48 protein-coding genes and 8 pseudogenes are annotated in these 57,315 nt (G+C 62.7%); 27 read left to right on the top strand and 29 right to left on the bottom strand.

The genetic code is table 11. From position 1 onward, the window contains the following. The first annotated feature begins 27 nt into the window (after positions 1-27). The gene (locus QCM77_RS32740; protein WP_462676086.1) at positions 28-288 is read left to right on the top strand and encodes a WGR domain-containing protein; all 261 of its coding nucleotides are present in this window, start codon (positions 28-30) and stop codon (positions 286-288) included. Positions 289-461: 173 nt separating this feature from the next. On the opposite strand, the gene QCM77_RS32735 is transcribed toward QCM77_RS32740, so the two are convergent. The 5 genes from QCM77_RS32735 to QCM77_RS32715 form a co-directional block, all read right to left on the bottom strand. Continuing rightward, positions 462-1,028 (bottom strand): hypothetical protein, encoded by a 567-nt coding sequence (locus tag QCM77_RS32735; RefSeq protein WP_279667457.1) that lies wholly within the window; start codon positions 1,026-1,028, stop codon positions 462-464. Positions 1,029-1,050: 22 nt separating this feature from the next. Beyond that, a complete protein-coding gene (locus QCM77_RS32730; RefSeq protein ID WP_279667456.1) occupies positions 1,051-2,652 on the bottom strand; it encodes a hypothetical protein in 1,602 nt (533 codons plus the stop codon). 405 nt (positions 2,653-3,057) lie between these two features. Continuing rightward, positions 3,058-3,201 carry a hypothetical protein gene (locus tag QCM77_RS32725; protein ID WP_279686223.1) on the bottom strand — a complete coding sequence of 48 codons (144 nt, stop codon included), beginning with the start codon at positions 3,199-3,201 and terminating at the stop codon, positions 3,058-3,060. 63 nt (positions 3,202-3,264) lie between these two features. After that, a complete protein-coding gene (locus QCM77_RS32720; RefSeq protein ID WP_129273754.1) occupies positions 3,265-3,576 on the bottom strand; it encodes a DUF736 domain-containing protein in 312 nt (103 codons plus the stop codon). Positions 3,577-4,279: 703 nt separating this feature from the next. Beyond that, positions 4,280-4,462, bottom strand: coding sequence for a hypothetical protein (locus QCM77_RS32715; protein ID WP_279686222.1), 183 nt, complete (start codon positions 4,460-4,462; stop codon positions 4,280-4,282). A gap of 148 nt (positions 4,463-4,610) precedes the next feature. Here QCM77_RS32715 and QCM77_RS32710 point away from each other — a divergent pair, with 148 nt between their 5' ends. Further along, a complete protein-coding gene (locus tag QCM77_RS32710) occupies positions 4,611-4,811 on the top strand; it encodes a hypothetical protein (protein WP_279686221.1) in 201 nt (66 codons plus the stop codon). A 141-nt stretch (positions 4,812-4,952) separates the two neighbouring features. Here the strand turns inward: QCM77_RS32710 and QCM77_RS32705 are convergent, their stop codons facing one another. The 4 genes from QCM77_RS32705 to repA all read right to left on the bottom strand — a co-directional run bounded on the left by QCM77_RS32705 (position 4,953) and on the right by repA (position 9,141). Continuing rightward, positions 4,953-5,372 carry a hypothetical protein gene (locus tag QCM77_RS32705; protein WP_279686220.1) on the bottom strand — a complete coding sequence of 140 codons (420 nt, stop codon included), beginning with the start codon at positions 5,370-5,372 and terminating at the stop codon, positions 4,953-4,955. A 108-nt stretch (positions 5,373-5,480) separates the two neighbouring features. Then, on the bottom strand, positions 5,481-6,713 hold the full coding sequence (gene repC, locus QCM77_RS32700) for a plasmid replication protein RepC (RefSeq protein WP_279686219.1): 1,233 nt from the start codon (positions 6,711-6,713) through the stop codon (positions 5,481-5,483). A gap of 197 nt (positions 6,714-6,910) precedes the next feature. Continuing rightward, complete coding sequence (repB, locus tag QCM77_RS32695) at positions 6,911-7,930, bottom strand: plasmid partitioning protein RepB (RefSeq protein ID WP_279686218.1); 1,020 nt, start codon at positions 7,928-7,930, stop codon at positions 6,911-6,913. Further along, positions 7,927-9,141: a plasmid partitioning protein RepA gene (gene repA / locus QCM77_RS32690; protein WP_279686217.1), complete on the bottom strand. Its 1,215-nt coding sequence runs from the start codon at positions 9,139-9,141 to the stop codon at positions 7,927-7,929. The genes repB and repA overlap by 4 nt, the downstream gene beginning before the upstream one ends. 1,217 nt (positions 9,142-10,358) lie before the next feature. Between repA and QCM77_RS32685 the strand changes: the two genes are divergently transcribed. From QCM77_RS32685 to QCM77_RS32670, 4 genes are all read left to right on the top strand, one after another. Next, the gene (locus QCM77_RS32685; protein ID WP_279686216.1) at positions 10,359-10,508 is read left to right on the top strand and encodes a hypothetical protein; all 150 of its coding nucleotides are present in this window, start codon (positions 10,359-10,361) and stop codon (positions 10,506-10,508) included. A 403-nt stretch (positions 10,509-10,911) separates the two neighbouring features. Then, entirely contained in the window at positions 10,912-11,157 is a 246-nt protein-coding gene (locus tag QCM77_RS32680; protein ID WP_279686215.1) for a type II toxin-antitoxin system VapB family antitoxin, read from the top strand. Continuing rightward, the gene (locus tag QCM77_RS32675) at positions 11,157-11,552 is read left to right on the top strand and encodes a type II toxin-antitoxin system VapC family toxin (protein ID WP_279686214.1); all 396 of its coding nucleotides are present in this window, start codon (positions 11,157-11,159) and stop codon (positions 11,550-11,552) included. Before QCM77_RS32680 ends, QCM77_RS32675 begins: the two co-directional genes overlap by 1 nt. A 233-nt stretch (positions 11,553-11,785) precedes the next feature. Further along, the gene (locus QCM77_RS32670; RefSeq protein WP_462804359.1) at positions 11,786-12,925 is read left to right on the top strand and encodes an RHE_PE00001 family protein; all 1,140 of its coding nucleotides are present in this window, start codon (positions 11,786-11,788) and stop codon (positions 12,923-12,925) included. Positions 12,926-12,931: 6 nt separating this feature from the next. Here QCM77_RS32670 and QCM77_RS32665 read toward each other — a convergent pair whose 3' ends face one another. Then, entirely contained in the window at positions 12,932-13,210 is a 279-nt protein-coding gene (locus QCM77_RS32665) for a DNA -binding domain-containing protein (RefSeq protein WP_347882407.1), read from the bottom strand. A 246-nt stretch (positions 13,211-13,456) separates the two neighbouring features. Here QCM77_RS32665 and QCM77_RS32660 point away from each other — a divergent pair, with 246 nt between their 5' ends. From QCM77_RS32660 to sugE, 7 genes and pseudogenes are all read left to right on the top strand, one after another. Continuing rightward, positions 13,457-14,194 (top strand): type IV toxin-antitoxin system AbiEi family antitoxin domain-containing protein, encoded by a 738-nt coding sequence (locus QCM77_RS32660; protein WP_279686213.1) that lies wholly within the window; start codon positions 13,457-13,459, stop codon positions 14,192-14,194. Continuing rightward, the gene (locus tag QCM77_RS32655; protein ID WP_279686212.1) at positions 14,191-14,895 is read left to right on the top strand and encodes a nucleotidyl transferase AbiEii/AbiGii toxin family protein; all 705 of its coding nucleotides are present in this window, start codon (positions 14,191-14,193) and stop codon (positions 14,893-14,895) included. Before QCM77_RS32660 ends, QCM77_RS32655 begins: the two co-directional genes overlap by 4 nt. Then, on the top strand, positions 14,892-15,107 hold the full coding sequence (locus tag QCM77_RS32650) for a hypothetical protein (RefSeq protein WP_511337216.1): 216 nt from the start codon (positions 14,892-14,894) through the stop codon (positions 15,105-15,107). The genes QCM77_RS32655 and QCM77_RS32650 overlap by 4 nt, the downstream gene beginning before the upstream one ends. Positions 15,108-15,576: 469 nt before the next feature. Beyond that, positions 15,577-17,117, top strand: a pseudogene (gene istA, locus QCM77_RS32645) (IS21 family transposase). A 19-nt stretch (positions 17,118-17,136) separates the two neighbouring features. Continuing rightward, entirely contained in the window at positions 17,137-17,898 is a 762-nt protein-coding gene (istB, locus tag QCM77_RS32640; RefSeq protein ID WP_279686210.1) for an IS21-like element helper ATPase IstB, read from the top strand. 1,148 nt (positions 17,899-19,046) lie between these two features. Beyond that, complete coding sequence (locus tag QCM77_RS32635; RefSeq protein ID WP_279686209.1) at positions 19,047-20,414, top strand: phenylacetate--CoA ligase family protein; 1,368 nt, start codon at positions 19,047-19,049, stop codon at positions 20,412-20,414. Between the two features lie 626 nt (positions 20,415-21,040). Further along, positions 21,041-21,355 (top strand): quaternary ammonium compound efflux SMR transporter SugE, encoded by a 315-nt coding sequence (gene sugE / locus QCM77_RS32630; protein WP_279667439.1) that lies wholly within the window; start codon positions 21,041-21,043, stop codon positions 21,353-21,355. 37 nt (positions 21,356-21,392) lie between these two features. Here the strand turns inward: sugE and QCM77_RS32625 are convergent, their stop codons facing one another. Beyond that, positions 21,393-22,517, bottom strand: a complete 1,125-nt coding sequence (locus tag QCM77_RS32625) for an amidinotransferase (RefSeq protein ID WP_279686208.1) — start codon at positions 22,515-22,517, stop codon at positions 21,393-21,395. 826 nt (positions 22,518-23,343) lie between these two features. On the opposite strand from QCM77_RS32625, the gene QCM77_RS32620 reads away from it, so the two are divergent. Next, positions 23,344-24,180, top strand: a complete 837-nt coding sequence (locus tag QCM77_RS32620; protein ID WP_279667437.1) for a DUF1194 domain-containing protein — start codon at positions 23,344-23,346, stop codon at positions 24,178-24,180. Between the two features lie 223 nt (positions 24,181-24,403). Further along, a complete protein-coding gene (locus tag QCM77_RS32615; RefSeq protein WP_279686207.1) occupies positions 24,404-24,670 on the top strand; it encodes a hypothetical protein in 267 nt (88 codons plus the stop codon). Between the two features lie 76 nt (positions 24,671-24,746). Here the strand turns inward: QCM77_RS32615 and QCM77_RS32610 are convergent, their stop codons facing one another. Continuing rightward, on the bottom strand, positions 24,747-25,568 hold the full coding sequence (locus QCM77_RS32610; protein ID WP_279686226.1) for a Crp/Fnr family transcriptional regulator: 822 nt from the start codon (positions 25,566-25,568) through the stop codon (positions 24,747-24,749). Positions 25,569-25,727: 159 nt separating this feature from the next. After that, positions 25,728-26,375 (bottom strand): annotated as a pseudogene (locus QCM77_RS32605) (Crp/Fnr family transcriptional regulator); the annotation flags it as partial. Positions 26,376-27,068: 693 nt separating this feature from the next. Here QCM77_RS32605 and QCM77_RS32600 point away from each other — a divergent pair. Together QCM77_RS32600 and QCM77_RS32595 are read left to right on the top strand one after the other, a co-directional pair. Continuing rightward, positions 27,069-28,187, top strand: a complete 1,119-nt coding sequence (locus QCM77_RS32600; protein ID WP_279686206.1) for an efflux RND transporter periplasmic adaptor subunit — start codon at positions 27,069-27,071, stop codon at positions 28,185-28,187. A 10-nt stretch (positions 28,188-28,197) separates the two neighbouring features. Continuing rightward, positions 28,198-31,274 (top strand): annotated as a pseudogene (locus QCM77_RS32595) (efflux RND transporter permease subunit). Between the two features lie 271 nt (positions 31,275-31,545). Here QCM77_RS32595 and QCM77_RS32590 read toward each other — a convergent pair. Together QCM77_RS32590 and QCM77_RS32585 are read right to left on the bottom strand one after the other, a co-directional pair. Further along, the gene (locus QCM77_RS32590) at positions 31,546-31,830 is read right to left on the bottom strand and encodes a hypothetical protein (protein WP_279667434.1); all 285 of its coding nucleotides are present in this window, start codon (positions 31,828-31,830) and stop codon (positions 31,546-31,548) included. 58 nt (positions 31,831-31,888) lie between these two features. Beyond that, positions 31,889-32,194, bottom strand: coding sequence for a GlsB/YeaQ/YmgE family stress response membrane protein (locus QCM77_RS32585; protein ID WP_279686205.1), 306 nt, complete (start codon positions 32,192-32,194; stop codon positions 31,889-31,891). 494 nt (positions 32,195-32,688) lie between these two features. On the opposite strand from QCM77_RS32585, the gene QCM77_RS32580 reads away from it, so the two are divergent. The 6 genes and pseudogenes from QCM77_RS32580 to QCM77_RS32555 all read left to right on the top strand — a co-directional run. Continuing rightward, positions 32,689-33,375 (top strand): alpha/beta fold hydrolase, encoded by a 687-nt coding sequence (locus QCM77_RS32580; RefSeq protein WP_279686204.1) that lies wholly within the window; start codon positions 32,689-32,691, stop codon positions 33,373-33,375. Positions 33,376-33,638: 263 nt separating this feature from the next. Next, on the top strand, positions 33,639-33,944 hold the full coding sequence (locus QCM77_RS32575) for a hypothetical protein (RefSeq protein WP_279667431.1): 306 nt from the start codon (positions 33,639-33,641) through the stop codon (positions 33,942-33,944). Between the two features lie 388 nt (positions 33,945-34,332). Beyond that, positions 34,333-34,791 carry an OsmC family protein gene (locus QCM77_RS32570; protein ID WP_279686203.1) on the top strand — a complete coding sequence of 153 codons (459 nt, stop codon included), beginning with the start codon at positions 34,333-34,335 and terminating at the stop codon, positions 34,789-34,791. Positions 34,792-35,044: 253 nt separating this feature from the next. Then, positions 35,045-35,527 carry a bacterioferritin gene (gene bfr, locus QCM77_RS32565; protein ID WP_279667429.1) on the top strand — a complete coding sequence of 161 codons (483 nt, stop codon included), beginning with the start codon at positions 35,045-35,047 and terminating at the stop codon, positions 35,525-35,527. Between the two features lie 447 nt (positions 35,528-35,974). Further along, entirely contained in the window at positions 35,975-36,430 is a 456-nt protein-coding gene (locus tag QCM77_RS32560; RefSeq protein ID WP_279686202.1) for a YybH family protein, read from the top strand. Next, positions 36,385-36,648: pseudogene (locus QCM77_RS32555) on the top strand (helix-turn-helix domain-containing protein); the annotation flags it as partial. The gene QCM77_RS32560 and the pseudogene QCM77_RS32555, both read left to right, overlap by 46 nt. A 9-nt stretch (positions 36,649-36,657) precedes the next feature. On the opposite strand, the gene QCM77_RS32550 reads toward QCM77_RS32555, so the two are convergent. After that, positions 36,658-36,942: a DNA -binding domain-containing protein gene (locus QCM77_RS32550; protein ID WP_279686225.1), complete on the bottom strand. Its 285-nt coding sequence runs from the start codon at positions 36,940-36,942 to the stop codon at positions 36,658-36,660. 511 nt (positions 36,943-37,453) lie between these two features. Here QCM77_RS32550 and QCM77_RS32545 point away from each other — a divergent pair. From QCM77_RS32545 to QCM77_RS32535, 3 genes are all read left to right on the top strand, one after another. Next, the gene (locus tag QCM77_RS32545; protein WP_279686201.1) at positions 37,454-37,675 is read left to right on the top strand and encodes a hypothetical protein; all 222 of its coding nucleotides are present in this window, start codon (positions 37,454-37,456) and stop codon (positions 37,673-37,675) included. Positions 37,676-38,141: 466 nt separating this feature from the next. Next, positions 38,142-38,762, top strand: a complete 621-nt coding sequence (locus QCM77_RS32540) for a type IV toxin-antitoxin system AbiEi family antitoxin domain-containing protein (RefSeq protein ID WP_279667426.1) — start codon at positions 38,142-38,144, stop codon at positions 38,760-38,762. Then, positions 38,752-39,675 (top strand): nucleotidyl transferase AbiEii/AbiGii toxin family protein, encoded by a 924-nt coding sequence (locus tag QCM77_RS32535; RefSeq protein ID WP_279686200.1) that lies wholly within the window; start codon positions 38,752-38,754, stop codon positions 39,673-39,675. Before QCM77_RS32540 ends, QCM77_RS32535 begins: the two co-directional genes overlap by 11 nt. Before the next feature lie 314 nt (positions 39,676-39,989). Here the strand turns inward: QCM77_RS32535 and QCM77_RS32530 are convergent, their stop codons facing one another. The 13 genes and pseudogenes from QCM77_RS32530 to QCM77_RS32470 form a co-directional block, all read right to left on the bottom strand. Further along, positions 39,990-40,301, bottom strand: a complete 312-nt coding sequence (locus tag QCM77_RS32530; protein WP_279667424.1) for a DUF736 domain-containing protein — start codon at positions 40,299-40,301, stop codon at positions 39,990-39,992. A 468-nt stretch (positions 40,302-40,769) separates the two neighbouring features. Next, positions 40,770-41,041, bottom strand: a pseudogene (locus tag QCM77_RS32525) (hypothetical protein); the annotation flags it as partial. After that, a complete protein-coding gene (locus QCM77_RS32520) occupies positions 41,041-41,967 on the bottom strand; it encodes an ArdC family protein (RefSeq protein WP_279686199.1) in 927 nt (308 codons plus the stop codon). The gene QCM77_RS32520 and the pseudogene QCM77_RS32525, both read right to left, overlap by 1 nt. Positions 41,968-42,305: 338 nt before the next feature. After that, the gene (locus QCM77_RS32515; protein ID WP_279686198.1) at positions 42,306-42,893 is read right to left on the bottom strand and encodes a hypothetical protein; all 588 of its coding nucleotides are present in this window, start codon (positions 42,891-42,893) and stop codon (positions 42,306-42,308) included. A 394-nt stretch (positions 42,894-43,287) separates the two neighbouring features. Beyond that, positions 43,288-43,701, bottom strand: a complete 414-nt coding sequence (locus tag QCM77_RS32510; RefSeq protein WP_279686197.1) for a hypothetical protein — start codon at positions 43,699-43,701, stop codon at positions 43,288-43,290. Next, positions 43,698-44,591 carry a DUF7007 domain-containing protein gene (locus QCM77_RS32505; RefSeq protein WP_279686196.1) on the bottom strand — a complete coding sequence of 298 codons (894 nt, stop codon included), beginning with the start codon at positions 44,589-44,591 and terminating at the stop codon, positions 43,698-43,700. The genes QCM77_RS32510 and QCM77_RS32505 overlap by 4 nt, the downstream gene beginning before the upstream one ends. Further along, positions 44,588-45,064 (bottom strand): UCP036055 family protein, encoded by a 477-nt coding sequence (locus QCM77_RS32500; protein WP_279686195.1) that lies wholly within the window; start codon positions 45,062-45,064, stop codon positions 44,588-44,590. Before QCM77_RS32500 ends, QCM77_RS32505 begins: the two co-directional genes overlap by 4 nt. A gap of 91 nt (positions 45,065-45,155) precedes the next feature. Continuing rightward, positions 45,156-46,841 carry a ParB/RepB/Spo0J family partition protein gene (locus tag QCM77_RS32495; protein ID WP_279686194.1) on the bottom strand — a complete coding sequence of 562 codons (1,686 nt, stop codon included), beginning with the start codon at positions 46,839-46,841 and terminating at the stop codon, positions 45,156-45,158. Positions 46,842-47,088: 247 nt separating this feature from the next. Next, positions 47,089-52,182, bottom strand: a complete 5,094-nt coding sequence (locus QCM77_RS32490) for a helicase-like domain-containing protein (RefSeq protein ID WP_279686193.1) — start codon at positions 52,180-52,182, stop codon at positions 47,089-47,091. Positions 52,183-52,350: 168 nt separating this feature from the next. After that, positions 52,351-52,956, bottom strand: coding sequence for a DUF1419 domain-containing protein (locus tag QCM77_RS32485; RefSeq protein ID WP_279686192.1), 606 nt, complete (start codon positions 52,954-52,956; stop codon positions 52,351-52,353). 188 nt (positions 52,957-53,144) lie between these two features. After that, positions 53,145-54,039 (bottom strand): annotated as a pseudogene (locus QCM77_RS32480) (DUF3991 and toprim domain-containing protein). 205 nt (positions 54,040-54,244) lie between these two features. Beyond that, a complete protein-coding gene (locus tag QCM77_RS32475) occupies positions 54,245-54,421 on the bottom strand; it encodes a hypothetical protein (protein WP_279686191.1) in 177 nt (58 codons plus the stop codon). Positions 54,422-55,247: 826 nt separating this feature from the next. After that, positions 55,248-56,679, bottom strand: a pseudogene (locus QCM77_RS32470) (IS1182 family transposase). A 254-nt stretch (positions 56,680-56,933) separates the two neighbouring features. On the opposite strand from QCM77_RS32470, the pseudogene QCM77_RS32465 reads away from it, so the two are divergent. Next, positions 56,934-57,191 (top strand): annotated as a pseudogene (locus tag QCM77_RS32465) (transposase); the annotation flags it as partial. Positions 57,192-57,315: the final 124 nt, after the last annotated feature.

Genomic DNA, 57,315 nt, shown 5'->3' with positions numbered 1-57,315 from the left:
GCTTTCCTCGGACGCGAGAATCTGTCCGTGCCGAAACCCGAACCAGAACCGCTTCATCTGCGCCGCATCGATGCCGCGCACAATATGCGGCGGTTTTATGCGCTATCCACGCAGCCCACCTTGTTCGGAGAAATGTCGCTGATCCGCAATTGGGGCCGGATCGGCACGAGTGGCAAGACCATGGTGCAGACCTTCGATGGTAGTGCGGAGGCGATCGAAGCATTCGTACGCCTGGAGCGTGCCAAGCGAAGGCGCGGTTACCCTGTCGCGGACGAAACACCGTCTTAGCCTGACATTCTTTCGAGGATTACGGCTCTGCCTGTGATCGCGGCTCTATCTGTTTCGCGGCCCTGATGCCGGACCAAGCAAAATCGAAACAAGACGGAGCTCACACCCCACTAAGGGACGTTATCCTTGAGGTCCTATGGTTCTGCGAACCACGGAAGCCGAATTGCTCTGAGTCATAACCCAAGCGCGATCTCGGCCCATTTCAACATGCGGTCGCTATTGAGAAACGCCAGCACCGCCGATTCCAGCGACGCGGGCGCGCCCGGTCCAACCAAAGCCGTTGCGGCCGCCATGTCGCAGCGCTGATTGAAGGCGAGTGAGAGCGCGGCGTTGCGTTTCCCCTCGACGCGATAGGCCCGGCTGCGGCCGCGCATCGGACCGACGATGATCTCTCGGCCGGCACCGATCGGCGTTGCCTTGCCAATCAGCGCCAGGTCGCCCATCTGATCGAGGTCGCCATCGTCGGCGACGCCGGTGGCGCAATTGCAAAAGCCGAGCTTGGCGCGAACGTAGAGCCGGACCTCGCCGCCGCAATCGGCGGCCTTGCAGCGGAACGCCTTTCCTTTCCCCCAGGGGTCTGCGCCGAAAGGCCAGTCGGTTTCCGTCCACACCGGGCGGATCTCGCCGGATGCCGCTGTTGCGGGCGCTTGTTCGCCGGATCGCAATATCCAGACCGCAACGGCTGCGCAGAGCAGCGCGGTGGCTGCGCCGAGCGCGATGAATTTGCTTGTCAGGCGCATGGAAGCTGCCGCGGCTCTCCTGCTAATTCTGAGCCATGAACCTTCGTGCGGCCGCGAGATCCTCCCGCGAGGAGTCGCCATTGCGCGCCATGTCGACGACTTTCGCGTAGTACTGGCGGGCCTTCGCGGCGTCACCCGCTTTCTCGGCGGCGTGAGCGGCGCCGATCGTCGCGCCAAAGCGGTTCGGCTCCTTGCGCATGGTGCTTTCGAACGCGGCCAATGCCTCGGTCGCCATGCCGCGCTCGAGCAGCATGGTCCCGTAAAGCTCGCGTGCCGGGGCAAGCGGTCCCGGCGTCACGATGGATTTTTCGGTCTTGTCTTCGGCATCGGCGGCAAGGCGCATCGCTTCCAACGCGTCCTCCTGTTTTCCCTGGGCATTGAGCTGCCAGGCTGTGGCGACCTGCCGCTGAATGTCGACAATCTCGGCCCAATAGGCGTCCTTGTCTTGCTGCAGCTTGTCCCGCAACTCCGCCAGCTTGGCGATGTCCGCCGTTGCTGCGTCTGCATTGTCGGAGCGCGCAGCGCCAAGGGCACGGGCAAAATAGGTGATCGCATCGACATAGGCGAACCGGCTCGGCTCGACCTTCAGCGCGGCAGCGCCCTGCCAATCGCCGCGCTCGACCATATAGCGCGCCTGGCTGGCCGCTATCGCGTAGGGACCGGCGCGGACGGCCGGCGCATACCCCGTCGTCGCAACCATGTCCGCGATGACGTCGCGGGCTCGGCTGTCCTGCGCAAGCTGGAGCAGGGCGTAGACCATATAGTCGTCGGCATGCAGCTGCTCGCTGGGGTCCTTGCCCTCCTTGGCAGCCTTGGCGGAGCGGCTATTGGCGTCGATGGATTCGTTCCAGTAGCCGACGCGCGTGAAGATGTGCGACGGCATATGTAAAGCGTGCGGCGCCGCCGGCGCGATCTCGGAATAGCGCTTGGCAGCGTCGAGACCTCGTTCTGCAATCGCCGGATAGTCGTAGAGGTGGATCAGGTAATGAGCGACCCCGGGGTGCCGCGGCTGCCGCTTGAAGATCGGCTCCAAGATGGCAGCGCCCTTGAGCTGGTTGGCATAGGTCTTGTCGTTTGGTGACGCCGTGACATTCAGCGTGATGGCGTAGGCGATCTGCGCCTCGTCATCATCGGGATAGCGCGCGGCGACGGCTTCGGTTGACTTGAGATAGGCCTGCGCGCGTTGGCCAAACGTCGTCTTTTCGTCGCCCGAATAGAACGCCAGCAGCGCGTCGATATAGTCGCGTTCGCGTTCGCTCTTGGCGCCGAGTGCCTTGGCCTTCTGCAGAGCGCCGAGGCCCTCGGTGAGGTTTTCCTTCGGCGCGGGAAAATGCGGATTGTAGAGCAGGCTCAGGGCAATGCCCCAATAGGCGATCGCGCATTCCGGATCGGCCTGCAAGGTCTCCTCGAAAATCTCTTTCGCGGGCCGGTACCAGAACGAGTGCTGATAGCGCATCCCGCGGTCAAAGCGACGCTGCGCCACCTCGTTGCAGGAGGTCTGGAAGTGAACCTTGCCAAACTGCTCGTCGGTCCCGTCCTCCGTGCGTGCGGCAGGCGAGGCGGAGATCGAGCCCAGGGCAGCAAGGGCGAGAAGAGAGACGGTTCTCAAGGCGAGCGCGCGCATCGGCCCCTCCGTTTCTGTTCAGAAAGAATTTACTCAGATGGCGCCGATAAAGGCCGGAGCGCCGAAATTCGTAGTGCTGAAATTGGCGGTGGCAATTGCGTTGTTGGAAGGATTCGCCCATTCGCAATGCGAGTCAATACGAGCGGGCGGATTTTGCGTTAGGGAAGCACGCCTGTCAGGCTCCATCCGCCCGTGCGCGAAATCGTAAGGCGGATAGCGAAGCGTAGTCCGCCATTACAGGGGCCGATCTGCCGCCGGGCGGGCACCGATCAGGTCGCGCGGGGCATTGCCGGTCGTTGACAGGCTCGACATGTGCGTGATGGTCGGGAAGATTGTGTTCGAGCTCATGAAGTATCGATCCTGATCGCGTAACGACCGTGCATCGTAGACGCAAGACGAGGGGGCTTATGCCCCCTCCTCGGCTGCGAGCACTTCGTTGCGTTGGCGGATGAGTTCGGCCAGTTCGACTTCGAGCGCTTTGCGCTCGGCCGGCGTGAACACGCATTCGCGCAGCTCGGCGCGCAATTCTTCAATGGTGTCGACGGTCATGATCGCATCTCCGGTGGAAGGGGAGCGGGCCCCGCCTTGCGGCGGAGCCGACTTCCTGGAGCTTCAGTCGCGGTTCGGCCGGGACCAGATCAGTTGGAGGCCTTCCGCACCTTCGACCTCGATCAGTGTGGCGTAGATCGGAGCCGGGAAGCTCGGATCGTCCAGCTTGACGGAGAGGTAGTCGCGCTCGGTGTCCTTGGCGGTCTTCTGCCAGGCCGCGCCCAACTCGACGTTGCCGGAGTAGATGCGGAAGTGCGGTCCCTTGTCGGAAGGGGTGTCGACGCGGATCAGCTTGGCTTTGACGTTGAGGTTGAGCGTCTTGATCGCGCCGGAGAAGCCATTGCCCGTGGAGGCGAAGGTGCCGATGGTAGCCATTGTCTCATTCCTTGGTTTTCTCGGGCCGCGCCTATCGCGACCTCGATGGCGGTCGTGAGACCGGAGGCGATCGACCTGCACCCAAAGGGCCGAAATGAAATGGAGGGCGGCCGGCAGCGACTTTCTTGGACCGCGAGGAATGGTGCGCAGCGCCAGGGGAAGAAAGTCGAGGACGGACGTTGCAGGGACAAGATCGAGAGCCCGCGAAGCGGGATCGGCCTTCGGTCAGACCAGCCTTTATCGAGGACGCTGATGGGTGCGCCCGTCGCGAAAACACATGGAATGAAGACAGGCGGCCCTAATCCGTTCGGGCATTCGCATCTCAGGCAATGGGCGCGGCAAGCAAACTGCAACTCACCTTAATTAGGTCACCCTAGACGGCGCGCATCACCCGCAATGGAGATCGTCACCGTCAGCATCTCGGCGTAGCTGTCGAAGTTGCCAACGCAAGATCGATAACGAGGCTGGCGACGTACTCGCCATCTGGATGCAACCCCGCCCTCCGATCGACCGTGCTGCGAGGCGTAAAACAGATGCTAGCGTCGCTGGGCATGCCGGCCTCCGAGTCCGGGATGATTCCGCCGGCACGCGCGATGGAACAAAGCTGGGCGTTCGGGTTGTCACTCCACATCGACGGAGAGGGTTGTGAGCACAATCGGCCGCTGCAGCAATCCGGCTTCCGGGCTCGATTTCAACTCGAACGTTATTTGGCCGGCGGTCGCAGCGGGCTTTCCGCCCACTTCCGGGCGGCGGGATCGCGCAGCGGATCGTCCTCGCAGACCACGCAGACGTAGCGCGGCCGGCCGGCCGCGACGTCGTCGGGCACGGCCGCCATCGGCTTACCGCACTTCGGGCACAGCTTCCGGCTGAGGTAGAGCGGAGTCATGGTTTTTGCCTGCCGGGACCAGCTTAGTTCCCCGTGTGCCGCGAGCACAAGTCAATCGCCGAAAATTGTCCGCATGCACCAGTCCGCTTGACGCGGAGCGCGTCTCACGTTGAAATCCGATTTTCAGTGATGTTGCGGGGGTGGCGTCGTGGAAGACTTTTATAGGGGCTTCGCACAGCGGGCGCGCGATCTGGCGGAGAACGCGGACCCATTCACCAAGCGGCGGCTACTCGACCTAGCCCAGCGGTACGATCTCAAGAGCAAACCGGGAGCCCCGGGCAGTCGGACTCTCCCGCCGCCGCGCGCGACGCCACCGACGGTGCTGTTTTCCGGCTCCGGCGAAGCTTAAGAGTAGTCGGAGCGCGGCCCGGTCGCCGGTTTTCTATGTTTTCATCGACCGGTCCGGGTGTCGGCCGCGCGCGGTCGCGGTGCTCGCGTTAGTACAAGCTGGCCCTACAGCACTGAACCGCGCTGACCGCGGCGCGAGGAGTCATCGCCTGCGCCGCGCGATCTCGTCAGCGACCATGCCCTCCGCCCGCACCAGCCGCTCGTGCAGGGTCTCGAACATATCGAGAATGTCATCATTGGGTTCATTCTTGCCCTGCTCGATGGCTTCGGCGACGAGCTCATCGAGGGGCGTCTCCTTCAATTGATCTTTCTCCAGAAGATCCTCAAAAAGGCTATCGCTGGTCGGCTGCGGTTGGATGCGTCCGTCGGAGTTGCACCAGACGGTGAAAGTCTGTTGTCCCAGAACGGCGTGCTCGACCATCTCCGCATCCAACGGAATCAGCGTCCCCCAGGCATCGCCCGCTTCGTCCGCAAATCCCGCCACGTAGATCCGTTGCTCCGCGGCGCCTTCATCACGAGGCTGGAAAAACGGCGTGAGGACAATTGGAGCGTGTTTTGCCATGACGATCTCTCCGAACGGCTTTGCGTCGACACAGCGCAGCAGCCGGGTCAGGACGCGCAACTTCGATTACACGAAAACGGCAAGGTCTGGGAACGGCGCCTCATCGCCTCACGCCCGCTGCTTGTCTCGCCGGCGAGAATTGATCTGCGCCATCAGGATCGGGCCAAGCGAAAATTCGCCGACCTCGGCTTTTCGCGTCAGACCGCGCAGATAACCGCCGGCGGAATTGATCGCCGTCCCGCGCTGCAGGATACACGCGACGACGATGGCTGCGGGCACCTCGCCCATAACCTTTTGCGCCTCGTCCCAGGCGCTCGGACTGATCCCCAGCATCGATCGTACAACGGCCGCTGTGGCCAGGAAATCGCGCCAGTTCGAAATCCCACCTTTCGCATAATCAACGATGTCCGGGCATGCACTCAGGACCATTCCTAACGGATACGCCCCCTCCCCGACTCGCGATGGTTGAGGCTTTGGCTCAGCTCCCGCCGCCCTGCCTTCTCGAAAGACAGGTTCAAGATCAACAGGGGTTTCTGGATTTGAATTCTGTATGTGGCGCTCAGAATGGGACTCATTGGCGCTCGGATTCTTGGATTTGATATGTGTTTCCAGAAGATTGAGCACGTCATCGGCGAGCTGAGACAACTCGTCGGCGATCGGCTCGAGCTCCTGGCGCGTCGCCGTGCGCGGAATCTGATCGACGATCGCGCGGAAGGCCGCGTGCACGACCTGCCAATCGGCAGGCCCCTGCCCTCCCCTTTGCGTCGGGACGGCTTCCTCGATGCCAGTTGCAATCATCTTCGCGATGTCGCGCCGGCACAGTGTAATCCGCTCACGCACGAGCTTGAGTGCGCGGGCCTCGGCTTCGATATCGGCCGCCAGGCTCTCGAACTCTTCCGAGCGCACGACGAGCGGTGACAGATCGAAGCCGAACGCGAGCTCGATTTCGCCGGTATCGTCCTTTCGCGCATACCGCTTGCCATTCGGACTGTCACGCCGAACGATTAGTCCCGCGTCGACCAGCACGGCGAGATGGCGCCGCAGCGTCGATGCCGGCATACCGTGCGCCCGCCGACTGAGCTGATGGTTTGACGGAAAGACGATCAGATCATCCTCCCCTGTCAGCGCGGTCTCAGGATGAAAGGTTAGAAGCGCGTTCAGTACCGAGAGCGCGCGCTCCGACACCCCGAGGCGCGGCCTTGCCGTGCAGATGGCATGGAAGATCTTCCATTTGTGCACGATCTTTTCGGGTGGTCGTGCGGTTGCGACCATTTGGCTTGCCACATGGGCAAGCGTCAACGATCGTCGCCCAAAGGGCGTCGTTGGAGAGTGTGACTGCATGTCTTTGCCTCAGCTGGGCAAAGAAAACCTGCTCGCCGAAACGACGATAAAATCGCGTAGAAACTCTTGACTGCGATTCGCGAAAGTGATTCTCTGTCAGTCGCCAAACTTGAAGAGAAGGGCTTCCGGAACTCCGTTTCGGGGGCCTTTTTCTTTTGCCTTGTCTGCTCCTGGTTCGGGTTTACGGGACGAGACCGTCAGGCCTCGGTACTTTCCTGACCACTGCTCGTCTTGGAAAAGGCGTCGAACAGGGCCGGGAGTTGGTCCACAAGAAATGCCGCGAACGTCGTCGAGACATTCTTGTCGATGGTAAGCTTCAATTCGCGCTCGGCCTGACGCACGTGCGCAATCTTGTCGCCGGATGCGGAAAAGACCGGCTTCTCTTCCGGCGGCTTCGGAGTCTCCCCGCGAGATGGGCGACTGGCTGCTGAAAATACTGCGAGAAATCGAGCATCTGTTTCTCGCTCTGCAAATTTTGGTTCGGCGATCGCCGCTCTGACACGTTTGAGCGCCGCGGAATCCTTGGTCAACTCAGCGAATGACTGCCAGCGGCCGCGGCCAACTTTCGGAGCCTTCCCGATTGCTTGAATGACCTCGACAGGAACCGATCGAGCTACGGCAAGAAGTTTTGAGGCCTCCGCCCGATCGACCGATAACGCATCTTGCACGACTGAGCGGCTATGCCCGGCATCCTCGATATGCATCGCGAAGCTGGCGCGCTCAATGAAGCTCAAATCTTCGCGCGGCGCGTTCTCGAGTCCTTGCGCCACGACAAGCGCTTCATCTGACAACGATCGCAGGATCGCTTTGACAGAAATACCTAGTTCGCGCGTGGCGCGGACGCGACGATGACCATACGCACTCTGGTAGCGCCCTTTTGCTTCAGGATGCTCCCGAACGAGAATGGGCACCTCTTGACCACGCTGTGCGATCGACTGCTTAAGTGCCTCGAACGAACTATCGTCCTGGTCGCGAAACCGGTCGGCCAGTGGTGACGGATCGATAAGCGAGGGGTCGATTTCAAGGATCATCGCCCCGGAGGCAATCCTTTCGCGAAGCTCCTCGTTCTCTTTCTCGACTCCGGAAAAAGTGTCTTTCAACGAGCGGACTGAGCCCGACGAGACCCGCGGCAAGGCGCTGGGCATGTTGTCAGCTGACAACGCAGCTGATTGCGGGGCCGTGAAAAGGCTCTTGATAGTGTCAGTACGTTTGCTCATCGACCCCACACCTTCTTGAGAAGTTGCGCGATTTCGGCATTGACCGCGTCGACCGACTCCAACGCTCGATCGTAGGCGCCCCGCCCTACGGCGCCGCGCTCCAACTCATAAAGCGATTGCTTCGTGAGACCGGCGTTGGCGATCGCGGTCGATTTCCACACAGTGGCCTGGAGCACATCCGAACCAAAGAGGGTACGGAGGAGAGCCACGATTTGAGCTTCAGGCACGTCATTGGGATCGTGCCGCGTGATGACGTACCGGATGAAATCGTGATCGAGGCGCCCGCCAGCTTCTTCGATGACGGACATGAGGTCCGACGTCATCAGGAGAAATTGGCTCATGGATGCGACATCGACCATCTGCGGATGGATGGTCACCAGCATAGCGGTCGCCGCGTTTAGTGCGCCCATCGTCAAGTAACCAAGTTGCGGTGGGCAGTCGATAACAACGACGTCATAGTCGTCTGCAACCTGGTCGATAGCGCTAGCGACACGGCGAAAGAACAGGTCGTGTCCGCGTTCACGCCGTTCGACCATTGCTCGAGGCGTGGTGTGCTCGAACTCCATAAGCTCGAGATTGCCTGGAACGAGCCCGATCCCGTCAAAATAGGTCGGCCGGACAATCTCGCGCAGTGGCCGGCGGTGTTCGTCATATCGGATGGCCCCGTACAGGGTTTCGTTCGCCCCAATGTCAAACTCGGGCTGGTACCCGAACATTGCTGAAAGCGAAGCTTGCGGATCGAGGTCAATCGCGAGGACCCGAAAGCCGGCAAGGGCGAGGTATTGTGACAGATACAATGCCGTCGTCGTCTTGGCGGAGCCGCCTTTGAAGTTCGCGACGGTGATAATTTGGAGCTTGTCGCCCGGGCGGCGGCGCGGGAGAAATTCTAATGCTTCTCGGGGTCGCGCGGTGGCTAGATACCCGCGCAACTCATGGACCTGAGCCAGAGTATAAGATCGCCGGCCCCCGATTCCCGTTGTTGGGGTCGGTCCAAGTCCGTCGAGCGAAAGCTGTCGGAGGTACCCATCGGACACGCCAGCAATTCGCGCAACCTCTCCAGAGGTGAACGACCGGAGCGACTTGCTCGCTGAAGGCGGGAAAAGAGTTGTCGCGAGCGAGCGAAGCTGGCCGGAAAGAATGCCCGCGTGCCGAGTGATCCGCGCAGACGCGGTCTCGCTCATAGTCGCCGAATCTTCTGCCAAGCTCACCATTTGCCTTCTCAAGACGGTTTCTGCGCGTCAGACGCCGGATCTCCGTCTTGAGAGATGGCCACGATTCTGTGATTTGAGCAAGAATTAAAGGGTTAACGAGCTATTAACGCTGGATGACGCGCCAAACGGCGCGCAGGGCCCTTTTTGGTGCATCGCCCTGCTGTTGTCAGCTGACAACAACGGCTTCGGCGCGAATGGGATGACCCTCGACTATGGCGTGAGTCGGCTCGCCTTCACGAGTCCCAGAGCTTCATTTTGTGGTTCGCCAACCGCTGCGCTGAACGGTGCTGCCACGGCTGGAGCCGGGGCGACAGGACACGCCCCGGTGCGTAGCCTCCGTTGAGTGCTCTGATCTCAGGCCATGTATTGCAAATTCTAGAGAATCGCGCCGCCTTGTAGCGTCGGCTGCCGCCTGCCATTCGCCCGACGCCTGGCGCCGCAGTCCCGCGAGAAGCACCCTCCCCGCCTCGTTCACGACAATGGCCTCAGACGCCCGCGCTGGATGGCGAGACACCGTAAAGCGACGATGTCGTCTCGCTTGGATCGGCGGCGCGCCGGACCTTCCCGGTGTCGATCGGGGGGCTGGCGCGTCACTTCGCTTACGCCGCCGTTCGCGCCAAAAACGGGCGAGCAGAAGAACCGCACCGTCGCGGGGGGCCACTGGCCGGCCGGCCGAACAGGTCGCAAGCAACCGACCAGACACATCCCAGGTCATCCGCGCTGGCTCCTTCTCTTGCACTGCCACACCGACGGATCGCCAGCCGCGACATCGACCTCAGGGCTCGGCGCTGCAACGGGACCCTCCTGCCCTTTCCAGCGATGCAGGAGTGTCGCAGCTCGTCAATCATCGCTTCATCCCGGGCGCGTGCGATCCGGCGAAGGAACGGCAACGGGCCGTCACCTCGGCCGGCATGCCGTGGTGCGGATCAATGTTGAGCCGGGAGGCTCGACGCCGGGCCTTCAGATCCATTCGCGGCATCGCGCGCCGAGATCGCCCAGGCTTCCGGATATGGACGGTTTTCCTCGAAAGCCCGCATCGTATCGCCACGCGGGAACCTCCTGTTGACTCGAATCGAGCAGCGCAACAATGGACCGGCGTGAGGGGCCAAGCAGTCGAACGCATTCAGGACCTTGGGGCGAGGTTCAGGCCGAGCTCGCGGTTGAATGCCCGGTCTAATGGGAGGTTGATCGGAAGGCGTCCGGCGTGGGGTGCTCCTTTGGCGAGCAGCAAGGCCGTCGAAGATCTCCCTGTGGTGGTGCTGGCGCGGATACCGGTCTGCGTGCTCTCGAACGAAGCCGATCTGACCCATGGACGCCGCCGGATCATGGCAGACAGCAGCGCCCGCTGGGCGATTGTTGTCAGCTGACAACAGGGCCCTACCAACGATGGATGTTGTCAGCTGACAACAATTTGTGCCCTGCGGTCATCCCTCGCTTCAGTTCGCCAAGGCGCGTCGCACCAGTCGAGCCACGATCGGTATCGCATCAGTAGTCGAGGTCGATCGGCGCCGCGCAGAATTCAAAGCAAGGAAGGAGCGGGCGAGGGCGGGATGTTCGTTATTAGCCAGATGATCTGCGAGGACAGCCCTGAGGAAAGCAGCATCCGGGAGACGGAGAGGGCGGGTGTTCATAGATAACTAACCATAAAAGTTGCCCTCACACGCCACGAAGGCCGCACGTCTTAGAGGCGCAAACGACGAGGCCGGCCCTTCCGTCAGTGTATCCATGATGACATATCGGTATACACGATGCGGTCTAGAGGAACGCGCCATGGCCTTCCACATCAAGAACCCGGAGATCGACGCGCTCGCTCGCAAGGTGGCCTCGCTAAAAAAACTCGGCCTCACCGAAGCAGTGCACGTGGCGCTCGCCCATGAGTTCGAGCGCGAGCAGGGCAAGCCGTCTTTGGTCGACCTTGGCGTCCAGTTCTGCCGGGATCTACGCGCGAGGGGCGACTCCGCCAAGGGACAGCCCGCCGACAAGGCGTTCCGCGCCAGCCTGTATGAGGACACCTGATGTTCATCGACGCTTCGGCTTTGACCGCGCTCCTGACCAACGAGGAGGCGGCACGCGAGCTTTTGGCTCGCCTGCAGCAGACCGGAACGCGTGTGACGTTACCGTTGGCTGTATGGGAGGCAGCGGTCGCGGCCGCGCGCGTGCTGGATCTTTCGGTCAGCGCCGCCGCCGAAGCGGTCGATGAGTATTTGGCGCTGATGGAGATCGCCGTAGTCGCGGTGCCGTCTGAAACGGCAAGGCTCGCGCTCGACGCCTTCGACCGATTCGGCACGGGCCGGCATCCGGCGAGCCTCAATTTCGGGGACTGTTTTGCCTACGCTTGCGCCCGGCATCTGGGGCAGCCCTTGATGTTCAAGGGCGGTGACTTTCCGCAAACCGATATCGAAGCCGCCTAAGCGGCCCGGCTGAGGCGGCCGCGGCGCGCGGAAAGAAGGGGACTTGTCCAGACCAGGGCAGGGAGTTTACCGGGCTGCGGCCCTCGGATTGCTGATGCGCTTTAACGGTCTGCTCAATCGATAAGCAGTGGTTATTGACAGCGAGCGCCACGGGGAACCAGCCTGTCGCTATGACCGAAGTTATTCCCGTGATAGCTTCCGTTTGAACGATTCCTGTTAAGGTTATCAAGACCTTGCAAAATGGTTACTCAATTCCCGATCCACTGCCTTGGGCTCAGCTAGCCGGCCCGCTCGCCATCGCCGAGGACGCGCTTGCCCGGCTCGACGAACGCCTGGCCAAGAGCCCGATCCGCGACGGCTGGATTGCGCGCACACATTATACTGACGCCTGCGCCAGTTTGTGGCTGGAAGGTGAATTGGTCCACCTCGAAGATCTGGTTCTCCACGACGCCGGCATGGACATCCGCGCCCCGACCCACGAACTCACCCGCGCCCACGCCATGCTACGGACCCGGCGCCGCATCGCCGACGCGAAGCCGGATTGGGCGCCATCGCCGGCGGGGCTCGACAGTTTGCGCGGCCGCACCGGGCAGGGCGAGTGGGAGGAGGGCAGGGGCATCCGAAAGGAAGGGGAGCGAAGCTTCGTCGGCGGCTACGATAGCGGAGACGCTGATCTCGACACGCCGCTTGGCGGCATCGAGTCCGACCTGCACCTGGCCGCCGCCTTCGCCGCGGTGGACGCCGCGAATGCCAAGGCGGAGCGGACACTCGCCGGCGGGAGTCGCACCCAGTCCGAGCGGGACCCACTGGTCTACGACCCCGACTGGGACGAGGACGCGCGTCTCGACGACTGGCGCGCCGTGGTCGAGCAGACCCGCATATTGCCGCCGACGCTCGCGGCCGCGCTTGCGACTGAGGCTTGGGACGCCATCGCCCCGCTGCAGCACACGCCCTGGCTCGGCCGGCTGCTGGCAGCCAGCGTGTTGCGCGCGCGGGCCAAGACCCGCTGGCATCTGCCCTGCCTGCATGACGGGTTGAAGGCCATCCCCCGCGAACGCCGGCGGCCGCGCGACGCGGCGGCGCGACTCGCCGTGCAACTCGAGGCCATCACCGCTGCCGCGGCGGCCGGTCTCAAGGACCACGACCGCTGGCTTAACCAGCGAACCTTACTCGCCCGAAAACTCGCCGGCCGTCGCGTCACGTCAAAACTGCCGGCGCTGCTCGACTATATGCTGACCCGGCCGATCGCCTCGGCCGGTATGATCGCGAAGGAGCTTAAGATCACGCCGCGCGCCGCTCAGGACCTGGTCGGCGAGCTTGACCTGCGGGAGGTGACCGGCAGGGGACGATATCGGGCTTGGGGGATTCTGTAGGCGCCCTCAGTGCAGTGCCCCGCCCCGCAGCAAATGCCGGTAGCCATGCTCGGTCATCCAGCGGGCACGGGCGAGATGGGTTTCCCACGCCCGGCGCGCCCGATCCGGCTCGCGCGCGACGTCAATATGCAGCACGGTCCGCGCGACCTCTTTCCAGTCGGCGCCATCGGCGGCGGCGTCGAGCAGACGGAGATAGGTGACCAGGTGCTGCTCGTCATAGCCGGTCAGAATTGGCGCGGTCGGCGCGGCATCGGCGACATTAGGATCGGGCGGTGACTTCTGCATGGGGTGGATTCGCCGGCAAGGTTTCTTGTCAGCGGAGAGTAGGCGCGTTCGTGCACCGGTGAGTAGACCCGAATTGCGCACCACGTGGTGCCTGGCGGGTATCACCGAGCATAGCGCAACCGCAGCTGACGAGTTCCTGGCCGATCTTCGGGTCTTCTTAGCTTAATCCGGGTTATCGTAGCCTGACTACGACTTCGACTTCCAATTCAGCTTGCAGGACTTTGATATAATTCTTATTATCGTAGCATGGCTAAGACCCAAAGAAACAAGCTAAACAGGCTCTATACCCGCTTGGCGCCGGGGGCGCCGCTGACCTCCGATGACCTCGCCGCCCTCGGGATATCGGCTGACCTTGCCGTCCACTATGTCCGTGCCGGCTGGTTGCAACGGTTGGCACGCGGCGTCTATTGCCGGCCAAACGATCCGCCCACTTTGCACCCGAGCCTCGTCCTGCTGCAGCGGAGCTTCGAAGGATTGCATGTCGGCGGCAAGTCGGCCTTCGACTGGCACGGCATCCGCCAGTACGTCCCCCAGCGGCCCGTCCTCCATCTATACGGCTGGAAAGCCGGACGCCTTCCGGAGTGGTTCACCCAGCGCTTCCCGGCCGAGTACCACCGCAAGCGACTCTTCAAGGAAGAACCCGGCGCGCTGCTTCATGTCCGGCCCTTCGAGAGCCGCAAGGGCGGCCCGCTCGTCTCGGCGCCGGAACGCGCATTGCTGGAGGTGCTGAGCGAAGTCGGCGTCCGGCAGCCGCTGCAAGAAGCGCGCGAGCTGGTCGAAAGCACTTACAGCCTGCGTGCCGATCTGCTGCGAGACCTGCTCAAGCGCTGCACCAGCGTCAAGACCGTGCGTCTGTGCCTGCAGCTTGGCCGCGAACTCTCTCAGCCCTGGGCCAGCAAGCTCGATCCGTCTCAACTGCCCAAGGGCAGCGACAGGGCCTGGGTGTCCCGCTCCGGTGACGGGCTCCTGGTGCTGAAGCCATGAACCAGGTCTACCTCGACAGCGCGCGGTTGCTGACGCGCGTGGCGTCGCTGGTGCTCGTCGACGGTACGTTCGCACTCAAGGGCGGCACGGCGATCAACCTGTTCGTGCGCGACATGCCGCGGCTCTCGGTCGATCTCGATCTGGTGTTTCCCGACCACACACTGCCGCGCGAGCAGGCGCTGCGGCGCATCAACGAGGCCATCCGTCAGTCGGCAGCGCGCCTGCAGAAGCAGGGCTTTCTGACTCATGCGCCGGCCGCGACGGAATCCGGCGAGACCAAGCTGATGGTGCGGCGAGGCGGCATTGAGGTCAAGATCGAGGTCAACTTCGTCATGCGCGGCACCGTCCATCCGGTGCACATGGCGTCGCTGACAGAGGCCGCGCGCGACACGCTGCAGGCGGATCTCGAAATCCCGGTGGCGTCGTTCGAAGACGTATATGGCGGCAAACTGGTTGCGGCGATGGACCGCCAGCATCCCCGCGATTTGTTCGACGTCACGCAGCTTTTCGCGCACGAGGGAATCACGGTCGGCATTCGCCGCGCTTTCGTCATCTATCTCGCGAGCCATAACCGGCCGGTGCACGAGGTCCTGTTTCCGTCGCTGCGCGACATCCGCCAGGAGTTCGAACACAATTTCGCGGGCATGACCACCGAGCCCGTAGAACTCGATGCGCTCTTGGCAGCGCGCGCGAGCGAATGATGCGCGAACTGCAGCAAGGTCTGACCGCCGATGAGCGCCGCTTCCTGCTGTCACTGGTTGCCGCAGAGCCCGAATGGTCGCTACTGGGCGTGCCGCACTTGGAGCAGCTTCCCGGTCTTCGATGGAAGCTGCAAAACCTGGAACGGCTGCGGAAGACCAACGCCCGAAAATTCGCCGAGCAATCGGACGCGCTGGCTCGGCTATTTGGATGAGCAATAGGGTGAGCATCAGCCGACCCGAATGCTTCCGCACGGGACCCGTTCCGCGCTGCTAACGCCGAGCAGGGACTCCGGATTGCCGGGGGCTGCGGCTTTGCACTGTTCCGCCCTTCGCCACGAGCCGTAGGTGATGCAGTGACCGCCAACGAAGCTCTTCGCAGCCGGAAATGTGCGGCGGGTGGGGCCGGGTCAGACCACCACTTCTAGTGACCCGCGCTGTCCGTAGGCGGCTTGTTCGGGAGGATCGGCGCATCCGATGCGAGCTTCTCTGGGCACGTGATGCGGAATCCGAGGCAAAGCGGCCACCGATTCCGACGGAAGGCGGCCACCGATTCCGATCGAAAGCGGCCACCCAATCCGACGGAAGGCGGCCACCCTGTTGATAGGGTGAGACGGGGGGCGTTGTCGGCAATCTGAACGGGGCAAGGTCCCTCCTTTTGCGGTTCACGCAATGGGAGGTCCGATGCCCGCCGAGAGATTGCCGATGCGGAAGATTCGAGAAGTTCTACGCCTGAAGTATTCCTGTGGAACGAGCGATCGGGTGATCTCCCGCTCGGTCGGGATCGGTCGCACGGCGATCGCGGAGTATGTCCGCCGGGCTGCGGTGATCGGCATCACCTGGCCGATCCCGGAGGAGCTCGACGACACTGCGCTGGAGCGCAAGCTGTTCGCGCCGGCCGGCTACAACCCGCCGCGATTGAAGCCGGTTCCGGAATGGGGACACATCCATGCCGAGTTGCGCCGCCGCAGCGTAACGCTGGCGCTGCTGTGGGAGGAATACCGCGGGCATCATCCCGACGGCTACGGCTACAGCCGGTTCTGCGACCTCTACGTCGAATGGCGCCACGGGATCACGGCGACGATGCGGCAGACCCACGCGGCCGGCGAAAAGCTGTTCGTGGACTTCGCCGGCGATACCGTGCCGGTGTTCGACGGGCTCACCGGGAGGTCTGCGCCGCCAAGATCTTCGTCGCGGTCATGGGAGCGTCGAATTACACATTCGTCCAAGCTCGGTTCAGCGAGGCGTTGCCCGACTGGATCGGCGCCCATGTGGATGCGCTGACCTTCCTGGGCGGGGTGCCGAAGGCGCTCGTCTGCGACAATCTGAAGGCCGGGGTCACGACGGCGAGCCGCTACGAGCCGGGGGTCAACCGGACCTACCAGGATCTCGCGGCCCATTACGGCACCACCATCATGCCGGCGCGGCCGCGCAAGCCGCGCGACAAGGCCAAGGTCGAGGCGGCGGTTCTCATCGTTCAGCGATGGATTTTGGCGCGGCTGCGCAATCGGCGTTTCTTCTCGCTCGCCGAGTTGAACGTCGCGATCCGCATCCTGGTCGACGACCTCAATGCCCGCCTGATGCGCAAGCTCGGTGCCAGCCGCCGTGAGTTCTTCGACACCATCGATCGTCCGGCCCTGATGCCGCTGCCGCCCGAGCCCTATCAGTATGCCGAATGGCGCCGCGCGCGCGTGGCGCCGGATTACCACGTCGAAGTTCAGGGACACTTCTACTCGGTGCCATCCCGCTTGATCCGCCAGGTCGTCGAGGTGCGGGCCACCGAGGCTACCATCGAGGTATTCCATCGCGGCACCCGCATCGCTAGCCACGCACGCTCGGGCTTGAAGCGCCGGCACACGACGATCCCAGAGCACATGCCGAGCGCGCATCGCCGATACGCCTTCTGGACGCCGGCGCGTCTGCTGGCCGCCGCCGAGAAGATCGGTCCGTCCACGGTCGCGCTGTGCGAGGCGATCATGCGGACAAAGCCCCATCCTGAGCAGGGCTTCCGCTCCTGTCTCGGTATCCTGCGGATGGAGAGGACCTATGGGGCGCAGCGTCTCGAGGCCGCATGCCGCCGTGGCATCAGCATCGGCGCAGCGAGCTATCGGTCGATCGCCTCGATCCTCAAGACCGGCCTCGACAAGGCCTTCCTTCCTGACACCACCCCCGACGCCGATCCCATCCAGCACGGCAACATCCGGGGCCGCGGCTACTACCACTGACCAGCAAGAAGGAGACCTTATGCTCAGCAACCACACCCACGAACGTCTTGCCGCTCTCGGGCTCGCCGGCATGGCCAAGGCCTTCGATGATCAGCAACGCCAACCCGACGTCACCGCGCTGACCTTCGAGCAGCGGCTCGGCCTGATGATTGATCGCGAAGCAACCGAGCGGGAGAACAAAAGGCTCATCGTGCGCCTGAAGTTCGCCTCGCTACGGCAGACCGCAATCGTCGAAGATGTCGATCTGCGCGCGCCGCGCGGCATCGATCGCGCCTTCTTTGCCAAGCTCGTCGATGGCGATTGGATCGGCCGCAAGCAAAATTTGCTCATCACCGGGCCGACCGGCGTCGGCAAGAGCTGGATCGCCTGCGCGCTCGGCCACAAGGCATGCCGCGATAATCGATCCGTCTTATACCATCGCCTGCCAAGGCTGTTCGAAGCTCTTGCGCTCGCCCGCGGCGACGGACGCTACGCGCGGCTCCTCAAGACGCTATCGAGGGTCGATTTGCTCATCCTCGATGATTGGGGCCTCGCCCCGCTTACCGGCGAGCAGCGTCGCGATCTCCTCGAAGTCGTCGACGATCGCCACCAGCGCGGATCGACCATCATCACCAGCCAGGTACCGATCGAAAATTGGCATGAGGTCATCGCCGACCCGACCATCGCCGACGCCGTCCTCGATCGGCTCGTCCACAACGCTCACCGCCTCGCACTCAACGGAGACAGCATGCGAAAGATCACTGCGCAGCGCGCCAATCTTGACGCAGCCAAGAAAACCTGACCCAACTCCTCATGCCGGCAACGACTCCCCGGCCGCCTTCGTCGGAACAGGTGGCCGCCTTCGATCGGAATGCATGGTCGCGTTCAATCGGAATCCCTGGCCGCAATCCCCGGAATCCGCACACGTGATGACTTGCTGTCGCAATTTAGGATCCGCGATCTTGGAGAACGCACGCAGCAGCCGGAGCGCTTGAAAGCCCTTCACGTTGATGGATTTCCGTTCGTCCACTGGCCCTCCGGCACGTCCCACGCTGGGCCCCATTCGGTTGAACGCGCTCCCGAAAGGCAAGGCATTCAATGAACATATCGGCAAATCCCGTACTCTTACGGGACAGCCTCGGTCACGGGCGCCGATACCGAACGGCTCGAAGCCAGGATGCTGGCCCCAGCGGAGAGGTTTTGCCATGCATCGCCGGAAGCGACGAACTTCCGACGGAGCAATTTGAGTTTCGGACCGGGGTTCGTCCCGCTGTCCGAAAAAGTGCTACAAGTTTCGGACATGAACTCGGGTTTGCACGATTTGAAGACGGCCATACTTGAGCGCATCCGCGCCGACGCGCTGCGCAAGGCTTGAGACGCGCCTGAACCGGAAGGGCGCTAGGGAAGCGGGGCGACGCAATGAAGCAGCGCTTGCTGGCCTTTCGTTTCTCCTTTCCGCCCATGCACAAAGGCCCCGCCGCGCGGGGGGGCGTTCTGCGCGGCGTCTCAGTCGCGATTCGGCCGGGACCAGATGAGCGAGTGCAGGGGCAGTCCGGTGTCAACCTTGCCCTCGGCATCTCGCACATGACGCTCCGGCTGGCAGCCCGATAGGCGTCCGTTGCTGCGTGATTGAGACCTTTTGGCTACGCTGAAAAGGACGGCCGCGTCGCGGCAGCACCATCCCGTGCTGATCGCCAACATTGCGGATCACTGGCGCCGGATAGCCCGGAAACACGCCGGGCATCGGGGGCAAATTACCCTCGCAGCCGTTGACCACGCGGAAGAGCGCGAGGACGGCGACTTGGTCGGTGGTGATCGAAGACAAGTTACACAGGGGCGACCTGTTGGGCTAGCTAGCGCGCGTTCGGCCCGTAATTGGTACCGGCATCTGTCGGCTGTTTGAAATCGAATGTCATCGCCACGCGCTCGCCTGCTGTGGGTTCATTTATCATGAGCGAAAGCATCTCATCGGTATTGCTCGATGCGCACCGCGCAAGAAGGCAAGGTCTCAACGCCATCGCCCAGCGACAACGTGCTCGCCTTGGCGAGGCCGTGACCTTCGCTCGCGCCAACTCACCCTATTATCGCGAACTCTATCAGGGTCTGCCGGAACAGATTGAGAGTTCGTCCGTGCTGCCGGTGGCTAATAAGCAAGAGCTAATGCGTCATTTTGACGACTGGGTCACCGACCGCGAGATTAGTTTCGCGGCAGTGCGTGCGTTCGTCGATAACCCTGAGCTGATCGGGCAACGCCTCCTTGGCAAGTATTCCGTGGCAACCACTTCGGGCAGCACCGGGACACCTGGAATATTTCTGTTGGACAAACACAATTGGACGGTCACACTCGCTTTTTCGCTGCGCATGATAACGGGCTGGCTCAGCGCCAGCGACAGGTTTCGTCTCCTCGTCCGCGGCGGCCGCGCGGCGTCGGTGCTGGCGATGGAAGGCCATTACATCGGCGCAACCAGCTTTGCTGCAATCCGCACAAAATGGTCGGCCCGACGATTACGGGCGCTCCCGGCACAGGCGCCGCTGCGCAATCTAGTCGCTGAACTCAATTGGTTCCGCCCGGCTCTGCTCATCGGATACGCCAGCGTCATGGCGCTATTGGCCGGCGAGCAGGATGGCGGTCGCCTGCAAATTCGGCCGGTGCTGGTTCTTCCGACTTCGGAAGGGCTTTCGCAGGACGGATACGACCGGATCGCAAGGGCATTCCACGCCAAGGTCCGGACCGTTTACGCCGCGACGGAATGCCTGTTCATGGCCGTCGGCTGTGAACACGGTTGGCATCATGTCAACAGCGATTGGGTGATCCTCGAACCCGTCGATGCGAGCTATCGGCCGGTTCCGCCCGGCGAGGAGTCGCATACGGTCCTCGTGAGCAACCTCGCCAATCGCGTGCAGCCGATCCTCCGCTACGATCTAGGCGACCGCATCCTGCAACGACCTGATCCTTGCCCTTGCGGCAACCCGCTTCCGGCGATCCGCGTGCGGGGCCGCGCTGCCGACATCGTCACGTTTCCAACCGAACGCGGAGAGAAAGTCGCAGTGCCATTGCTCGCGCTTGAGATCGATCATGTACCCGGTGTGGAGTTGTTTCAGATAGTGCAGACTGCGCCAACGCATTTGCGCGTTCGCCTACGTCCCGCAGCCGACACTGACCCAAACCGGGTTTGGCGGGCGGTGCATTCCGAATTGACCAAGCTGCTGAATGAGCATGGGCTCGCTCACGTGTCTGTCGAGTTGGCCGCCGAACCGCCAGTTCCATCTTCCGCCGGAAAGTACCGCACCGTAATCCCACTGGTTCTAAGTGCTTAAATACTCGCGAGAGCCTTGGGACGGATCGTGCTGCTGCTAAACGGCTATCTTGAACCCGAAGCGGCGAGTTGCCCACTATAGGTTGAACGACTGGTGATATCCGGCCCATCGGGCTGCGCGGCTTGATCCGATTGCGACACTACGCTTCGAGTAGACGAAAGAGCCGAACTCTCATCTCCGTGCTCTAAGGTGATCTCGCGGCGACCAAAGGCCTTCGCCCAATCTCCGGGGTGCACCGTCGGCAACCGCCGAGTCGGGTCGTCGCGTCACTCTGACCGCGCCCCCAATCACTTCCCGTCTTCCCCGCCAAACAGACATTTTCCGGGTTCGTCGACATCTCTCAATGGTACCATCGCAGATATTCGAGCGAGACCGTGGTAGACAGGCGAAACACGGCCGGACCGGGACGGGGCGTTCTTCTGTATACCGACTGGCCGTGTGGGGTTTTGGGCGCTTGCGTTGAAGAAAAAAGTGAAGTCTCCCCGCGTGCTGAAATAGTCTGTTTTCCTCGTTTTCGAATACATAATTCTTCGCTGCACCTGTTTTTCTTATGCGGACACACAGCACGACTGGCAACGAGCGTGGAGAGGAACTGAGATGAAGAAACATCTTAAGGAGGATCTCCCATGGCTTGGCTCTTCCTGCTCGTTGCTGGCCTGTGCGAAATCGCCTGGGCGATTGGCCTCAAATACACGGAAGGATTCGCGCGCCTATTACCCGTGATCGGCACCGCCGTCGCCATGTTGGCCAGTATTGGATTCCTCGGCCTTGCCCTTAGGTCGTTGCCGGTCGGTACGGCCTATGCGGTGTGGACGGGCATTGGCGCCATCGGCACTACGGCGCTCGGCATCTATCTTTTCAATGAGCCCGCGACGCTGCTTAGGCTTGGTTGTATCGGCCTCATTGTCTCGGGCATCATCGGACTGAAGATCACCTCTTAGGCCGTGCAACGCGATATGGATGCGGAGGGTCGGAGCCTCAAAAATAACTCTCCAACCTGCCGCGTCGCCGGACGTCGAGCGTGGCGCAGTGGAAGGCGCCGCCAAATGCGGCGTAGTGCAAGAACTCGCAGGGAAGCGGCTCGAATCCCCATCTCTCTATCGCGCGCATTGTTGCGGTATGATGCGGATCGACGATGACGCGCTTCTCGTCCACCGTTAGCACGTTCATGTTGAGCCATTTCCCGCATAGCGAAGTGATCTTGAGCATGCGATCGGTGATCGGGTCTGGCTCGGGGGCCACAAGGATTTCCCATTTTTTCAAGATGGCCGGGAGACGGTCGACGTCTATGTATTCGGGATTGATCAGGATCTTGCCGGGCCCAAGCGGCAGTATAGTGGTATCGATGTGCATTGGATTGGGACAGCGGCTCTCGATCTCATGAATGCGATAACTGTCCCCGAGATGGCGACGCAGCCATTCAATGCCGGATGCATTGGTTACGTTGCTGCGGGTCACGAACAGGTCGCGCCCGCAGCGAACGAAATCGGCGGCGTCGAAGACCGGCTCGAATTCAGTTAGGATGTATGAAATCGGCTCGTCGCATTTGGGGACACGAAACTCTGCATCGAACAGCTCGTTCGTCAGTTGCGGCCGAGGCGCGGCGGTCCAGCGTGCGCCTCGTCGGAAGTACTCCTTCAGGATCGGACGATAGGAGTGCGTCTCGAAGTAGCGACACGGCCAAGCCATCGGCGTTTCGATGATCTCGTCGCCGACCACGAGCATGCTGTCGCGCGGACAGGAATTGCAGAACCCCTGCGAAGACCATTCAGGCGTACTGAAGCGTCTTTTGTAGTCAGTCGGTTCCGGCCGCGTTACCACTATGCCCAGCGACTGTAGCAGCGCGACAAAGCCATCAAGCTCGCGCTGCGCCGGTTCGACCATGATCTTTGGATAGCGGCAACCTGCGGCCCGCGACTGAGCCCACGCAGCCATGCCCGGAATGTTGCAGGTAACAACGGGATGAGCGGACGGAATGGTCGCGCCCTGCAGCCGTCCGACAATCACTTCCTCCAGCGGATCCCACTCGTTGTGCGAGTTCACTGGAGAATTTTGTCCCGCAGGGGCAGCGTCCGCGCCGATGGTGCGCGTGATCATGTCCATTGCTTGAGGCCTCCGAGGCAACAACAGTTGCGCGTATCGGAGGTTCCAACGCAAGGCGGGATGCCGTCAGTGGGCGATGAGCTGGCGCAATCTACGACCGGAGACCGCCCCGGGCGCCAAACCACGATGTCAGGCAATTGCCGAGGGAACGCATTCGCAATCGCAGTGCGTGCCGTTGCGATAAGGAGCTCGTGGCACTTAGCGCGGACGACGGACAGGCTGGCATGAGATTTTTTTGGGTGCTGGTAACCTTTTCCAAGCGTCAGGCCGAAACTTCACACGAAACCAGTTTAATGCGCCAAGGGCTCAGGTTACGATGGCAGGGCGGTTGTGATGCGTGGCCACGCTTAGCCGATTATCTAAACTGGTCGGGCATTCGAAGCCACGCGAGAGTATGCGGTGCCTATATACGGCTGCCTTCCAGATCACGGGGAAGCCGCTTTACCGTCAAATCGCGATCGAAACGGCCCGAATCTCCGAAAGGACATGATGGCGAGCGCGGTCAACTTCTATACCGCACGCGATGCGCAGCTGGATGGCGTGGAAGGCGAAGGCTACCTGCGGCGACACGTGGCGAGATATCATCTCTCCTGGGTGTGAAGGAAGCACCGTCTATGGGTTGACGCCGGTACCGAAGCCGAATGTCCCTGACATCGTGCATCCCCCTACATCGCGGTACTTCACCATGAAGAGCGACATCGCCATCAGCCTGTTCGTCGGCGACCTGCCAGCTGTGCCACACCTCGATGCCCTCGTGGCGCATGTTCCCGCTTTTCCAAGTCCAGTTTGCGTGGCACCATCCGTTTGAAACGACGGGAGAGCTGCCATGCGCTGGTGTGTCTCGATCGGGGCGGCGCTGATCGCGGGGACGATGGCCGCGGGTGCCGGCAGTGCCGCGCCCAACCCAAGATCGCAGCTGGCGGACGTCAACAACAATCCGCCATCCGTCGATGTTGAACTCGTTATCGCGGTCGACGTTTCCTATTCGATGGATCTGGACGAACTCGCGGTCCAGCGCGAGGGCTATGCGCAGGCCATCGTCTCGAAAGATTTCCTTCAGGCGCTGAAGAACGGTCCGACCAGCAAGGTAGCCGTAACCTATTTCGAGTGGTCGGCATCGACCGACCAGAAGATCATCATTCCCTGGCGAGTGATCGACGGCCCGGAGACGGCGGACGCCGTCGCCGGCGAAATCATGAAGGCGCCGGTTCGTCGGGGCTCGCGCACCTCGATCTCTGGCGCGATCAATTTCGCGGTGCCGCTATTCGACGAAAATCCTCATCGGGGCTTAAGGCGCGTCATCGACATTTCCGGCGACGGCCCGAACAACAACGGCGAGCCTGTCACCGGCGCTCGCGATGTGGCACTAGAGAAGGGCATCATCATCAACGGACTCCCGATCATGGTGAAGGAGCCGTCCTATTCGACAATGGATATCGACAACCTCGATTTTTATTACGAGGACTGCGTCATTGGTGGACCGGGCGCTTTCGTCGTGTCGATCAAGGATCGTGATCATTTCAAGGAAGCGATCCGCGCCAAGCTCGTGCTCGAGGTTGCGGGCCGAACGCCAGGGTACCGGATCGTTCCGGCCGCCGAGAAAGAGCCGCGGATACCTTGCCAGATCGGTGAAAAAATGTGGCAGGACCGTTGGGGGCGATAACCGTCGAAATCTAAATCTAATGAGAGCAGCAATCCACGGGGCGCAATGAGGGGGCCGAACCGCCGCCGCGCGAGCGGTGGGCTCTTGAACATCATTTCGAGTAGATCGAACGCCGCGAGCGCGGATAGTTCGTCAGGACTCATGTTGCTTTCCGGGGATGGAATAGCTCCTCGACGGACTGTTTCGGGTCCTTGATCCGAGAGCGGTCCTTCCGATCATTCTTTTGCGCTTCGAGCTTCTGCAGGAAGCGGAAGCGCGGCGATCGGGTCGCGTGCCCGGATCGGCCGTGCTTTGTCATGCCGAAACCCTTCTGGCCGCCGTGCGTCATTTGATCACCAACGCAAACAGTGCGGCTCATTTCTTGCGCCCGAGAGCCGCCACCGGGGCCAAGCTTTATGGCGGAGAAAGGATAGCCCTGATCATCAAACGGCGCGAGGCTTCGAACGCAGCCAGCGGCGACCGGGCGCCGATCGGCGAGCTAAGCTATTGATCTGCCGAGCGGTGGAGGGGTCACTCTTGGACGCCTGTTCACACCGGAGAGAGCCTGATCGTGACGGAAGGACCCGCTATTTCCTCCCCGACGAAGCGGCCTTGATTTCAGGATGGTGTTCGCCAGCTTCACCGGAGGTGACGACGGAGCTTTCCTGGAACGGCGCAAGGGCAAGTCGGGGCGTGGATAATTCCTGGCAGGACATGCGATCGATCCTGCGCTGCATCAGCGTATAGCATTCGCACGCTACGCCTTCGAGCCGGGCCCGGTCGACCTCGACGAAGCCGCGCCGGTCGGACCTGATGGCTCCAGCCGCGCGAAGCTTGCTCATCGTCAACGTCACCGTCGTCCGCCGGACCCCGAGCAATTGGGCAAGCGCTTCCTGCGTCAGCGGAAGCACATCGTCGGGAACGCGGTCGTGAAACTGCAGTAGCCACCGCGCCATGCGGCCTTCCACCTGATGCAGCGCGTTACAGGCGACTACGTGCTGGAGCTGCAACAACAGGGTACGGGCGTGGACCTGGACCACGTGCCTGATGGCTGCGCTTCGCGCATAGGCGAGTCGGAATTTCGCGGCGGAAATCCGTGATGCGGTGCCGGCCACGCGAGCGATCGCGGTCACAGACGACCGCGATGGGCCGAGCACGGAGAGCGAGGCCAATGCGCCTTCCCGCCCCATCAACGTGGTTGCGACCGTTTGCCCGTTGGGCATATCGACCATGAAGGCGACGGCGCCGCTATGGGGAAAATAAACCTGGTCGAGTTCATCGCCCGACCGCACCAACATGGCGTCGGGTTCGAACGAGATTTTTTGGAAGTGGGGCGTGAGCAAGCCGAGATCCGCCGGCGGCAACGCCGCCAAGAGCCTATTTCCAACGCTGGTCGGGTGCGCGGTCACGGAGCAGTCCTTCGCGGAACGAGCAACCAATGCACCTAGTGAGACGCGCTCAACAGTCTCAACACCCAGAAAGCGAAATCGGGCCGTATTGGTCGAGGCAGATCCCTCAACCTCGAGACGCATGGTCTCGCCGCATTCGCACGCCACCGCGGCGAGGCGCGATCGGTCGATCTCGATCTGGCCTCGTCGATCAGATCTGATCGCGCCCGACGCGCGCAGACTGCGCATCAGGAGTGTCACCGTCGTTCGTCGCACACCGAGGATTTGCGACAGCGCTTCCTGGGTGAGGGGGAGGACGTCGTGGTCAATGTGGTCGCTTAAATTGAGCAGCCAGCGTGCCATGCGGACTTGGACCGGATGCAGCGCATTGCAGGCCGCGCCGAGCTGGAACTGTGTCAGCATCGCGCTGAGGTGGGCCTGGAGCGCGTGCCGGAGCGCGGGGCTGCGGTTGAAAGCGGCGCGAAATCGGGAGGCGGGAATCCGCGAGGCGGTCCCTGCCGCGTGCACGATGGCGGTAATGGCCGAAGGTGACGGCCCTAGCGCGGAGAGGATGCCGACTGCTCCCTCGCACCCGATTGCTGCGGTGGCAACCGTCTGCCCGTTCGCCATGTCGATCATCAGCGAGACGGCGCCGCTATGAGGGAAGAAGACATGCTCGACCTCGTCACCCGCTCGCGCGAGGACCGCGTCCTGATCGAGCGCGACTGGTTCCAGCTCGGGCGCCAGCAGAGCGAAGTCCGGTGGCAGCAGTGCTGCCAGAAGCCGGTTACCACCTCCGCCGGGACGCGTCACCGCAGGGTGAGGCATCGGCCGCCTTCTGCATTCCGAGCGGCGCGGACCAGTGGCCTCAACATCTGTTCGGGGCAGCCTTCTCTATTCGTACCGAGATCCAGTTCACTTCCAGACGCTTTCACTCTCCAACAACTAAACTCAAAAAAGCCCGCAACCACGAAGCGGATTTTCTGCTTGCAACATCATCGGGGCTTAGATGCAAGTGCGCTATGAGGTACAATTGCGCATGGGTAACACCGTACGGCGGGGCCACATGAGTTCCAATTTCCGGCGCGCGGCAAACCCTGCTGCGGTGGCGGAAGCGGCCCGGCGCCTCAACGCGGACCTGAGAACGGCGCGAGGAGTGGCTCAGGCAAGATACCGGCTGCCAGGCGCTCTCGCTGTCGCTCACCATTCCGGTCGATGCACGGGCGGCCTTCGTAGCGTGGGTTGCCTCCGGGCGTTCCTGATGCCCAGCCAGCCTACGGTCTCAACCGGCCTCCGGGCTATGAACTCTGGCCGCGGATCGCGACGATTTGTTAGGCAGTTCCCGCCGTGAAAGAGGTGTCGGGAACCGTCGCCTTCAATAGTCGTTTCGAGATCAGTCCTGGAACTGCATCTCGGAAATCGATGGGGGACGAAGCGCGGCGCGGGCGCCACAACTGATGGTCAACGGCAATGAAAAGCGCCGTTCCTTCCAAAAGCCAGACCTCCCGGATGCTTCGACGCATGGCCATCATGCTGGTCGCCGTCGGACTGGTTTTGGGGTCGGTGTTCGGGTTTGAAGCTTTTCGGGCCAGAATGATCCAGAAGTCGATCGCCGGACTGCGCAACCCGCCGCAGACGGTTTCCACGATCACAGCCGGCACGCAGCGGTGGCAGGACCGCCTGGAGGCCGTGGGTAGCACCCGGGCGGAAAAGGGGGCCGACCTCAGTTCGCAGGTCGCCGGTACAGTCAAAGCCATCCACTTCCAGTCCGGCGAAGAAGTCGAGCAGGGAACATTGCTCGTCGAGCTGGAAGACGCCGATGACGTCGCGCATTTGCACGCTCTGGAGGCGATGACGGCGCTGGCGCAGCTCAACTACGATCGCGACGTCAGGTTGCTCAAGAGCCAATCCGTAAGCCAGCAGACTGCTGATACGGACCTGGCAACGCTCAAGAACGACCAGGCGCAGGTTGCGCAACAACAGGCGCTTGTCGGCTACAAGTCGATCCGAGCACCTTTCTCCGGCCGAATAGGCATCCGTCAGGTCGACCTCGGCCAGTATATCGCGCCGGGGACGCCGATCGTAACGCTGCAGAAGCTCGATCCGATCTTCGTGGATTTCTACCTGCCGCAGCAGGACCTGGCAAAGATCAGGGTCGGCCAACCCGTCATTGCGAAGGTCGACACCTATCCGGATCAGACATTCATCGGCACGATCATGGCGATCAACTCCCTCGTCAATACGGCGACCCGGAACGTCCAGGTCCGGGCGACATTCAAGAATCCCGACGAGAAGCTGCTGCCGGGAATGTTTGCGACCGTCGATATCGATGTGGGGACGCAGAAGGATTACGTGACGCTGCCGAAGACGGCGATCTACTACAACGCGTATGGAGATATTGCCTATCTGATCGAAGATGCCGGCGGGGACGAGAGTGGGCAGGGGCAAAAGATCGCGCACCAGGTCTTCGTGAAAGCCGGCCAGACCCGCGGCGACCAAGTCGCAGTGCTGGATGGAATCAAGCCTGGCGATGTCGTGGTCACGGCCGGGCAGAACAAGCTGCACAACGGATCGCCGGTCCAAATCAATAACGAAGTCACCACGCCTTTCAGCGCGAACCCTCAGGTCTCCGAACAATGAGAGGCCTGCCATGAACTTCACCGACCTCTTCATTCGCCGGCCCGTTCTTGCCACTGTGGTCAATCTGATGATACTCGCGCTCGGCCTGCGCGCCATGAGCTCGCTGCCTGTGCTGCAATATCCGCGCACGCAGAATGCGGTCGTCACCGTTACTACCACCTATTACGGCGCTGCCCCCGATGTGATCGCCGGCTTCATTACAACGCCGCTCGAGAACGCGATCGCCCAGGCAAACGGCATCGATTACATGAGCTCGAATAGCGCAAGCAGCGTCAGCACGATCACCATCAACCTCCGCCTCAACTACGATGCCGACAAGGCACTGACGGAAATCAACACCAAGGTCAGCTCGGTGCTCAACCAGCTTCCCTTAGGGTCGCAGCAACCGGTACTAAAGGTGCAGATCGGTCAGACGATCGACGCCATGTATCTCGGCTTCGACAGCGACGTGCTGGGACGGAATCAAATCACCGATTACCTCACCCGCGCCGTTCAGCCGAAGCTGCAGGCCGTACCGGGCGTTCAGACTGCGGAAATTCTGGGCGGACAGAACTTTGCCCTGCGGGCGTGGCTCAACCCGAAAAAGCTGGCTGCTTATGGCCTCAGCGCCGCAGATGTAGCGGCGGCGTTGACGCAGAACAATTTTATCTCCGGGCTCGGCACCACCAAGGGACAGATGGTGGAGGTGAATCTCACAGCATCGACCGGCCTACATTCGGAGAGCGAATTTGCCAACTTGATTGTCAAGCAGGCGGGTGGCGCGATCGTGCGATTGAAGGATGTCGCCAACGTCTCGCTCGGCGCGGACGACTACGACACACAGGTCGCATTCGACGGCAAGCCGGCGGTCTATATCGGCATCCAGGTGGCGCCGACTGCCAACTTGCTCGACGTGATCGCGGGCGTGCACCGGATCTTCCCGGGCATACAACAACAGCTGCCCAACGGACTGCACGGCCAGATCGTTTACGATTCCACCAAATTCGTGCGCTCGGCGATCTATGACGTCGTGCAGACGCTCGTCGAGGCCCTGCTGATCGTCAATCTCGTCGTGTTCCTGTTCCTGGGGTCGGGGCGTTCCGTCCTGATCCCGATGGTCGCGATCCCGCTGTCGCTGGTGGGCGCCTTCACCATGATGCTGGCGGTCGGTTTCTCGATCAATCTCTTGACGCTGCTGGCGCTGGTGCTTGCGATCGGGCTCGTGGTCGATGATGCCATCATCGTCGTCGAAAACGTCAACCGTCACCTTGAGGCCGGCAAGACGCCGGTCGTTGCGGCGATCGAGGCGGCGCGAGAACTCGGCCGCCCGATTGTTGCTATGACGGTTGTCCTTGTCGCAGTCTATGTCCCGATCGCGTTCCAGGGCGGTCTGACCGGGGCGCTGTTCACGGAATTCGCATTCACCCTGGTCGGCACGGTGACAATATCGGCCGTTGCCGCGCTGACGCTGTCGCCGATGATGAGTTCCCGTCTGCTCAAGCCGCATGGCGCAACGCGCGGTTGGCAAGCACGATTCGCTGCCCTCATTGATCGCCGTTTTGAGGCGCTACGTCGTCTCTATCTGAGCTGGCTGCACGGCAGCCTCGACTATATACCTGTAACAGGCGTCTTCGCACTGCTCGTGCTGTCCAGCATCTATTTCCTTTATGCAGGCACCAAGAGCGAACTCGCTCCCCAGGAAGACCAGGGTGTGGTGATTGCGACGTCCACGTTGGCGCCGGACGCGACCTTACAGCAAAAGGTGCTGTATGCGCGGCAGGTCTTCCAGATCATGAAGAAATATCCGGAAACCGATCACGTCTTCCAGATCAACTCGCCTGCGCGCGTGGTCTCGGGCATGGTGCTGACGCCGTGGGACGAGCGCACAAGGACGAGCAACCAGCTGCAGCCGATCGTTCAGCAGCAACTCGACCAGGTTGCCGGGGCGCGGATCGCCGCCTTTCAGCTGGCTCCGCTGCCGGGCAGCCAGGGGCTGCCGATCCAGTTCGTGATCAAGACGACCGATTCGTTCGACAAGCTCGACGATGCCGCCCAGCAGTTCCTGAAAGCTGCGATCGACAGCGGAATGTTCATCTTCCTCGACGCGGATCTGAAGATCGACAATCCCGAAGCCGTCGTCGAGATCGATCGCGACAAGGCTGCGCAACTTGGGCTCAAGATGAGCGATGTCGGCAACGCGATGGGGGCGATGCTGGGCGGTGGGTATGTGAACTACTTCAGCCTCGACCAGCGTTCCTACAAGGTAATCCCGCAAGTCCAGCGACGGTTTCGTCTGAATACCGATCAGCTGCTCAACTATTACGTGGCCACCGTTTCGGGCATTCCCGTGCCGCTGTCGACGATCGCGCACATCGCGACCAAAACGGTCCCGGAGACGCTTAACCATTTCCAGCAGCTGAACAGCGCCACCATTCAGGGCGTTGCGGCGCCCGGCGTAGCGCAGTCCGACGCCCTGGACTTCCTCAGCAATCTTGCTGCCAAGAGTTACCACGAGGCTACACCGTCGATTATAGCGGCTTGTCCCGGCAATATATCCAGGAATCCTCCGGCTTTGTCGCCACGTTCGGATTTGCGCTGGTGATCATTTTCCTGTCGCTCGCGGCGCTGTTCGAAAGCTTCCGCGATCCATGCATCATATTGGTATCGGTGCCGATGTCGATCGCCGGCGCGTTGATCTTCGTGAGCCTTGGCATGGGCGGCGCATCGCTGAACATATACACCGATGTCGGCCTGGTGACGTTGATGGGCCTGATCAGCAAGCACGGCATTCTGATTGTCGAATTCGCAAACGAGCTGCAGCGCGGCGGCATCGCCAAGCGCGAAGCAATCGAGCAGGCGGCCGGAATCAGATTGCGGCCGATCCTCATGACCACCGCGGCAATGGTCTTTGGCGTGGTTCCACTGATCCTCGCAAGCGGCGCTGGGGCGGTCTCGCGTTTCAACATGGGACTTGTCATCGCAAGCGGACTCTCGATCGGTACACTGTTCACGCTCTTCGTGGTGCCGGCCATTTATCTCCTGATCGCGACCGATCATTCCCTAAGTACAAGTGGCGCAGGACGCATCACAGCTTGCGCCGTCAGGTGATGAGGCGAGGACAGTCTGACCGGGCAACCCCTCATCGGTGCGGCCCGCAGAGTCTGCAGTCGGCTTCACCTGTACGCGCGAACGGTACAAGCAACCCATGTGCGCTGTCAGACTGTGACTCGACACCGACGCATGACCGCTCCAATGTCATGTGAATCAGTGACTTATCGTGCCGATTGGCGTCGGGCCCCCGCGCCGATTCACAGCCGGCTGCCAACGGCAGAAAGCATGACGCGAAATCAGACCGTCAGAGCACCTCGCGTCCGCAAAGTCACTTTGTCATGCAATTATAAAGAAAGGTCCAGCTTTTCCGACCCGAAAGCTTTTTCTGGTCCGCCTGCTTTTGACAATCGGACCATTTCGCTTTCTGTTGTGACCATTCCGCCTTTGCCGCGGTCCACTGCCGTTGGCTCCACTTCGAGACATCTTCCATTTTCGTCGTTACAGTTGAACCCGGCTTCGATTCTTGCTGCGTCTGAGTTTGAGCCAATGCAGCCGGTGTGGCGAGTTGCGCCAGGATGATTATCGGCAGAATTGAAGCGCGCAATCGTGGCATGGGTTGACAAACCTCCCGCAATATTGGCGCGCGCCTGTCCTGAGTTACTCGGATCACCTCATAGTCGCCAGCGTCGCCACGGAAGGCCCCATCGTCGTCGTGGAAATCCCCCGCTAACCAGCCTGATAATGAGCAAGAGCACGACGGCGCCGATAGTGGCGACAATGATGGTGCTGAGGAGGCCATTGCCGATGTGGATCCCCAAGCGGGGCAACAGCCAAGTGCCGATAAGAGCGCCGACAATTCCAACGGCAATGTCACCGATCAGACCCAAGCCCCCGCCCGCAACAATCTTTCCCGCTAACCAACCTGCAATGAGGCCAGCCAGCAAGATGATGAGGAGACTTTCGCCTGAAATGAACATCTTGGCCTCCTTCGGTCGAAAGGGTCGGCCGATATGATGTGCGCAAATAACTGCGAACAGCCGCCAGAGTTCCTGCGGCGAAATACATCCGACGCTTGGCCTTAGTTTGATTGAGATTCGTCAGGCTCACTGAGAGGAAGGGCGCTCCAGCCCTTTGTCCATCAGCGGTCCTGGTATAATTGCCAGATCGAATTGTTCTCCACTCTCGATGAGCTGCTTGAGACTTCCAGTAACTCCGCTCTTGCTTGTCAAGATGTTGCCGGTATCGCGTTCCTGGTTGATTTTCTCTGAACGAACTTCTCCTTTCGGATGAACACTGGACTAAGCCTCGCGTTGCACGCAACGGAGCACCCCCCGATGGAAAACTTGCGGTTTCACCAGCCCAGAGCACAATGTCGTCTCGCGGCACTTTTTGAGGGACCGCGTTTCCGTTGCAGGGGTTCGCTGCCCGCGCCTTCGCGCAACTGGCCTGGCAGCAACGGAGGAGAATTTGCATGGGATCATTCGTCCTTGTCCCCGGGGCAGGCGGTATGGCCTGGTATTGGCACCGGGTGGTGCCGCTCATTCACGCGGCCGGGCATGCAGCCATCGCCGTCGATCTACCTGGGGACGACAGGCATGCCGGTCTCGCTGCGTATGCGGAGATCGTCGTCCGCGCGATCGCGGAACGACGCGACGTTGTTCTCATCGCTCAATCGCTCGCGGGCTTCACGGCGCCGCTTGTTTGCCTGCATGCGCCCGTGCGGATGCTCGTATTCGTCAATGCGATGATCCCAAAGCCCGGCGAGATGGCTGGCGCATGGTGGGACGCCACAGGAGCTGTCGAAGCGCGGAAGAAAGCCGCGGGGCGCCGCGGCTATGCGACGGAGTTTGATCTCGCGACCTACTTCCTGCACGACGTACCGGAAGATGTGCTGCGCGCCGGTCCGCCGCAACCGCGCGAGGAAGCCGAGATTGTTTTCGGCGAATTCTGCCGTTTCGAGCGCTGGCCCGACATTCCCGTTCACGTTCTGGCGGGAAGAGACGACCGCTTTTTCCCGATCGAATTTCAACGGCGAGTTGCACGTGAGAGGCTCGGCAAGGAGGTGGACGAAATTCCCGGTGGCCATCTGCTGGCGCTGTCAAATCCGAAAGGGCTGACTGAACGCCTTCTCGCCTATGAGAGCGGCCTGACGAGCTAGTCCTCGCGCAATGAGTGAGTAGCAGCCTGAATCCGGTCTATTGGCAACCGAGGGCCGCATCGTCATCGCCATTATCCGGCGGATGATCGGCAAGGCCACGGCGCATGTCAGCTTTTGACGGAGTGGCGGCCAGCTTCCACGGATCAGCCTGATCTGATCGACGCGAAAAGTGGGGGCGCCTCGTTCGATCGAGGACTACCCGGTGGAACCCTCAGGGTTCGCGCCCGTTGCATCTCCAAATCAAGCCGAGGGAGGACTTCCAAATGATGAAGATCGCTCTTTCTGTGGCCGCAGCCGCAGCGGTACTGCTGACTGCCCCACTCAGCACTCCGACGAAGGCCGAGGGCGTCAAGGTGGCCCAAGGCGTCGATGTTCAGGTCGGCCGGGACCGCGACTACCGCTACGATTACGATAGGGAGCATCGCCGACGGTATGACTCCGACACCACAGTTGGTGTCGGCCCAGGTGGTGTCACCATCGGTCCACGACGGCACTGTCGCATGGAAACTACCACGGTTGAACGGGACGACGGCCGCATGATTACGCGCAGGGAGCGCCGCTGCGACTGAGAACGCGACGCGTTGCGTGAGGGGTCGGCAGATTCGTGCGCGCTACAGCGGAGGCGAGCGGGCAACATCCGTCTTCGCAATCACGACCTCGCGGAGCAACCCGTCGTGGCCAAACGGCAGCAGGCGCTGTTCAACGTCGCGCAGCATCATGTCGACTTTGTCCCCGAGTGCCGCAGGCGATGAAGTCGAAAAAGTGAGTGTGCGGGGTAGGCCAAGTCCCTGGCGCTCAATTCGTGACTGCTTTCGGCCGCGATCGGCTCCTCGATGCGAAATCGTGTGCCGGCAAGAACGGCCGAAAGATCCTGACGATGACGTGTGAGGTCGGTGGCGCCCTACCGAGCGAGACGACGCCAGGGCCCGTTCGGCGACAGCGGTCTCGGAGGTTTCCGTGGAGACAAAGAGAGCCTACAAATCTTTTCGCTACAAGGCCAACACCGCCTGGAGTTCCGCGCGGCGGGGTACGCTTTCGGCGTCGGGAAAGCCACACATCAGCGTTGGCAGCCCGCCGGAGTTCAAAGGTGCGCCAGACATCTGGGCGCCTGAAGAGCTAATGGTGGGTTCGGTCAATACATGCATGATGCTGACGTTCCTTACGCTCGCCCATGCCAAAGGTCTGACGCCGGTCGGATATGAAAGCGAAGCTGAAGGCCTGCTCGAAAACATCGAAGGCAAGTACCGCATCACGGAAGTCATCGTTCGACCTCGCGTAAGCCTCAAAGGCAAAGCCGAGATCGAGCGTGCCCGCGAAATTATGGAAACCGTCGAAACGCAGTGTTTCATCTCCAATTCGATAAAATCGAAGGTCACGCTCAGTGCGGAGTTTGTTGTTGCTCCCTCGCCGAAGTGAAAACGAGTAGCGTCGGCTGCACGCGTCCGGGATTTGGCTCGAAACGGTCGTTCCAACGTGGCCGCCGAATCCGCCCTTTCGAGGAACCTAGACTAGCCTTGCGTCGCGGCCGACGGCGAGCGGTAGACGCCCCAAACTGCTCGAACCGCTAGCGCAGACGCTCTAAACTTTCCGGTGTCTTGGTCAAACACCAAATTCCAGCCGCTCACACAACAAAACCGATTCAAGTGGCACCCGCGAAGAGGAGCAGAGCATGAAGGGCGATATAAAAGCTATCGAATACCTCAATAAAGCGCTGCGCCATGAGCTCACCGCGGTGAACCAGTACTGGCTGCATTATCGCCTGCTCGACAATTGGGGCTACAAGGTACTGGCCAAGACTTGGCGCAAGGAATCGATAGAAGAGATGCAACATGCCGACAAGCTCATCGAACGCATCATCTTCCTCGACGGATCTCCCAATATGCAGACGCTAGAATCCCTTCATATTGGGAAGACCGTGAAGGCCGTGCTCGATAACGACTTGCAAGCCGAATTGTCGGCGCACTCCCTCTACACTGAAGCCGCGACCCATTGCCATTCGGTAGAGGACTACGTGACACGAGATCTGTTTGAGCAACTCATGCACGATGAGGAAGAGCACATCGACTTTCTGGAGACCCAGGTCAAACTCGTCGCGAGGATCGGCCTTGAGCTATACAGCCAGCGTCATATCGGGGAGCTCGACGAGGACTGAAGCGCTAACGACTACTTCTGGCCCGAGCCGAAGACCCTCGAACTATCCGCACGTTCGCAGTCACCGGTAGACCGGACTTCCCTTGCGCGGACCTCCATTGCCGCCTGTGACCCAACTGCGACATCGAACTGATAAATGCCGAGTGCGGGTTGAGCAGCGTTTCCTACTCGCCGCCCGACGCGACGTGCCAATAGCGGCGGGCGCGTGGCATCCCATGGAATGCAGAAACTCTCCTGAGTTTCTGGAGATAGGAGTCGCTGTCGGATATCTGCTTGGGGACAATCGCCACAAGTGTTTGTCGAACCGATCAAAGCTCCAGATTGCAAGGTCGCGCCCGCGACCTTGCAGAGCGTCGTCCGGTTCCCACTTGAGCGGCGCTTTAGGGTACACCACCGTGGTGTTAGTTCTTCACACGCTTGCAATAGCAAATTGAAAAGGGAGGATTTCATGCGTTTGATTCACGCAGCGGCGTTCACTCTTTGTTTGCTTACAGTCGCTCCGGTGGGGTCTTTTGCCGGTGACCCCAAGAGCGATGTCTCGTCGGCTTACGCAGCATTTGATACGGCGTTCAACAAGGGCGACGCGAAGGCCGTTGCCGCCTTATATCTGCCGAACGCGAAGGTGCTACCGCCAACTCACGAGGTGGCGTCGGGTCCGGCGGCGATCGAAAAGTTTTTCGCCCGGCTGCACGCCAACGGCGTAACGGACCACAAACTTGAGGTGATCGACGCGGGTGGTGATGACAAGGTCGTCTATGGCTCGGCAAACTGGAGCGCCAAAGGCAAGGACAAGGATGGCAAGCCAGCGACCTTCTCTGGCATCGCCACCCACGTGTTCGAGCGTCAGGCGGATGGTTCGCTGAAGCTGAGGCCGCCGGTCTTAAGGACCACGACCGCTGGCTAAACCAGAAAACCCTGCTCGCCCGAAAACTCGCTGGCCGCCGCGCCACTTCAAAACTGCCGGCGCTGCTCGACTATGTGCTGACCCGGCCGATCGCCTCGGCCGGCATGATCGCGGCCGAACTCAGGATCACGCCGCGCGCCGCCCACGATCTCATTGCCGAACTCTGGCTGCGTGAGGCGACCGGACGGGGACGCTATCGGGCCTGGGGAATCCTGTAGGGCGCAGAGTCAGTGCGGTGCCCCGCCACGAAGCAGATGGCGATAGCCGTGCTCTGTCATCCAGCGGGCGCGAGCGAGATGGGTTTCCCACGCCCGGCGCGCCCGATCCGGCTCGCGATCGGGATCGGGATCGAGATGCAGCACGATCCGCGCCACCTCGGCCCAGCCGGCGCCGTCCCTTTCGGCGTCGAGCAGACGGAGATACGTGATCAGGTGCTCCTCATCATAGCCGGTCAGGATCGGCGCGCTCGGCGCTTCATCGGTGACATCAGGATCGAGCGGCGGTTTCTGCATGGGGCGAATTCGCTGGCAAGATTGCTGCGACTGAAGCGTAGGCCAGTTGCTGCCCCGGCGAATAGATCGCAATTGCGCACCACGTGGTGCCTGACCGGCATCGCCGTCGCGCATTGCGGATTCTTCCCTGATGCGCTCGACCAGCGCGTCGAGCACACCTCGGGCACCGCTCGATATCTTCAATTTTCAGCTCCAGCGATGATGTCCTGGACGATCATCCGCTCACCGATACTCGGTTTATCGATAGTGCTGAGCCGGCTTGACGGCGTCAGGAGTCTTTCTCTCCCAACTCTACCGGCAAAGCCGGTCTGCACCTTCTCGGCCGTTGCGGGGTTCCCGGAGAGGTCAGTCGAAACCTGAAACGGCCGGTACTGTCCGTATTTGGCCCTTGGTGTCCTAAGTGGTGAGCAGTGAGCAGTGTCCTAATTAGCTTTCTCACGGTAGGTTTCCGACCATGAACGTTGTTCCATGCTATAAGAGCGGAACTTACGCTCGGGCTGAGAGCGGGACGATGCCAATCAATCGGTTGTTGAAGGACGGCAGACATACGCCGGATCAAATCGAACTTCTGAACAAAGCATTCAACGTCGCTCTACACTCGCTGAGCTTGGTTGATCGTAACGACCCACTTTGCGAGATGGTGGCCCGCATGGTTATCGAGGTCGGCGCGACCGGCATTAGCGAGCCGCACAAGATCGCAGAAATCGCCGTGGAGCGGGTCGGCCTAGCTTGAGACCGCCTCAGTTGGCGGCCTCTTTCATTTGTCGGGCTCAAGACCCCGGCCAACATCTTCCTCCATCATCTCATGAAGCATCGCGCGCCGTTTGGCTCGGCGCTTTGGGTTGGGAACTGGCGAACCGATAATTGGTCCCCTTTGGGTGCCTTAATTCCCATCTGCGAGGGCCCAAAAGAGACGGCCCCAGCTGGGGGCTTTGGGGGCTGGAGGCTGGAGCCGCTCTCTAGATCGGGACGCGCGGGCACCCGACTGTTCTAAACGGTCCCAGTTCCCCGAGGGTTCCAAGCCGGGTGTCCCCTCCGAAAACGTTTGGATTAATGTTAATTATCGTAGTCCGACTACGACTTTAGCATTCAATTCAAGCTGGTGGCCGATGATCCTCGCGAAATTGGATTTCCGAGCTGGCAATCGTGTGATAAAACCTCTGCTATTGTCTGAGATGACAAAGGAAACGTCACCTCCCATGACATCCACCACCGCGCAGCGACTTCGTGCGCTCGAGCTCCTGAAGGTCCGGGGAATGCTCCGGCTGAAGGAATTCGTTGCTGAGGGCATTGGGCCGGAAACGCTCGCCCGTCTCGTCCGAGAGGAAGCGGTCGTCCGCCCGGCGCGCGGCCTCTACCAGCTCCCGGACACCCAGGTCGAGGCTGCCCATGCGCTTGCCGAAGCGGCTGTTCTGGTTCCCAAGGGGGTGATCTGCCTGATCTCGGCGCTCCAATACCACGAACTGACGCTGCAGATGCCATCGGCAGTATGGATGGCGATCGACCGTGCTGCCTGGCGACCCAAGATCAACTACCCGCCGATTCGGTTCGTGCGCTTCACTGGATCGGCGCTGACTGAAGGGGTCGAGCGTCACAGCATCGAGAATGTCGACGTTCCCATCACAGATCCCGCGCGGACAATCGTCGATTGCTTTCGCTACCGCACCAAGGTCGGTCTCGACGTCGCAATGGAGGGGCTGCGCGAGGGCCTCCGCCGCCGCCGGTGCAAGCCGGACCAGCTCTGGCGTTACGCGCGCAAGGCGCGGGTCTGGTCGACTATGCGCCCTTACGTCGAAGCGATGGTGTCTGATGCCGCGTGAGCCCCGCAACATCGGCGCCTCAGTACGAGCTCGGCTCCTTGATCGGGCGCGCGCTGAAAGATCGGATTTTCAGATTCTCCTGACGCGATATGCGCTCGAGCGTCTGCTCTACCGGCTGAGCGTCTCACCGCATCGTGACCGCTTCATCCTCAAAGGAGCAATGCTCTTCGTAACGTGGGTCACTGACCCGTTCCGGCCTACGCGAGATCTGGATCTGCTTGGCAACGGCGACAACGATGCCGAGGCCATTGCCGAAACCTTTCGGTCCATTTGTGCGCAGCCGGTTGCCGATGACGGCATGACGTATGACATCGTTGCGTTGACGGCCGCCCCGATCCGCGACGAGACGGAATATGGTGGCGTGCGGGTCCGCACGACGGCAACCATCGCCGGCGCTCGTATTTCGATCCAGGTCGACATTGGCTTTGGAGACGCGATTACTCCTGCCGCCGTCGAGATCGACTATCCCGCCCTGCTCGACGCCCCGGCGCCGCATCTTCGAGCCTATCCTGTCGAGACGGTGGTGGCCGAGAAATTCGAGGCGCTGGTTACGCTCGGCGTGGCCAACAGCCGGCTCAAGGATTTCTATGATCTCTGGGTGATCTCCCGAACATTCGAGCTTCGCCGGACCGCCCTTGTCGAGGCCGTTCAGCGGACCTTCGAACGACGCGCAACAGTGCTTCCGTCCGATATTCCTGTTGGCCTGACCGATGCATATGCGGAGGCATGGGCCGCTCAATGGCGCGCCTTCCTTGGCCGCGACCGGATGGCAGCCGCACCGGATGTTTTCGCCGTTACCGTCGCCGATCTGCGCGTCTTCCTGATGCCGCTGGTCGACGGATCGAAGGAAGAACGAATTTGGCGGCCGAGCGGGCCGTGGACACCGGAAGTAGCAAGCTCTGTCAGGCCTTGATGGTCGATCGTTCTTTGCCGCCGTGCAGGTTCGCGTTGAAAAGTGCGGCGCGGGCGCTCTGAGATTCGGGTTTCTACCGGATCGGGAGCGGTGTGGCCTGCAGCCAACGCCGTGCAATAGACGCCAGCGCGGTTGACGGCATAATTCGCGATCGGCGCGGTGGCCTCAGCCCGCGGCGATGACCTCTGCCAAGCGCTCAACCGGCACCCTCGGACGCCGGCGGCCTGTCGCCAAGAATCGAGCGCGCGCCGATGTGCTGGCGGTGTCCACGCAGAAACGGCCCCGCCTTTCGGCGAGGCCGTTGCCGCGGGCCCTCAGTCCCGGCTGGGACGGGACCAGATGAGCTGAAGACCTTCCTGGCCCTCGACTTCGATCAAGGTGGCGTAGATCGGAGCCGGGAAGCTCGGATCATCCAGCTTGACCGAGAGGTAGTCGCGCTCGGTATCCCTGGCGGTCTTCTGCCACGCGGCGCCCAGCTCGACGTTGGAGGCGAAGATGCGGAAGTGCGGACCCTTCTCGGAGGGGTTCTCGACGCGGACCAGCTTGGCCTTGGCGTTGAGAGCGAGGGTGCGGATTGAGCCGGAGAAGCCGTTGCCGTTCGAGGTGAAGGTGCCGATGGTTGCCATTGTCGTGTCCTTTCAGTTTTTCGGGCCGCGCCTATCGCGACCTCGATGGCTGGCGACAGACCGGGGGCGCTCGACCCGCACCCCGAAGGGGCCGGCACGCAGTAGAGGGCAGCCAGGGCGCGACTTTCTTGTCTATCGCGAGGAATGACGGCAAAGCCGGCAGGGGAAGAAAGTCGAGACCGGCTATTGCGGGGATAAGAGCGAGGCGAAGCGCAAGCGACGACGGCCTTCGGTCAGACACGCCAAATCGAGGACGCAATGGGCGAGTTTCAAAAACGGACCATGTGACAACGACGGCAATCGAGTTGCCCCGACATCAGACAACGGATCTCGCCGATCGCCACGACCTCGAAACGCTCCGGGCCTGTATCGCGACCACCGGCTGAGGGATCCGGGCGCGCTGGTTTGCCGGCCGCCTTGGCGTGGTCGATCAATCGAGACCGAACGATACAACGTCAGCTATACGACAATGCGACGGGCGAGGCTCCCTGCCGATACGATGTGGACAGGAAGGGCAGCACGTTCGGCGCAGTCAGCCAAGCCAGATCGTAAACGGCGGTCGGCTCCCAGCCAGTGTCTGCGAAGATGGCACAATCGGGACTGATGATGCCGCGCCCGGCCATCAGCGCAAGCGTGGTGGACTGCACGTCAGCGCCGACGCTCAGCACGCGGAGGCCGATCGTGGCTTCGGAAGGCGCAGCGGTCAGCCGCTCGCAACGATCGAGACGTGACGTGCTCATCATGCCGCTTCCCCGATGTCGGCGGCCTTCGGCTGCAGTTCGTGAAGGTAGGCGACGGCGCGCTGCGCATGCGCGGCCGCTGCGAAGATGAAGCGCTTCTCATTGGACAAAACGTCCAACCAGGACGCGACGTAGCTCGCGTGATCCTGCCGCGGTTCGAGTTCGGGCACGATTCCGAGATCGGCACAGAGGAAGCAGCTTCCGAGTTCGGCAACCAGTTCTTCACGTGCGCGTTCGCTGCAATCTTTCGAGTAGCGGCTGAGATCGCGATTGGCGCGATGCGTCGGCGCCGTCCAATGCACGCATTCATGCGCGAGCGTGGCGGCATAGCTTTCGGCGTCACGGAAACTCTCGAACGGCGGCATCTGGATGATGTCGAACGATGGTGCGAAGAAAGCCTTGTCACCGCCATGCCGGATGGTCGCGCCGGTGTTGGCGAAGAAGGCGTCCACATGCGCGATGCGCTGCGCCGGCGTGATGGTCGGCGCCGGGCGCCCGTAATAGTGATCCGGCAGGTCGTCGATCTGATCGACGCAAAACACGGTGTAGGCGCGCAGGAACGGAACGGCCCGTTCGACTTCATCGCCATGCTCGTCGGTCTCGGTCTTGGTGATCTTGTTGGCGTAGACCACCATCGTTCCGCTCTCGCCCTTGCGGATATGGCCGCCGAGTTCGAGCGCCTGCTTGAACGTCATCCAGATCGGCGACGTGAAGCCGCGCGCGACGGCTTCCGACCACAGCAGCACGACGTTAATGCCCTGGTAGGGCATGCCGTTGTGACGCAGTGGACGCGTGATGCGCCCAGCCGCGTTGGCCGTATTCCATGGCTTGACCCACGGACGCACACCGCGCTCAAGGTCTGCGACGATGCGATCGGTGATCCGCGCATAGATGTCGGCGCGGGGTTTGGTTTCCTTACCAGTCATGATTCTAACCTCCGTTGGAGGCCGCGCCTGTCGCGGCCCGTCACGGCGGTCCGCTGCGAAGGCCTGCGGGGTCGCGCATCCGGTGACGCTGGTGGTCGGGGTGAGGGAGAGACGCCGGACCGGAACGCAGTGGAGGACGGCAAAGCCGTTGCGCTGCCGCGCCGGCCGGAGCATCGACCGAAAGCCGGTACGGGCCGCGACGTGCGCTCGATCCCGGGTCATTTCTGTTTGCTCGTTTGCGCCGTCGCGATGTGCGACATGAAAACGGCCGGCCCGCAGGGGTCGGCCGACATCGGATCGTGAACGAGAAAAGGGGGGCCGAAGCCCCGCCGGCGGCATCACCCGAACGCTGCCATCTGAACTTCGGCCGCCTTGCGGCTGACGGTCTCGCCCGGCTGATCGGGCTGGCGTTCGAACGGCTTCCAGCTCTCGCCGATGACGTGCTCGTAGGCGGCGACGGCGCCTTCGGCCGCCATGCGCAGTGCGTGCGCCTGGATGCCGACCTCGGCCGCGAATTCGCGCTTGCGCTGGGCCGCGGATTCGAACCCGACAGGTCCGTCGAGGTCCTCGTCGCGCGTGTCGTTGGCGAGCTTTGCCGTCGCCTCGCGCGCTTCGGTGACCGCGCGGCTGTAGAACTGCCCGGCGCCGTGGGCTGAGCCGACATAGGAGCCGACGATTCGCTGCAGGTGGATCTGCATGGCGCGTTCGTTGACGCCTTCGCCGAGCGCGTCGGCGGTCTCGCTGATGAGCCGCTGATGCAGGTCGCAGATCGCGTCGCTGTCGAGGACGGGGAGGCCGAAGCTCTCGGCGATGCGGGTGGCCTGGGCTGCGTCCGGGCAAACGAGCCGGACCATTTCGATGGTGGTGCCGCGGCGAAGCGGGACGACGCGGGCGTTGGTGCGGGGTGCGCGAGCGGTCTTGGTCATGGTGAAGTCCTTTTCTGGTTTCGCCGTCGGGTTCGGTCCGGCCCTGCCGGCTCTCCCCTCGGGTGCGGTCGCCCAGCGCCGCCGGGATGAGGGCCGCTTGAAGGTCCGCGCACCGCCAGGCGAGCAAGGTCCGGTTGCGGACAAGCGGGGTCCCAGGCTGCTGGGCCCTGCGCCGGACGCGGCCGAGCCTTGCCGAGATCGGCGGTCTCCGGTCGCTTGCGACTTGGCCTTGAAGCGGGCCGCCGGGGGCGCAGACCGCAGCAAACCCGAGGGGAGAGGCGACAGAGTACGGGCCTGGTTGGCGATACCGGAAAGCTTCGATGTGGCCTCCGCCGCTTCTGCGCCCTCAACGTATGACCGGGGATGCCGCGATGTATGCACCGGTGTTGGTCCGCTATGCCGCAGTGCCATGCCGCTTCCCCGGACGACACTCGGCCGGACTGCGACATTCGTCCTTGCGATGTACGCACTCCGGGTCGTCACGAGCGTGTCGAGACACCGGCGCGCGTCGAGCCCGGAGCGCCTCGATCGCGGCATCCTGCCGGGCGAGCTTGCGCGAGAGGGCATCGATCTCCGGCTGGCGCTCTGCGGTGATCGCCGCAAGGTTCGAACGGTAGCGTTCGAGGAAAGCCCTCGGGTCAGGCAGCTTCCCGCGACGGAATCCGAACCGCTTGCGGCCAAGCTGCGGGATCAGCGGCGTCATGCGGCGGATGATCTGCCGGTCGATCATGTCGAGCTGGCGTTGCGTCTGGCGCCGAGCCTCCTCCATGCGCGAAAGCTGGTCGAGGCGTTCGGAGGAGGCCTTCATGGCGATCTTCTCCCTTGCCAGGCGACGAAGCTCGACGGTCCGGAATAGACCGGGTGGCGAGTCTCATCGACGACGAAGCCGAAGTGGCCAATCCGGTACTCGTCGGACGGGACGAGGAAACGTCGCTCCTCAGTGCCTGCACCGCGTCTGCCGCCGGGCGTGGCGACGACTTCGACAAAGCCGGGATGCTGATCCGACGCGATCGCCGACACGACGATCCAGTCGCCAGCGTGCTCCGTCTCGAAGGCGCAGCGATCCTTCTCCCGGGATTCGCCCGGCTGGAGCACGATCCCGAAAATCGCCTCCCACGCAACGGGCCAGCGATCCCTGATCGTGCGCTCCGCGCAGCGTCGCTCGTAGCTCGTGAACAGATGCGGGAAGGTGATCGCCACGATCGCCCAGCCCTCGTCCTCCTCGTACCAGCCATCCCGCGCGCGCAGCATCGGATGGACGCTACGATTGCGTTCGGCGGAAAGGTGAAAGCCGCCGTGCGCTGCCGTCGAATGGCAGACGACGCCTTCGGCATAGACGGTCGCGCCCTGAGATGGGCCCCAAGGCGTGCGCGCCGTCGAGGCGATGTCGCGACGGCCGAGCGCACGCGCTTCGCGCTGGTGCTCGGCATTCTCCGCCACCTTCGCGCGGAAGGCGGCCTCGTCGGCGAGCTCGCCCGAATGGCCGTAGAAGTCGGAGTGCTTCCATTCGGCGATCGGCCGGCCGATGCGCCAGCCGGTCGCGAGATAGTGGCGGCCCTCGCGTGCCGGCAGCATGGCGAAGGCGGTGTCGGCAACGCGCGCGGCGAGGAAGCCATCGCCGCTGCGCCCGAACGCAACCTCGGGGAATCCGGCGGCCGAGTCATCGGTCATAGCGGTAGGGAGTGTGGGCGCGGTCATGCGGCTGTCCTCCCCTCCGCGACGTCGGCCACGACCGCCTCGGCCGTCACCTCGTCGAGAACGGCATTTGGATAGCCGTGGCTCTGCAGCCAGGTTTCGGCATCGGCGCGGCTGCCGGCGAGATAGACCAGCTTGGCATCCTCGCCGGGCCGGTCGAGCACGCGGACCGCACCGAGCTTCGGGCGTTCGGTCACGACGAACGCCAGGCCGCTATCGACCGGGAAGGTCCGGTGAACGCGAAGCACCACAACACCACCGCCGCCATCTTCGCGAGCGTGCAGCGTGATGCTCGCACCGATGACGGTGTTACCGACGCGGCGTTCGGGCTGCTTGCGGATCAAGCGACCGCCGCTATTGCGGTGTTCCCAGGCCGCGAGCTTCTTGCGCTGCCGCTCCGGCGGCCGCGGCGCACCGTCGGAAAACCGGACGAGCGAGCCGAGCGGAGCGAGGTCGTAGATCAATTGTGCGGACATGGACGTCCTCCTGTTCATTGGGCTGGAAACCAATCCGCCGCCGGCTGAGACGGCGGCGGGGGGTTCGTTCGCATCGTCGATGCCGGGCGGACTATTCCGCCGCCTCGCGGAACGCCTCGTCGTCCAAGGCTTCGCCATCGTCGGTATCGCCGGCCTCCGGGTCCTCGACCTGGTCGTCGGCGTCTTCGGCGACGGCGTTCTTCGCCAGCCAGGACGACAGGGCGACCTTGTCCGGAGCGAACAACGCGGCCGGATGCACGAAGCAACCCTCCCTGAAGTGCTCAACTAGGGCGATGCGGGTGTCCTTCACCTTCTGGCGCGGAAGAACCGGCGTGTCCTTGCACGAGCCTTCGAGCGCGGCACGCGACAGGCACGACAAGAAGTCGTCGGTGCCCATGTTTGGCAGGAAGTTGTCCGCGCCGACGACTTCACCGGCGACGCGGGCGACGATGCCGCTGTCGGTGCGGTTCTCCCAGCACGACAGGACTTCCGTGAGGGTTGAGCGCGCCGCGACGCGGAGCCTGTCGATGTCGATGTCGATGTCGAGCTTGCCATCCTGATTGAATAGCGCCGCGGCATGGCGGGCTAAGCGCCGGTTGCCGTAGTAGGTCCCGCCGCTGCCCGAATCGACCGAGACGTTCTGGCCGGCGAAGGCGAGGATCAACAAGGCCATCAGCGTGTCATCTTCGATCGGGGCGCGGGCCAGCGCCTCGTGCAGCGCGTCCGTTCGGAAGTCGCCGATCATCTCGAGGCCCTTGCGCGTCACGTCGGGACGGAGCTTCGAACCTGTTGCGGACTCATCCGCAGCGTCACTGTCGGCAGCCGCGGCCTTGCCCGTCGCCTTTTTCGCCGCGGGCATGCGGTAATGCACGCTCTGCACCCGGCCGTCACGGTCGAGATACATCGCCGTGCAATCGCCCTTCGAGGGCTTGCCGTAGACGCGCTCTGCCTTCGGCGGCAGCTTCACCTCGCCCCAGTTCGTCGTCTCGGCGATGACTCCGCACTTCGGCAGGTTGTTCGCCATCCACTCCTGCTGGGCGCCGAGGAACGCCTCGACGTCCGTGGTATAGCGGCTGTCCTCATCCGCTGGCGCGAACAGATCCTCTGCCCACTGGATTCCGTACGCCTGGGCGAGGTCGTCGCCGAAGCTGGCATCACGTGCGTACATGCGGGTCTTGGTCAGAGCCTGCGCCACGCTAAACCACGACACCTGCGGATCGGCCTTGGAGGGCTTGTGCTTCTTCCAGACCTCCTTCTGCTCATCGAGCGAGGCGCAGGCGATGGTGCGGAGCTGCCGCTCGTCGGGCATGTCGCCCTTCGCCATGTGATCGAGCATGGCGGGCAGCACGTTCGCCAAGAGGCGGAGTTTCCTGATCTGCCGCACCGGCAGCGCCAAAGCGACGCCGATGGCCTCCTCGGTCCAGCCGAGCGCGACGAGGCGTTCGATTGCACGCCACTGGTCGACGGGATTGAGCGCTTCTCGGGCGATGTTCTCGATCATCGAGCGCATCGCGCCGTTGTCGTTCGCCGCCTCGTCGACGAGCACGTCGATCTCCTCGAGGCCGGCGGCGATCGCCTGCTTCACGCGGCGATGACCAGCGTTGATGAGATAGCCGTTGCCGCCGCCGGTCTCGGGCGTGATAACGGGCGGCTGGACGATGCCGACGGCCTTGATCGTCGCCAGCAGCAGGGCGTCCGCCTGCGGCGTCGACTTCGACTGGCGCATGCGATCCGGATTCTCCTTCAGCGCACGCGGATCGACCTTGATGAGTTGCATTGGATTTCTCCTGTTCGGGGTTGGTGGACCGCGCCTCGCGGGTCCTTCTTCGTCTTCTTTCCGAAGACATCCCCCGGCCCGCGGAGCGGTCGGGCCGGCACAACTGCGGCCAAGCATCCCAGCCTGGCCGGACAAGCAGGGCTCTTAAGCCCTGCGCAGGACGACGGGCCGGGATCGCGCAGGCCGCGGTTGAGCGTCAGCGCTGCGGGCCTGGCCGATCTGCGAGCGGGCTCCCTTTCCGTCCTCATCACGCTGCGATGGCGTTCTCGCCGCTCCCCTCCACATCGCTCGCAAGGGCCTTCTCCACCTCCGCCAATTGCCGGCGTTTCTCGGCGAGCTCGGCGGCGAAGGCGAAGTCGCCGTCCTCGCGCGCCTGATACGAGGTGAGCCTGCGGCGTGTATCCGCGAGACGCTGGCGATAGCGCTCCTGCTCGCCCTCGAAGTCGTCGAGCGCATGCTCAAGGCGGGAGATTGCCCCGAGCGGCGTGACCGTGACCGGCAGCTCGATCTCATTTTCCGTGCCGGTGCGGAGCAGCACGGTCGTGTAGCGGTAACCGCCGTGGCCGAAGCGCTCGCCGGAATATGCGAGGTCGAAGCCGCCAATCGCGGCCATGATCGTGTCACCCTCCTGTTGCAGCTGCACGAGAGTCAGGATTTCCTTCATCAGCGCGCGGCCGGCCTCCTTGCGCTCGACATAGCGCTTGCCGGCCACGCTCGCGGCGAAGGCGCCAGCGGCCGTCGCAACGCGGCGTTCAATATCCTTGCCGACGTCCGCGATCCGCCGTGTGCACAACTCGATCTCACGCTCCCCGTCGCGGATCTGCCGGCGGACGGCGTGTTGATCGTCGATATGCGCCGCGCGGAGACGTTCCAACCGCGCGATGTCGGCTTCCAGTCCCGCCTTCTGCATCAGCCGCTGGTCGCCGCTGGCGATCGCCTTGGCCATCGCGAACTGGTTGGCCTGATCCTCGCCGAGGTCCTCGAGCCGGCGAATCGACGTGTCGCCCGAGAGCGCCGCGGCGATGAAACGGGCCTTGCGCTCATTGTTCTGCCACATGCTCGCGTCGAGCGAGCCCTCCGTGGCATAGGCGAAGATGTCGATGACATCGTGCTGATTGCCCTGACGCTCGATCCGACCCTCGCGCTGCGCGATCTGCGACGGCAGCCACGGCACGTCGAGATGGTGGAGCGCCTTCAGCCGAAGCTGCGCGTTGACGCCAGTCCCCATCGTGTCGGAGGAGCCGATCAGGAAGCGGACCTTGCCGGCGCGCACGTCGCCGAACAGGCGCTGCTTGGCCTCGGACTTCCTAAAGTCCTGCATGAAGGCGATCTGGGACGCCGGCACGCCCATGCGGACAAGCTCGTCTCTGATCCAGCGATAGGCCGAGAAGCCGCGCGTCTTCTCGACGCTGATCGTTCCGAGGTCGGAGAAGATCATTTGCGCGGCGCCCGGCAGCTCGTAGGGCTTGCCGTCGGCGCGCATGTAGCTGTTCTCCGATGTCTCCTTCCAGATGCGGACGGCATTGGCGACGAGCAGGTTCAGCTTGTTGTCCGGCTCGTTGTCGCTACCTGGATCGACCAGACGCAAATCGATTGCCGCATGGCGGCCATCGGTGATGACGGAAAGCAGGATGTCGTCGCCCGGCTCCGGCGGCCGGTCGCGCATCTCGATCGCCTTGATCCGCGCTTCGAGGAGGGACTGGTAGCGCCTGAAGGCGGGGGTTGGCTTTGCGGTCAGGATCTGCCGCTTGCCCGTCGAGATCGCCGGGACCTTCACGTGCTGCCGCAGGTCATCCGGCATCACCACGTCGGCAAAGGACCGGAACATGGCGATCAGCTCGGGGACGTTGACGAAGGTCGCGAAGCGCGTGACGGGCTTGTATTTGCCGGACGGCTGAAGCTCGAGCTCGGTCGAGACGTCGCCGAAGGTCGAGGCCCAGGCGTCGAACTCGTGCAGCCCGCGATCCAGAAGCGCCGCGTAGCCGAGATAGCGCTGCACCGAGAACATCTCGCCGAGCGTATTGGTGATCGGCGTGCCGGAGGCGAGCACCAGCGCCCGGCCGGGATTCTTTGTCTCGATGAAGCGGGACTTTACATAGAGGTCCCAGGCGCGCTGCGAGCCATTGGGGTCGACGCCCTTCAGCGTCGACATGTTGGTGGCGAAGGACAGCTTGCGGAACTCCTGCGCCTCGTCGACAATGATCTGGTCGACGCCGATCTCCGAGATGGTCAGGAGATCGTCCTTGCGTGTGGCGAGCGCTTCGAGCCGTTCCTTCAATCCCTCCTTCAGCCGCTCGAGCCGCTTGCGCGAGACCCGGTCTGCGCTCTCGGCCTTGGTCAGGAGTTGCTCGTAGAGCTCGAGCTCGTCCTGGATCATCTGCTGCTCGAACGCAGACGGCACGCCAATGAAGCGAAAGGCGGAATGGGTGATGATGATCGCATCCCACGTCGCGGTCGCGGCGCGCGACAGGAAGCGATGCCGCTTGGCTAAAGTGAAGTTGGTCTCGTCGGCGACGAGGATGCGCGCGCCCGGATAGAGCGCCAGGAACTCACGCGCGGCCTGCGCCAGGCAGTGGCCGGGAACGACCAGCATGGCCTTGGCGATCAAGCCGAGCCGGCGCTGCTCCATGATGGCAGCCGCCATCGTCATCGTCTTGCCGGCGCCCACGGCATGGGCGAGATAGGTCGCGCCCGAGGCGATGATGCGCCAGATGCCGCGCTTCTGATGTCCGTAGAGAACGAATGCGCCCGAGGCGCCTGGTAGCTTCAGATGCGAGCCGTCGAAGGCGCGAGGCACGATATTGTTGAAGCGGTCGTTGTAGACCCGTGCCAGCCGGTCGGTCCGGTCCGGATCTGACCAGATCCAGTTCTGGAAGGCGGTCTTGATCTTCTGGAGCTTCTCCTTCGCCGCCTCGGTCTCGACGACGTTAAGGACGCGACGCTCGCTATCGCCGTCGTTGATGGTGTCGAAGATCTGCGGCACCGAGGAATTGAGCGCATCGGAGAGAAGCTGGCCGGCGTGCCGCCGCTCGGTGCCCCATTCGGATGTGCCGGCGGCCATCCAGCCGAGCTGGCGGGCTTCCACGGTCCACGATGCCAGTTCGGGCATGTGGTGGATCTTGATCTCGGCGCCTATCGTCTCCTTAACGAAGGCGACGATATCGGCAGCGGGAATCCACGGCGCGCCGAGCCGCGCGGTGATGTCTGATGGCCGGAGGTCGACGGGTTGCACCTCCCGCAGGGCCGCCACATTGCGCTCATATTCGGGGTCGAGCGCGTCCGCAGCCTCCGCCGCCGCGAGCTTCGATCGGACCGCGCCTGAGAGATAGGCGTCGGCGGTCTGCCACGACCCGTCGGCCGGATCGCGGAAGATGGCGCTGCCGAGTTCGGCGATCACGTCGTCCGCATCGCGATGCAAGAGCTCAGCGATGTGGTCGGGATCGACGTGGCCGCGCTCGTTGAGCACGACGGCCAGGGCGTCAGCGGCGCTGGTGATGATCGGCGGCGCCGGCGGAGCGATCACCCGCTCGGTGAAGATCGGGCCCGGCCTCGCGGTGTCGGATTCGAGATCGTAGTCCTCGATCGACGCGACCAGCCAGCAGTCGGGATCATCGAGGAAAGGCTGGAGGTTCGGCCGGCGATGGGTCTCGCGGACCTCGCCGGTTTCCGGATCTTCCATCGTCGAGACGACAGTCGTGTTGATCGGACCGAAGGCGCGGACGAAGTTCGACCAGGCGATGCGTAAGCGGACCTGCGCATCCTTCCACGGTCGGTCGAGCTCCTGGCACTTCAGGACCTCGCGCACCGCATCGCGGATCGGGATCAGCTTCTGGACGATCCGGACATGCTTTTCCGGAATGCCGTCGGCGCTGCGGCCCTTGCGCACCGCAACAGAGACTGGCTCCCCGTCGAGGATCTGCATCAGGCCATGCCGGTGATCGAGGAGATAGCTGCCCTCGCGCGCCGTGAGGCTCGCGGAGCTATCCGACTTCGCCGGCACGGCCTCATCCTCGCCGTCAGGGTCGATCGCCTCCGGTTCGCCGTCATAGAGGCCGTCCGGAAGGAGGGTGATCGCCTCGGCCAGTACGGGCGCGAGATCCTCGCCGGCCCGGGGAAGACAGGTGTAGGTCTCTCCGAACGGACCGGGGGTCAGCGCGTGCGCGCCGAGCACAAGCTGGGGATGCCGCGCAAACCAGCGGTTGACGCGAATGGCGCCTTCGTCCTCAGTCGCCGGGCGCACCTCCTCGAGGTCGAGCCAGGACAGGTCGCCCTCCAGGTGCTTGCGCCGGCGGAAGAACAGGATGTCGACCACGACGTCGGTGCCGGCATCGGCGCGGAAGCTGCCTTCCGGCAAGCGGATCGCACCGAGGAGATCGGCATGCTTGGCGATCAGCTCGCGCGCGGAGCCATCCGCCTTGTCCATCGTGCCGTGCGACGTGACGAAGGCGGCGAGGCCGCCCGGCTTCAACAGCTTGATCGCCTTAACGATAAAGTAATCGTGGAGCCGCAGACCGAGCGAGCGCAGCGCGCGGTCCGAGCGGACGGTGCGATCGGAGAATGGCGGATTACCGATCGCAAGGTCGAACCGCGCCGGCAGATCGGTGCGCGCGAAATCGCCGGCGATGATCCGCGCCCGCGGCTGCAGCAGCCGCGCGATGCGCGCCGTGACGGGATCGAGCTCGATGCCAGTGACGTGCGAGACATGGCGTAGCGCTTCGGGCATCAGTGCCGGAAACAGGCCGGTGCCGATCCCGGGCTCGAGCAACCGTCCGCCGCGCCAGCCGAGCCGCAGCAATACCGCCCAGATCGCCCGCACGATGAACTCCGGCGTGAAATGGGCGTACTGGGTGCAGCGCGCGAGCGAGGCGTAGTCAGCATCATCGACCGCATCCTGCAGATCGGCGCCGATCGCGTCCCAGCCCTTCGCAAACTCGGTTTCCCCCGGCCGGCGGAAGATGCCATTGGCAAGCTCCGACGCGCCGAAGCCGGTAAAGCGGATCAGTCGCCGCTGCTCGTCAATCGTCGCGGGCCGCTGCTCGGCCTCGATCTGTGAGGCGAGCCGGACCGCCGCGACATTGTCGCGGGCGCGCTGCTTCCAGTTCCTTGCGAGGCCGCGCGCATCGGCAAGGTAGAAATTGTCGCGCTTGCGCGAGCCGGCCGGGGAGGGCTGCGTCGACGAGACCGCCGGCCCTGCGGTGGCCGACGGCGACGGCGGCGGATCGTCATCATGATCGTCGTCGCCGCCGGGATCGGGGCCGAACGCGGTAACGCCAAGGCCGAGGCCCGACGAAAGGGCGGTGTTGCCGAAGAGGTCGAGGGTGAAAGGATCGTCATGCGCCATTTGGAAAGGTCCTTCTGCTGGGCGCGCGCAGCCGTCCGCCGGCGCGGGCTGCGACCGAGGGCATGGGCGCTTGCGGGATCGACGGAGAGCCGGCGCCAGGGCCGGATGCGGAAATGCGAAGCCCGGCGTGTGCCGGGCTGCTCGCAGGTCGGGAAGGGAAGGGCGAGGCTAGGCCGCGACCGTCTCCGGCAGATGGCGGAGGTGCACCGGCAGCTTGGCCGCGATCTCCGCCTCCGTCAGGTCGTCGAGAAGCTTCAGGACGGTGCCGCGCTGGCCCGCGTAGACGAGCACGGTGCGGCGACCGCGCATGGGCGCGGGCCAGCGTTCGCCGGCATAGCCGCGATAGTCGTCATGCGTACTCGACCAGATGTGCTCAAGCCGCTCGTCGCGCGTCATGGCGCGGACCGGCCGCGATTCGCGCTCAAGGATCTCTGCCTTCATCCGCTCGGGCGAACCCCGGTCCGACAAATCGCAATAGCCGTGGAACCAGCGTCGCCTGCCATCGATGGTGAGCGCGAAGAAGACGCTGGTGACGCTGCCGGTCAAGAATTCGCGCATCGCGAACATGTCGGCGCGCATCCATAGCGGCGGCAGGATCTCGAGCATATAATCATGATTGCATTCTGCGATCTCGAACCACTCGCCGGCAAAGAGATGCGGGGCGTCACCCTCGGCCATTGCCGGATCGCCGCGATGGCGGTGGAACATGCGGTACATCTCGGGGCGCGTGGCGACGCCTTCGAAGACTTTGCGGATGGTGAGGGAGGTGTGCATCGGCGGCTCCTTTTCAGCCTGACTGGGCTGAAGCGCGAGCGATCCGCCTGATCTCCTCATCGCTTCAGTCCTTCGTCACACCTCCTCGGCGGCCGCCTCTCCGGTCGGCGGGTCAAGGGCCGCGGCACGCGGGCGACGCTTCACCCTTGATGTGCCGGCCGGGCATGAGGCAGCGGTCCTTCTCTTTTTCATTCCTCATATTTGTTCGCCTTCGCGCGGACGGCATTCGGCACGGGACCATGCCGTATTGCCTTCCTGTCCACCTCAATTCGGCCGGCGCTGAGGTCCTCGTTCCAATCGTCGGTGCGCGGCTGCGACCGCACGAAACGAGAGCCGGCTTTGTCCGCGATCTCCTGAATCCGACGGGCGTAGACTTCGCCCTGCCGATTGTTATCGGTCGCCGCGACAATGAGGGCATTGGCGCGCCGGGCCAAAGCACGGATCGCCGTCTCTGTTGCCGGCGCCCATCCACCGCCGGTGCTGATATACAGCGTGTCATCACGTAACTTTTCGAGCGCGGCAAGACTCATCGCATCGACCGCCGCTTCCGTTATACAAATGCGTAAGCCATCGGCGCCGCCCAGGCGGAACAGCTCCTTCGCGCCGCCCGTCGCAAATCCGCGCCAGCTCGGGCCACGCTCCTCCCAGCCAGTGATGACGCCGACCGAATCGCTGTGTGCCGCCCACATGCTGCCTTGCGGGCCCTCGCGAAGTCGTCCTTCGGCAATGGCAGCGACGATGATCCGTTCGGGGATATGCCGCTTTTCGAGCAGATAGCGCCAGCTCGCGGAGCCGGGCCGAGGTTCGGAGCGACGACGCCAACGCTGCGCGATCGAGGCGAGTGGTTTTGGCGTCAGCGAATCCATTGGCGCCAAGATGTTGGGCGAGCGAAAACACGTCCCCCTTTGCCGTCGAGAGCGGATCGAACCAGCCGCGACGTTCGTGAATGACGATCCTCTCGTCGCGGCGATACTTGGTCGCCCGGCGGGTACCTTCCTTGAGATCGACTTTCCAGCCATCCTGCTCGAGCAGGGCCGAGCAGCTCACCTGCTTGCGCAGCACTTCGACTTCTTTTCTGTCCATATGCCTGTGCCGGGCTTGCCGCAGGCAAGGCCCGACCCCTTCCTTAGATTGTTTTGCTTGTTCCAACACTTGCGGAACGACCCCGACCGGCCGCGAAGCCGGCCGGATGCAAGGGCGCGGTGACAAGCCGTTACTCAGCGGATCGGGCCCGCGGCGAAGCTTCCCTTGCAGACGGCATGGTGCCAGCGGCAGCCGGTCACCCGGCTCAATGAGCCGGGGACCAAGGATCGTATTCGTGGACGATGGCCTCGTGCTCGCCGTCGTACTCGCTGGAGACCATGACGCCGAATTCGTCATCGACCTGGAACAGGATGACCGGCACCATCAGCGTGCTGGCCAGATCGAAGGCATGGTTCTGAGCGAGGGTGAGATTGTGCGACATTGAAAGGCTCCCGTCTTGCGGCGGGGACCATCCCCGCTCGACAGGCGCCGATGGGTTCGGGGGCGGCCGCGGTCACCTCGAGAGGCGAAGCCGAAGAGGTCGCACGCTTGCGGAGCGAACCCCTTGCGGGTTGATCGTAGAAGGCCGCGCCGGAACCAAGGAAAGCCCATTCGAGAGCGGGGTGGTCCTTCACCGGAAGCATCGTGTGCCAAGACGCACATCGTTCGTCCCGCGGATACGTTGCCGTTCTGCACGACGGTGAAAATCACCGTCGTCGATCTGTACGGAGTTAATGAAAACGCGTTTGCTCGACGCGGTGACTGCTTCGCGAAATGTCGTTTCCATTCGACGCCCTTGAGCTCATAGACATTGACGCGCTGAGTGGATTAAAGCCCGCTCCGTGAAGCTGCTCCCGATCGAACCAGCATCTGCGGCTTATTCGAGGAGCCTGAGCCGTTTGCGTCAGGGATGGCAGCCCGCAAGGGGGAAGACCCGCCTGCGGGGCTTCAGCGTAGCCAACAGCCCGGCCCGCATGGGCGACGCACTAAGTGCCAACTAAGGCGCGTACTCATAAAATTGGTGCACTTCTGTCAGGTCCGCTCTACGCTGATAGCGGCGCGTTGGCGCAGCTCACCTTAGGTCCGCCTTGGGTCCATGCTGTGTAAAAACGCGGCTCAGCATTCCCAAGCCGCTCTCGACTAACCATGACTGACACCAACGCGGCGATTTCAGAGTATTTTTGCTGTTCTGCGTCTCACGTCAACCTCCTTGCGCCTCCGTGCAACGTGGGGCGGCCGTCGGTGCCGCCTTGTCCACTGCCCGCGCCTCACGCCCGCATGGCTGCCAGCAATGGCTTGACGCCGACGATGTTCAGCACACGCGTGAGATTGTAGCTGAGTACGTTCAGCGCCATTTCGGTCGCTACATTGGGCAATCGCTTCATCAGAAAGTGCGTCGCCCCGAACGGATGCTCGACGGTTTCGCGGCGCACACGCATGGCTTGCGGGTCCTGATCGAGCCGCGGCTGCGCGGCCTCGACGACGTGTTCGTGTTCCCAGCGTTTGATACGGCGCTCGTTGGACGTTGTGCACTGATCCTTGAACCGGCAGGCGCGGCACGCCTTCGTCAGGAAAATCCGCATTTTCTGGCCTTCTTCATCAGCGGTGAAGTGGTGCGCCAGCTTCTCGCCGGCCGGGCAGCGATAGACGTCGTCCTTGGCCAAATAGACAAAATCAGGCTTCCCAAAGCGGCCTGCCGACTTGGCTCCCGAGGTTTGCGGCTTGGGTAGCGTGACCGCGACCCCGGCGTGTTCGCATGCCAGGAGTTCCTCACCTTTAAAGTAGCCCCGATCCGCAACGACGTCCAAATGATCGCTGCGCAGCGAAGCTTTCGCCGCCTGCGCCATCGTCGTCAGTTGCGATCTATCGGTGCCGACGTTGGTGACCTCGTGCGCGACAATCAGATGGTTCGTGGTGTCGACCGCACTTTGTAGGTTGTAGGCGACCATGCCGGAGTCGCCCCCTCGTTGCCATCGAGCGGCAATCGGGATCGGTCAGCGATATCTGCTTGTCGGGCGAGGCGAGCAATGCCGTTTCAATCGCGGCCAGCCGCTTCACTTCTTCTTCAAGCTTCGCTAGCTTTTCCCTAAGCCGCGTCTTGGTCAGCAGCACCGTTTCCGACGGCTCTTCTCCTGCGGCAGTCTGGCGGTCGGTGGTGTCCAGTTGGCTCATGTAACGCGCCACGCTCTCTTCGATCTGCTTCTGGCGGCGTTGGATCTTGCCTCGCGTAAAGTTGTTGTCGCGACTGTTCACGGCCTTGAACTTGCTGCCGTCAATGGCAACGCTGGCCTTCGCCAACAGGCCCATCTTGCGGCACAACTCGACGAATTGCGCGCAAACCTTCTTAATCGCGGGACCGTTGTCCTTGCGGAAGTCGGCGATGGTTTTGTGATCCGGCGCGAGCCGTCCCGTCAGCCACATCACTTCAAGATTGCGGCCAGCCTCGCGCTCCAACCGCCGGCTCGATTGGACCCGGTTGAGATAGCCGTAAATGTAGAGCTTGAGCATCGGCGAAGGATGGTACGCCGGCCGGCCGGTCGCTGCAGGATCGACCCCTTCAAAGCCGAGGTCGCGCAAATCCAGTGCCTCAACGAACACATCGACCGCACGAATAGAATTGTTCTCGTCGATCCAATCATCGAGGCATTCCGGCAACAGCGTGATCTGCTGGCGATCCGCCCCTTGAACGAAACCCTGCATCGCTTCCCCCGCCGATTTCAGCAAGAGAAGTATAGCATCGGTGGGGTTTTCGCACAGCCTGGTCAATCGCGCTGGTTAGGACGTCACCCCTGAAGTCCGGTTTACCTTTGATTTGGACGTGACGACGCGCCCGATGAGCCGACGCTATGGCATAGGAGCGCACAACAGAGCCGGCTCCGCAAATTTGAACAGGTCGATAAGTGGAGTTTCTGCCTGACAGCGGGCACGCTGGTGCCTGCGAATCAGGAGCGACGATGAGCAGACGAGCCCGCCGGAACCACTCACCGGCCTTCAAGGCGAAGGTGGCGCTTGCCGCCGTCAAGGGCGGCCGGACGATAGCTCAGCTGGCTGAGCACTTTGACGTCCACCCCAATCAGATTACGGCGTGGAAGGCGCAGCTGGAGAGTGGCGCTTCCGGAGTTTTTGGACCTGGCAGCGCTGCAACGGCCACGCCTGCGATCGATGTGAAGTCGCTGCACGCCAAGATCGGGGAGCTGACGCTGGAGAACGATTCCTAAGAAACGGCACCAGCTCCCGGTTCCAAGGGGTGCAGGACAAAGCCGAATGCCTTGGCACGTCGGTGCAAATTGTTGATCACTCGCGTCCGATAGCGTGTCTCATAGGACGAGGCCCCGG

This window comes from Bradyrhizobium nivariense, from assembly GCF_029846695.2.
Taxonomy (GTDB): domain Bacteria; phylum Pseudomonadota; class Alphaproteobacteria; order Rhizobiales; family Xanthobacteraceae; genus Bradyrhizobium.
The sequence above is the reverse complement of the archived record's forward strand: the minus strand, read 5'-3'. Positions and strand labels throughout refer to the sequence as shown.

Excerpts from the sequence above, each read along its gene's own strand:
- QCM77_RS32665 (WP_347882407.1), bottom strand. The coding sequence starts at position 13,210 with ATGCAGAAGTCACCGCCCGATCCTAATGTCGCCGATGCCGCGCCGACC.
- QCM77_RS32580 (WP_279686204.1), top strand. The coding sequence starts at position 32,689 with ATGGGATCATTCGTCCTTGTCCCCGGGGCAGGCGGTATGGCCTGGTAT.
- QCM77_RS32715 (WP_279686222.1), bottom strand. The coding sequence starts at position 4,462 with ATGACTCCGCTCTACCTCAGCCGGAAGCTGTGCCCGAAGTGCGGTAAG.
- QCM77_RS32490 (WP_279686193.1), bottom strand. The coding sequence starts at position 52,182 with ATGGCGCATGACGATCCTTTCACCCTCGACCTCTTCGGCAACACCGCC.
- QCM77_RS32545 (WP_279686201.1), top strand. The coding sequence starts at position 37,454 with ATGCCAATCAATCGGTTGTTGAAGGACGGCAGACATACGCCGGATCAA.
- QCM77_RS32650 (WP_511337216.1), top strand. The coding sequence starts at position 14,892 with ATGATGCGCGAACTGCAGCAAGGTCTGACCGCCGATGAGCGCCGCTTC.
- repB (WP_279686218.1), bottom strand. The coding sequence starts at position 7,930 with ATGAGCAAACGTACTGACACTATCAAGAGCCTTTTCACGGCCCCGCAA.
- QCM77_RS32540 (WP_279667426.1), top strand. The coding sequence starts at position 38,142 with ATGACATCCACCACCGCGCAGCGACTTCGTGCGCTCGAGCTCCTGAAG.
- QCM77_RS32485 (WP_279686192.1), bottom strand. The coding sequence starts at position 52,956 with ATGCACACCTCCCTCACCATCCGCAAAGTCTTCGAAGGCGTCGCCACG.
- repA (WP_279686217.1), bottom strand. The coding sequence starts at position 9,141 with ATGGTGAGCTTGGCAGAAGATTCGGCGACTATGAGCGAGACCGCGTCT.
- QCM77_RS32560 (WP_279686202.1), top strand. The coding sequence starts at position 35,975 with ATGCGTTTGATTCACGCAGCGGCGTTCACTCTTTGTTTGCTTACAGTC.
- QCM77_RS32500 (WP_279686195.1), bottom strand. The coding sequence starts at position 45,064 with ATGTCCGCACAATTGATCTACGACCTCGCTCCGCTCGGCTCGCTCGTC.
- QCM77_RS32735 (WP_279667457.1), bottom strand. The coding sequence starts at position 1,028 with ATGCGCCTGACAAGCAAATTCATCGCGCTCGGCGCAGCCACCGCGCTG.
- QCM77_RS32505 (WP_279686196.1), bottom strand. The coding sequence starts at position 44,591 with ATGACCGCGCCCACACTCCCTACCGCTATGACCGATGACTCGGCCGCC.
- repC (WP_279686219.1), bottom strand. The coding sequence starts at position 6,713 with ATGCAGTCACACTCTCCAACGACGCCCTTTGGGCGACGATCGTTGACG.
- QCM77_RS32550 (WP_279686225.1), bottom strand. The coding sequence starts at position 36,942 with ATGCAGAAACCGCCGCTCGATCCTGATGTCACCGATGAAGCGCCGAGC.
- QCM77_RS32495 (WP_279686194.1), bottom strand. The coding sequence starts at position 46,841 with ATGCAACTCATCAAGGTCGATCCGCGTGCGCTGAAGGAGAATCCGGAT.
- QCM77_RS32520 (WP_279686199.1), bottom strand. The coding sequence starts at position 41,967 with ATGACTGGTAAGGAAACCAAACCCCGCGCCGACATCTATGCGCGGATC.
- QCM77_RS32730 (WP_279667456.1), bottom strand. The coding sequence starts at position 2,652 with ATGCGCGCGCTCGCCTTGAGAACCGTCTCTCTTCTCGCCCTTGCTGCC.
- QCM77_RS32585 (WP_279686205.1), bottom strand. The coding sequence starts at position 32,194 with ATGTTCATTTCAGGCGAAAGTCTCCTCATCATCTTGCTGGCTGGCCTC.
- QCM77_RS32660 (WP_279686213.1), top strand. The coding sequence starts at position 13,457 with ATGGCTAAGACCCAAAGAAACAAGCTAAACAGGCTCTATACCCGCTTG.
- QCM77_RS32625 (WP_279686208.1), bottom strand. The coding sequence starts at position 22,517 with ATGGACATGATCACGCGCACCATCGGCGCGGACGCTGCCCCTGCGGGA.
- QCM77_RS32590 (WP_279667434.1), bottom strand. The coding sequence starts at position 31,830 with ATGCCACGATTGCGCGCTTCAATTCTGCCGATAATCATCCTGGCGCAA.
- QCM77_RS32535 (WP_279686200.1), top strand. The coding sequence starts at position 38,752 with ATGCCGCGTGAGCCCCGCAACATCGGCGCCTCAGTACGAGCTCGGCTC.
- QCM77_RS32620 (WP_279667437.1), top strand. The coding sequence starts at position 23,344 with ATGCGCTGGTGTGTCTCGATCGGGGCGGCGCTGATCGCGGGGACGATG.
- QCM77_RS32720 (WP_129273754.1), bottom strand. The coding sequence starts at position 3,576 with ATGGCTACCATCGGCACCTTCGCCTCCACGGGCAATGGCTTCTCCGGC.
- QCM77_RS32510 (WP_279686197.1), bottom strand. The coding sequence starts at position 43,701 with ATGAAGGCCTCCTCCGAACGCCTCGACCAGCTTTCGCGCATGGAGGAG.
- QCM77_RS32635 (WP_279686209.1), top strand. The coding sequence starts at position 19,047 with ATGAGCGAAAGCATCTCATCGGTATTGCTCGATGCGCACCGCGCAAGA.
- QCM77_RS32515 (WP_279686198.1), bottom strand. The coding sequence starts at position 42,893 with ATGACCAAGACCGCTCGCGCACCCCGCACCAACGCCCGCGTCGTCCCG.
- QCM77_RS32680 (WP_279686215.1), top strand. The coding sequence starts at position 10,912 with ATGGCCTTCCACATCAAGAACCCGGAGATCGACGCGCTCGCTCGCAAG.
- istB (WP_279686210.1), top strand. The coding sequence starts at position 17,137 with ATGCTCAGCAACCACACCCACGAACGTCTTGCCGCTCTCGGGCTCGCC.
- QCM77_RS32655 (WP_279686212.1), top strand. The coding sequence starts at position 14,191 with ATGAACCAGGTCTACCTCGACAGCGCGCGGTTGCTGACGCGCGTGGCG.
- QCM77_RS32475 (WP_279686191.1), bottom strand. The coding sequence starts at position 54,421 with ATGTCGCACAATCTCACCCTCGCTCAGAACCATGCCTTCGATCTGGCC.
- QCM77_RS32675 (WP_279686214.1), top strand. The coding sequence starts at position 11,157 with ATGTTCATCGACGCTTCGGCTTTGACCGCGCTCCTGACCAACGAGGAG.
- QCM77_RS32725 (WP_279686223.1), bottom strand. The coding sequence starts at position 3,201 with ATGACCGTCGACACCATTGAAGAATTGCGCGCCGAGCTGCGCGAATGC.
- QCM77_RS32600 (WP_279686206.1), top strand. The coding sequence starts at position 27,069 with ATGGCCATCATGCTGGTCGCCGTCGGACTGGTTTTGGGGTCGGTGTTC.
- bfr (WP_279667429.1), top strand. The coding sequence starts at position 35,045 with ATGAAGGGCGATATAAAAGCTATCGAATACCTCAATAAAGCGCTGCGC.
- sugE (WP_279667439.1), top strand. The coding sequence starts at position 21,041 with ATGGCTTGGCTCTTCCTGCTCGTTGCTGGCCTGTGCGAAATCGCCTGG.
- QCM77_RS32530 (WP_279667424.1), bottom strand. The coding sequence starts at position 40,301 with ATGGCAACCATCGGCACCTTCACCTCGAACGGCAACGGCTTCTCCGGC.
- QCM77_RS32705 (WP_279686220.1), bottom strand. The coding sequence starts at position 5,372 with ATGGCAAAACACGCTCCAATTGTCCTCACGCCGTTTTTCCAGCCTCGT.
- QCM77_RS32575 (WP_279667431.1), top strand. The coding sequence starts at position 33,639 with ATGATGAAGATCGCTCTTTCTGTGGCCGCAGCCGCAGCGGTACTGCTG.